Below are 57,671 nucleotides of genomic sequence, written 5' to 3'. Positions count from 1 at the left end.
GCGCCGAGGAAGCTGCCGGCGTCGTCGCGGCTGATGCCGTAGGTCGTCTGCGTCAGGTCGTTGGTGCCGAACGAGAAGAACTCGGCGGCCTCCGCGATCTGGCCGGCCATCAGCGCAGCGCGCGGCAGCTCGATCATGGTGCCGACCTGGTACTCCAGCTTGGCGCCGGTCTCGCGGATCACGGCCTGCGCCATCGCGTCGATGCGCGCCTTGACCAGGTCGAACTCCGCCTTGGTGGCGATCAGCGGCACCATGACCTCGAGGCCGACGGCCTCGCCGGTGCGCTTCTCGGCCTCGACCGCCGCCTCGAAGATCGCGCGCGCCTGCATCTCGGCGATCTCCGGATAGGCGATGGCGAGACGACAGCCGCGGAAGCCGAGCATCGGGTTGAACTCCGACAGCTCGCGGGCGCGGTCGGCCAGGCGCCGCGGATCGGTGTTCATCGCGCGGGCGACTTCCTCGACCTCGGCCTGGGTGTGCGGCAGGAACTCGTGCAGCGGCGGATCGAGCAGGCGGATCGTGACCGGCAGGCCCTTCATGATCTCGAACAGCTCGACGAAGTCGGCGCGCTGCATCGGCAGCAGCTTGGCGAGCGCGGCGCGACGCTCCTGCTCATCCTCGGAGAGAATCATCTCGCGCACCGTGCGGATGCGCGTCTCCTCGAAGAACATGTGCTCGGTGCGGCACAGGCCGATGCCCTCGGCGCCGAACTTGATCGCGGTGCGCGCATCCTCCGGCGTGTCGGCATTGACGCGCACGCCGGTCTCACGCACGGCATCCGCCCAGCCCATCAGGGTGCCGAACTCGCCGGACAGCTCCGGCTCGATCATCGGCATGCGGCCGGCCAGCACCTGGCCAACGGAGCCGTCGATGGTGATGACGTCGCCGGTCTTGAAGGTGCGGGAGCCGATGCTCATCGTGCCGCGGCCGTAGTCGACGCGGATGGTGCCGCAGCCGGACACGCAGGGCTTGCCCATGCCGCGCGCGACGACGGCGGCGTGCGAGGTCATGCCACCGCGGGTGGTGAGAATGCCCTCGGCGGCGTGCATGCCGTGGATGTCCTCCGGCGAGGTCTCGATGCGGACCAGGATCACCTTGCGACCGTCGGCCTGCAGCTTGGTGGCCTCGTCCGAGGAGAACACGATCTCGCCGGATGCCGCGCCCGGCGAGGCCGGCAGGCCGGTGGCGACCACGTCGCGCTTGGCGGAGGGATCGATGGTCGGATGCAGGAGCTGATCGAGCGAGGCCGGATCGACGCGGAGCACGGCGTCGCTCTGCGAGATCAGGCCCTCATTTGCGAGCTCGACCGCGATGCGCAGCGCCGCCTTGGCGGTGCGCTTGCCGCTGCGGGTCTGCAGCATCCACAGCTTGCCGCGCTCGACCGTGAACTCCATGTCCTGCATGTCACGGTAGTGCTTCTCGAGCAGCGTGTAGATGCGGGTCAGCTCGTGGAAGGCGTCGGGCATCGCGACTTCCATCGACGGCCGGTCCGAGCCGGACTCCCGACGCGCGTCCTCGGTGATGTCCTGCGGGGTGCGGATGCCGGCGACGACGTCCTCGCCCTGCGCGTTGATCAGGAACTCGCCGTAGAGCTTGCTCTCGCCGGTCGAGGGATTGCGCGTGAAGGCGACGCCGGTGGCCGAGGTGTCGCCCATGTTGCCGAACACCATGGCCTGGACGTTGACGGCGGTGCCCCAGGATTCCGGAATGTCGTGCAGCTTGCGATAGGTCACCGCGCGCGTGTTCATCCAGGATGAGAAGACGGCGCCGATCGCGCCCCACAACTGGTCGTGCGGGTCCTGCGGGAAGTCCTTGCCGGTCTCGTGCGCGACCGCGTCCTTGTATTTGCCGACCAGCATCTCCCAGTCCTCGGAGCTCAGATCGGTGTCGAGCTGATAGCCCTGGGTGTCCTTGAAGCTGTCGAGGATGTCCTCGAAGTGATGGTGCTCGAAGCCGAGCACGACATCCGAATACATCGTGATGAAGCGGCGATAGCTGTCGAAGGCGAAGCGGCGATCGCCGGACAGCGAGGCCAGCGCTTCCACCGTCCGGTCGTTGAGACCGAGATTGAGCACGGTGTCCATCATGCCCGGCATCGAGGCGCGGGCGCCGGAGCGCACCGAGACCAGCAGCGGGTTCTCCGGATCGCCGAACTTCTTGCCGGTCAATTTGCCGATGTAGTCGAGCGCCTTGTCGACCTGCGACTGCAGCTCCTTCGGATAGGTCTTGTCGTTGGCGTAGAAGTAGGTGCAGACCGAGGTCGGAATGGTGAAGCCCGGAGGCACCGGCAGGCCGAGATTGGCCATCTCGGCCAGATTGGCGCCCTTGCCGCCGAGCAGGTCGCGCAGGCCGGCTTTGCCTTCGGCCTTACCGTCACCGAAGGTGTAGACCCACTTGTTCGGCTTGATCGCGGTGACCGCGCTCTTGGCCGGGGCCTTCGCAGCCGACGCCTTCACAGCCTTGGCGACCGGCTTGGCAGCCGTCTTGGCCGGCTTCTTCGGAGCGGTTTTCACTGGCGCTTTCGGTGCAGACCTGGGCGCGACCTTGGCCGGGGCCTTGGCGACGGGCTTCGACGCCGTCTTGAGCGCCTTGCGCGGTGGAGCGAGTGCTGCGGTCTTGGCCTTGCCCGGCTTGGAAGGCTTTGATTTCGCTGTAACTTTCTTAGACTTCGCTACCGCTTTGGCCATGAGGTGCTTCGATCCGCAAATGGGAGGAGAAATCGCGCGCCTTACACCACTTTGGGCGCCGCGGCGCAAGCTCGGGGGTTCCCGACCTTGGGACTAGAACCTGGGGACTAGAAGTGGAGCCACTTCAGCAGGCCCATGCCAATCAGGCCGTTCAGGATGAGGAAGATCGCGACGATCAGGTTCAGCAGGCGCGGCATGATCAGGATCAGGACGCCGGCGATCACGGACATGATCGGCGAGATATGGGCAACGGTCAGGGTCATCGACAAGCTCTGAATGATTGAAGGACGAGGCTGGGGCGATTCGATTTGGCCGGACTTTATCCTGGCCCATCGTGGCGGAATAGGAGACGCACGGCACGAGTTCCGGTTCCCCCACCGCTGAATCTGCCGCAAAAATGCCGCCGGTTCCACGTGGCCCCGCGCGGAACGATGACCTGTTGCCGGCATTGGGAAGCAGGTGCCGGCACGCGCCGGTTTCTCTCAGCGATCAACAGCTCAGGAGTCCCGTCCCATGCGAACCCATCTCACCCTTGCTGCCCTCATGGCCGCACTCGTGATACCGGCGGCCGCACAGGCGCAATCCTACACGACGGGCGTCGGGCGCAGCGTCGTGGTCGAGGAGGACGCTCCAGTGATCACGGTCGAGCGACGGCCGGAGTTTCGCGAATATGTCGTCCGCGAGCGTGTTCCCAACTATGTGATCCCCGATCGCGTCGTTGTTGGCACCGTGCTGCCAGAGTCCGGTGTTACATATTACGACGTTCCGCAGCGCTTCGGTGCGACACCTTATCGCTACACCGTGGTCAACGGCGAAACTGTCCTGGTCGAACCGCGATCGCGGCGGATCATTCAGGTCGTTGAATAGTTATAGAGCTGCATTTGGTCGCCAACGCCCCCGCAAGCGGCCAGATGTAAAAGGCCCTGCCCGGTTCCCCCCGCCGGGTAGGGCTAATTTTTATTGGCGCGTAACTTGTAGGGTGGGCAAAGCGGCCGCCGAAGGCGGCAGCGTGCCCACCATTCGGCAGCAACTCCGCTGAGAGACGGTGGGCACGGCGCCATTGCGATCGCGGGACGTGGGGATAGCACGGCAGCGCCTTTGCCCACCCTACGTTGCGATAGGGCGATCAGCCCTCGATCTTTGAGAAGTCGGCCACCGCACGCGTCGCGCTGCGGATCTCGTTCAAGAGCTTCAGCCGGTTCTCGCGGATCTTGGCGTCGTCATCGTTGACCTTCACCTTGTCGAAGAACGCATCGACCGCCGGCCGCAGCTTCGCCATCGCGTGCATGGCCGCGGCAAAGTCTTCCTTGGCAACGGCAGCGCCGGCTTCCGAGCCAACCTCGCCGATCGCCTTCGCCAGTGCCTTTTCCTCGTCCAGCCTGTAGAGCGCCGCATCCGGCGCGCCGTCGAACTTGCGCTTGTCCTTCTTCTCCTCGATCGCGAGGATGTTGGACGCGCGCTTGGTGCCGGCGAGCAGGTTCTTGCCGTCGTCGGTCTCGAGGAATTTTCCGAGCGCCTCGACGCGGCGGACGACCATCAGCAGGTCATCCTTCATCTCCTCTTCCGGCGGAGGCTCACGATCCAGGGCCTCCTGGCTGCCGGCTGCTTCGATGAGATCAAGTTTGGCTGCACCACTTCTCACGGCATCCGACCGCCACCAAGGGGAAGGTGATGTCGCGAAAACGGCATCGACAAGATCGTGCCGGGCGCCTTGCTCACGAAGTTGCACTTTCAGACGGTCGGCGAAGAATGAGATGAGATCGACAACTGCCACTGGGACGCTGCGTCTACCAAACGTTTCCGCATCCACCCTCACAACAAACGTAGTGAACCCAGGCTTCTCACTACTCTCCACCTGCTTCACTTCGTTCCCCACTTCGCGCGCGCGAATTGCCGTGGCCAGTTGGAAAAACCAAGGCCCGCAGATACTAGCGAGGTGAAGTCGGAGATTATTTTCCAAGATGATCCGGATCACACCTAAAGCCGCGCGACGCAGCGCATACGGATCCTTCGATCCCGTCGGCTTTTCTTTGATCGCCCAGAATCCGACCAGCGTGTCGAGCTTGTCGGCGAGCGCCACGGCCACCGATACCGGATCGGTCGGCACGCGATCACCAGGTCCCTGCGGCTTGTAGTGCTCCTCGCAGGCTGCGGCGACGGAGGCGTCCTCGCCCTGGGCCAGCGCGTAGTACTTGCCCATCAGCCCCTGCACTTCCGGGAACTCACCGACGACCTCGGTGAGCAGGTCGGCCTTGGCGAGCTTGGCGGCGCGCGCGGTCTTCGCAGCATCGGCGCCGACCAGCGGCGCGATCTCAGCGGCGAGCGTCTCGATGCGGGCGATGCGCGCCGCCTGGGTGCCGAGCTTCTCGTGGAACACGATCTGCTCGAACTTCGGCAGCCGGTCCTCGAGCTTCGTCTTCAGGTCCGTCTCGTAGAAGAACTTCGCGTCCGACAGCCGGGCGCGGATGACGCGCTCGTTGCCGGCGATGATGGTCTTGCCGCCGTCGGTCGCCTCGATGTTCGCGGTCAGGATGAACTTTGGCGCCAGCCCGCCGGTCTTGGGATCGCGCACCACGAAGCATTTCTGGTTGTTGCGGATGGTGGCGCGGATCACCTCGCCGGGGACCTTGAGGTACTCCGGATCGAACGAGCCCATCAGCACGACCGGCCATTCGACCAGGCCCGCGACCTCGTCGAGCAGCACGGGGTCCTCGACCAGCTCATAGCCTTGCGCAAAAGCGAGCTGCTTGGCGTCGGTGACGATGGTGTCCTTGCGGCGGTCAGGATCGAGCACGACCTTGGCGTCGAGCAGCTTGGCCTCATAGTCCTCGAAACGCCTCACCGAGATTGGCGCGGGCGCCATGAAGCGATGGCCGTAGGTGGTCTGTCCCGCCTCGATGCCGTCGACGGCGAAGCCGATGACGTCCGGCTCCTCGGTCTCAAGGCCGAAAGTGGCGGTGATCGCATGCAGCGGCCGCACCCAGTTCAACGCGCCGGGCCTTTCCGAGCGCTTGCCCCAGCGCATCGATTTCGGCCAAGGGAACGTTCTGATGATCACCGGCAGCATCTCGGCGAGCACGTCGAGCGTGGCGCGGCCGGGCTTCTCGATCAGGGCGACGTAGAAATCGCCCTTCTTCGGATCGCGCTGGATCGTCGCCTCCTCGATCGAGGACAGGCCGGTGGCCTTGAGAAAACCCTGGATCGCCGCATCGGCACCACCGACGCGCGGGCCCTTGCGCTCCTCCTTGAGATCAGCCTGTCGCGCCGGGATGCCGTGCACGGTCAGCGTCAGCCGCCGCGGCGTCGCGAATGCCTTGGCGCCCTCATAGACGAGGCCCTCGGCGACCAGCTTGTCGGTCACCATGCGGCGCAGATCCTCCGCCGCCTTAGCCTGCATGCGCGCAGGAATTTCTTCGGAGAACAGTTCGAGAAGGAGGTCGGGCATGTCTCAAGTCTCTCTGCACGAAGAACCACGCTCCCCTGGAGGGGGAGGGTCGCCTGCCGTAGGCAGGTGGGGCGAGGTGACCGCGATCTCCGTGTGAATGGCTTCGAGCACCGCCTCAGTCCTGGTCATAACGTCGTTGTTCCAAAATCGCAAAACGCGATAGCCTTCCGAGTTGAGCCAGCGCGTCCGGGCCTCGTCGCGCTGGCTGTTCGCATCTTCTCCGTGCTGCGACCCATCCACCTCGATGACGAGACGACGGGCCAGACAGGCAAAATCAGCAACATAGGGACCGATGACGACTTGTCGTCTGAAGTGGGTCCCGTCGATCTCGAGGCGTCGTAGGTAGCGCCACAGAATGTCTTCGGCGGCCGTGGTGTTTTCGCGCAGCCGTTTCGCGGTTCGGCGTTTGAAATCGCTGATCGGCCGTTTGCCCATCTGCCACCTTCACCCCACCCCGCTCGCCCGCTTCGCGTGCGATCGACCCTCCCCCTCCAGGGGAGGGTGGTCATGTCCTGGCGCCCCTCCCGGCCCCAGGGCCACCCTCCCCTGGAGGGGGAGGGTCGATTGCTCATGCGAATGCATGAGCAATCGGGGTGGGGTGACAGTCTATCCATCATCAACAGTGTTCCAGCCGAGAGATCACCCCACCCCGGCACGCATCTCGCTTCGCTCGATCGCGTGCCGACCCTCCCCCTCCAGGGGAGGGTGAAGGGTCAGCCTTCGCGCTCAACCGGCTGACGCCGCCCCCGCCCCGCCCGCCTCCGTATGCAGCCAGGCTTCGCCGCAGGCTTTGGCGAGCTCGCGGACGCGCAGGATGTAGCTCTGGCGCTCGGTGACGGAGATGACGCCGCGGGCGTCGAGCAGGTTGAAGACGTGGCTCGCCTTGATGCACTGGTCGTAGGCGGGCAGCGCCATCAGATGCGCCTCGCGCTTGTCGTCCTTCCAACCGGCATCGAGATATTTGCGGCAGGCGCCCTCGGCCATCTTGAACTGCTCGAACAGCATGTCGGTGTCGGCATGCTCGAAATTGTGCCGGGAATATTCGCGCTCGGCCTGCAGGAAGACATCGCCATAGGTGACCTTGGCGTCGCCGTCGCGGCCGTTGAAGTTGAGGTCGTAGACGCGGTCGACGCCCTGCACGTACATCGCCAGCCGCTCGAGGCCATAGGTGAGCTCGCCCGCGACCGGCGCGCATTCGAAGCCCGCGACCTGCTGGAAATAGGTGAACTGCGACACCTCCATGCCGTCGCACCAGCACTCCCAGCCGAGACCCCAGGCGCCGAGCGTCGGGCTCTCCCAGTCGTCCTCGACGAAGCGGATGTCGTGCACGGCGGCGTCGATGCCGATGGCGCCGAGCGACTTCAGGTACAGCTCCTGAAGGTTCGGCGGCGACGGCTTCATGATCACCTGGAACTGGTAGTAGTGCTGCATCCGGTTCGGATTCTCGCCGTAGCGGCCGTCCTTCGGCCGCCGCGACGGCTGCACATAGGCGGCATTCCACGACTTCGGCCCAAGCGCGCGCAGGGTCGTCGCCGGGTGGAAGGTGCCTGCCCCCATCTCCATGTCGTAGGGCTGCAGGATCACGCAGCCCTGCTCGGCCCAGAACCGCTGCAGGGCCAGGATGAAGCCCTGGAACGAACGTTCGGGGCGCATGTGCAGAGGTAGCGAGTCCATCGTCGGTATCGGTCTTTCGCAGGCGTCGGAAAAGCGCGCGGACCGTATCGGCGGGGACATCAGGAATCAAGGCAATAGGGTCTCCGAACGGCGGCGACGTGCCGTCGCTCGAAGACCAGCGGCTCGCGTCAGCCCGGCCGGTAGGCGCCCGTGACGGGATCGCGGCGCAGAGTCTTGATCTCGGCGGTCTGCGCGGCCTCGGCGACGCGCGACAGTCGCGCCTCTTCGAGCTCCCGGTTGATCTTCTGAGCGGCCTTGTAGGCCCAGCGAACCACGGCAAGCCCGCCCAGCATACCCGCGAAAGCAACGAACGGCGGCATTGGTCGATCCTCGTTCATGAACAGAGCCACCCCGATTCCCATTGTCGCCGATCCCGGTTCCCCCCGCAATCCGGATTGCGAGGGGCGAAATGGCGCGGCCTCCAGTCTAGAACCCAAAACGGGCCCAGATCGCCCGGGTTTCGGCCGCGGAGATCAGCTCCTCGGCCAGCCCCGTCCAGCCGAATCCCAGGCTGCCGGCGCCCGCGGCGCGGCGGCCGAGCAGACCCGACAACAGGCCGGACGCCGGCGCCACGACAGGCGTTGCAACCTTGTCGCCGAAGCGGGTGCGCAGGACGGCGCGGAGGTCGCCGATAGCGTCCGCCAGCCCCAGCGTGACGGCGCTGTCGCCGGCCCAGTACTCGCCGGTGAACAACACATCGTCGGCGCCCTTCAGCCGGGTCGCGCGGCTCTCCTTGACCAGCGAGATGAACAGCGCGTGGATCTCGCGCTGGATCTTCTTCAGCCGCGCCACGTCGTCGGGATTCTCCGGCAGGAACGGATCGAGCATCGCCTTGTGCTCGCCGGCCGTATACAGCCGGCGCTCGATGCCGATCTTCTTGATCAGGTCCTGCAGCCCGAACGAGCCGCCGACCACGCCGATCGAGCCGAGGATCGAGGAGGGATCGCAGAAGATCTCGTCGCCGGCGCAGGCGATCATGTAGCCGCCGGAGGCCGCGACGTCCTCGACGAACACGAGCACCGGCAGCTTCTTCTCCGCGGCGAGCTGGCGGATGCGCAGATAGATCTGGCGCGACTGCACCGGCGAGCCGCCGGGCGAATTGATCACCAGCGCCACGGCCTTGGCGTTGCGCATGGAGAAGGCGCGCTCCAGCACCTTGGCGACGCCCGCAAGCGTCAGCCCCGGCCGCAGCGGCGTCACTGCGCCGATCACGCCGGACAGGCGGACGACCGGCACCACCGGTACGCCGCGCAGCCGCGCCGGAAGCAGCGTCTTCAGGCGATCGAAGAGTCCGGCTGCATCGCTGGGTTGTGTCAAATTGTCCACCATCCTGTTACCTCGGATTAACCACTTTTTATCGCGCCGCTGCCATTCAAAGGGCTGGAACGAGCCTTGCAATCTCCTGGGCAATCGCACGGCGAGCCAAGGTGCAGAGTGCGGCGGAGGAATACATGAAGGTCTACCTGTTGATGCTGCTGATCGGTACTCTATTGACTGCGATCCGTTTCACGACGGTAACCGAACGCCAGTCCGAAGCTCAGACGCAATAACGCCCGACCACGATCAACCGTTCAGGGGGTGCTCAAAGCCAGCGCCCCCTGCCCCGACAGCACACGCACGGCCTCGTCATTCGGCACGCCTGCCGCCTCATTCAGCACCACTCCGGCGAGAATCTGGGTCGGCGCCCGCCCTCCCTTAACGGCCCTGACCAGGATACGGATCGCCGGCTGCCCCGCTTGGCCGTGAACCGGTTGAATCGCGAGACTGCCGAAGCCGCGCGCCAGCGCCGCGACGACCTCGCTCAAACCATCGGCCCGCCAGATCAAGGTCAGCACGCCACCGGATTTCAGCATCCGCCGCGCGGCATGCGTCCAGATCTCCAACGTCGTCGCCGTTGCCATGTGCGCGGTCGCGCGCGCGGCGTCGGGCGAGGCACGGTGGCGCGCGGCATCGTGGAACGGCGGATTCATCAGCACCACGTCGACACTGTCGGGCCCGAGCCCTGCGGCAGCGAAAGCGGCCGCGTCCGCGGCGATGTCCAGCACCACGACCTCCGCCGGCAAGGCATTGGCGCGTGCGTTGTCGCGCGCGAGGCACGCCAGATCCGGCTCGCGCTCGACCAGCGTCAAGCCGAGACCGCCGACGCGCCGGGCCAAGGCCAGCCCGGCCGTCCCCACGCCGGCACCGAGATCGACCACGCGATCGCCCGAACGCGCGGCCGTCGCCGCCGCCAGCAGGATTGCATCGTGGCCGGCACGATGGCCCGTCGTGGGCTGCCGCAGCCGCAATTGGCCGCCGAGCACGGCATCCTCGGAAATGTCGACAGCGTCACTCATCAGGGCGCAGTTCATGCGCCAGACCGGCGTCGGTGAGAAGCCGCCGAGCCTGGAGATTGTCGTCCTCATGCACGAGGATCCTGCGCGGCAGGATGCCGAGCGAGCCCTCGATGACGCTCATGTTCTGATCGAGCACGAGGTGATGGATGTCGGCGCCGTCGAGTAGCGCCCCTATCGCCGAAACCAGCACGATATCATTGGTCCGAACCAATTCCTTCAATCGTTATGTCTCCATGCGGGCTTGGGTCAAGAAGGGTTGGGCAAGAAGGCTCGGGTCAAGGTTCCGTGTCTGCCCTTGCCGCCTGCGGCCGCAGTTTCTATTGTCGTTTCGAGCATAGCAAAATCGGAGACCAGAGTGGCGGTTATCGTACCTTTCGAGAGTCCATCGGGAGCCTCCATCGATGGGCTGGTCGCGCTGGTCGCAGCCGACATGGAACGGGTCAACGCTACGATTTTGTCGCGCACCGGCTCGGACGTCACGATGATCCCGGAGGTCGCAAACCACCTGATCTCCTCCGGCGGCAAGCGGCTGCGGCCGATGCTGACGCTGGCGATGGCTCATCTCACCGACTACACCGGCGATGGTCACGTCAAGCTCGCCGCGGCCGTCGAGTTCATGCATACGGCGACGCTGCTCCATGACGACGTGGTTGACGAGAGCGAAATGCGCCGCGGCAAATTGTCGGCGCGCATGCTGTGGGGCAACGAGGCCAGCGTGCTGGTCGGCGACTTCCTGCTCGGCCAGGCGTTCCGCATGATGGTCGAGGTCGGCTCGCTGCGCGCGCTCGACATTCTCTCGGCCGCCGCAGCCACGATTGCCGAAGGCGAGGTGATGCAGCTTGCCGCCGCCAAGAACACCGCAACGACCGAGGACGAATATCTCGCCGTGATCCGCGGCAAGACGGCGGAACTGTTCGCTGCCGCCTGTGAGGTCGGCCCGGTGCTCGCCGACCGTCCCAAGGCCGAGCAGGCCGCATCCCGGTCTTTCGGCATGAATCTCGGCATCGCCTTCCAGCTCGTCGACGACGTGCTCGACTATGGCGGCAAGGCCGCCAAGCTCGGCAAGAATGTCGGCGACGATTTCCGCGAGGGCAAGATCACGCTGCCGGTGGTGCTCGCGTTCCGCCGCGGCAGCGACAGCGAGCGTGCCTTCTGGATCAAGGCGCTGGAGCGCGGCGAGATCAGCGATCACGATCTCGACCATGCGATCGGGCTGATGAACAAGCACCGCGCCTTGGAGGACACGATCAGCCGCGCGCATCACTATGGCGCGATGGCCGTCGACGCGCTGGCGCTGTTCCCGGCGTCACCGATGAAGGCGGCGCTGGAGCAGGTGGTGGCGTTCTGCCTGGCGCGGTCGCATTAGTTCGTCCGTCTGCCGAGAGACCGTCACCCAAGCAAGTTCTGTAGGGTGGGCAAAGGCGCCCTGCCCAGCTGATGCGACAAATCACGCTGCAATGGCGCCGTGCCCACCATCGGGCGTCGTGCCCCGCGGTCAGACGGTGGGCACGGCACCGCCACAACCTTGTGCCGGGCTGCAGCCAGGCTGCGCCTTTGCCCACCCTACGAATCATCAGCGCGCCGGCATCGCGAGGAGCGTAGCGACGACGCGATCCAGGGCCGCAGCAAAGAGTCTCGATGCTTCGCTCGCAACGAGGGCCGAGCCCGCAAACTAGCTCAGCGTCCCCGCATGCACCCACCACTCCGGGTGCGCGGCTGCGATCGCAGCGCCGGCCGACTTTGCATCCGCCTCGCTGCCATAGATCGCAAAGCACGTCGCGCCGGAGCCGGACATGCGAGCGAGCAGGACGCCTGAACTCGCGCGCAGCGCGTCGAGCACCGTGCCGATGATCGGCTGCACCTTCAGGGCGGGCGGCTCCAGATCGTTCTTCACCTGATCGAGTGCAGCGACCCAGTCTCCGACCGACGCTCCGGCCTGCGGCCAGGACGGCGCCGTGAGGACATCGGTCACGCCGACCAGCAGGTCGCCAGGCTTCAGGCCGAGCGCCTGGAACACGTCCTTGGTCGCGACCGGCACCCGCGGATTGATCATCACGCAGGGCAGGACGGGAAGCGCAAGCGGCTGCAGGTTCTCGCCGACGCCGGTCATGGTGCAGGCGCGCGAGGGGACGCAAACCGGCACGTCGGCGCCGGTTTTCAGGGCAACCGCAGTGAGGCGCGGATCGTCCAGCGACAGGCCGTTCAGCTTCGCCAACAACCGCAGCGCCGCTGCGGCATCGGCCGAGCCGCCGCCGATGCCGGCGGCGACCGGCAGCACCTTCTCCAGCGTGAACGCGCCGAGCTTCAGGCCGGGAACGGCCTCCGCCAGCAGACGCGCCGCCTTCAGCACCAGATTGTCCGTGGTCTCGCCACAGGCCTCTGCGAGAGGTCCGGTCGTGGTCAGCGTCAGCTCCGCCCCCGGCACCAGCGCGAGCTGGTCCGCGCAATCCGCAAAGGCGACGACGCTTTCGAGATCATGATAGCCGTCGACCCGGCGGCCGACGACCCGCAGGGTCAGATTGACCTTGGCGCGCCCCTGCTCCTGCAGCGCGCCGGTGACCGTGGACGCCAACATCGGCGCAATGCCCCCAGCATGTTCGGTGGTGGAGCTCAGATGCCAACTCGCCGCGGCCCGAGGCCGAAACGAACGTGGCCGGCAACCGCCACACGCTTCATCAAAATCATCCGGGCTCCCCGGCAAGCCGAGGAGCCCGTGATGGCTCTCACATCGTAATCAGGACGACCTAGCCGCCCTTGCCGTCGTCCTTCTTGGCGTCGGACGGCGTATCCTTGGTGTCGTTGCTGGCCGCAGCGGGTGCCGGATCATCAGTCAGGCCGTTCTGGATCTTGGCCTCGATCTTCGGCAGCTCCTCGGCCTCGGGCTTCAGGTCGCGGGCATGGGCCCACTGGAACTTGGCTTCCAGCTTGCGGCCGATGCGCCAATAGGCGTCGCCGAGATGGTCGTTGATGGTCGGATCCTCAGGCTTGAGGTCGATCGCGCGCTCGAGGTTCTTGACCGCCTCCTCGTAATTGCCGATGCGGTAATAGGCCCAGCCGAGCGAGTCGACGATGTAGCCATCGTCCGGCCGCTGCTCGACGGCACGCTTGATCATCTTCATGCCTTCGTCGAGATTGATGCCCTGGTCGATCCAGGAATAGCCGAGATAGTTCAGCACATGCGGCTGGTCAGGCTGCAGCTCGAGGGCCTTGCGCATGTCGGCCTCAGCCTTCGGCCACTGCTTGGAGCGCTCCAGGCAGATGCCGCGGTAGTAGTAATAGACGCTGTTGGCCTTTTCATTGTTCACCGGCAGCGAATCGACGCCGAGCGAATAGGTCTTGGCGCAGTCGGCGAACTTCTTGCGGCCGCGCTCGATGTTGCCGAGCGCCATGATCGCCTCGAGATCCTTCGGATCCTGCGCAATGACGTCCTTGAGGATCTTGATCGCCTCGTCGCTGCGGTCGGCGCTGTCGAGATCGGTGGCGAGCTGGATCTGCGCATTGCGCTTCAACGGCGAGCTCGCCGGCACCCGCTCATAGACCTTGATCGCCATCTGCGGCTTCTTCACGGTCTCGTAGAGATCGGCGAGCGACAGCAGCGCCAGCGGATGATTCGGCTGCAGATGCAGCGCGAGCTGCAGATAGACCAGCGCCAGATCCTCGCCGCCGCGGCGGCTCAAAGTGGCGCCGATGCCGTACAGCGCCTCGGCGGCGCCGGCCTGCGCCGAATCGACCAGCGACGGCAGCTTCTTGCCGGCCTTGGTCTCGCGCAGGCCCTCCTGCACCAGCGGATGGCGCGCGAGCTTCTTGTCGAAGGCTTCATAGATCGCGGTCGCGGCGGCCGCATCCTTGTTGCGCGACAGCCAATGCGCATAGGCCTCGGTGATGCGCAGCATCGAATCGTCGAGCTTGTAGGCGCGCTCGAACCGCGTGCCGGCGTCCTTCTCCTTGCCGGCCAGCTCCAGGATCATGCCGGCATGGAGGTCCTTGAACAGCGGATACCATTCGGGACCAGTCAGCTTGTCGATATTGGCGACGGCGGTCTTCGAATCGCCCGCACCGGCCGCGGCCCACGCCGACAGCAAGGTGGCGACGAGATCGGTGATCGGCCCGCGCACCGACTGGTTGATGTTGGTCTGGGCGGCTGTGTATTTCTTCTGCTTGATGTCCTGCACGCCGACAACGAGGCGCGCGATGCGGTTCGCCTTGTCGATCGTGAGCACGCGCTCGGCCAGCTTCACGGCCTCGTCGATGTCGCCATCGGCGACCGAGGAGATGAAGGCGCGGTCGAGCAGCTCGTTGTTCTTCGGGTCGCTACGTAGCGCCGAGCGGTAGAACGCCGCCGCCGAGGCCGCGTCGCGCTCGACGCTGGCGTGGCGGGCCGCCAGATAGCTGCCCGAGGTGGTGAGCGACTTCAGATCGACGCTGGTCGGAAACTTCGCGGCGTTATCCGCAGGATGATCCGGCGTCTGGGCCAGGACGGCACCGGGGAGCAGCAAGGCAGAAACGGCAATTGCGGTCCAGCGATTGCGAATTGACAACATCACGGTGCGCTCTGGTTGTTGGAAATGACGGATCGGTACGGACAGGACCCCGATCGGCAGCTCTTCAAGGCGCCGACAATGCCGCGTTTGGCGGCCAACCGCAAGGATTTGCAGGATATTCGGGTCAGCCGGAGGCCCCTTTGGCGAAGGTGACCTGCGTCAAACCGCGCCAGTATGGCCGTATCGTGGCCGGCTGCCCTCCCCGGAGCAGCCGACTCACGCAATCGTGCGTTATGCGAGGCTACATCGCCTCGTAGTTCGGCCCACCGCCTCCTTCCGGAGGAACCCAGGTGATGTTGCCGTTGGGATCCTTGACGTCGCAGGTCTTGCAGTGGACGCAGTTCTGCGCGTTGATCACAAAGCGCGGGGTGGCGCCCTCCTCGACCCATTCGTAGACGCCCGCAGGGCAATAGCGGTTGGATGGCCCGGCATAGACGTCGTGCTCGGAGCTCTTCTGCAGCGCCATGTCGGCGACCTTCAGATGCACCGGCTGGTCTTCCTCGTGATTGGTGTTGGACAGGAACACCGAAGACAACCGGTCGAAGGTCAGCTTGCCGTCCGGCTTCATCGCAGGCTTCGGCTGATGCGCCTTGGCCGGATCAAGCGTCGCGCGATCGGGCTTGACGTGCAACTGGGTGCCGAACAACGAGAAACCGAGCGTGTTGCACCACATGTCGAAGCCGCCGAGCGCGACGCCGAGCACCGTGCCGAACTTCGACCATAGCGGCTTGACGTTGCGGACCTTGAACAGATCCTCGCCGACTGGCGAGCCGCGCCAGGCGTTCTCGTAACTGACCAGCTCGTCATTGGCGCGGCCGGATGCGAGCGCGGCATTGACGTGCTCGGCCGCGAGCATCGCGCTGCCCATCGCGTTGTGCACGCCCTTGATGCGCGGCACGTTGACGAAGCCCGCGGCGCAGCCGATCAGCGCGCCGCCGGCGAACGACAGCCGCGGCACCGACTGATAGCCGCCTTCGGTGATGGCGCGTGCGCCGTAGGCGAGGCGCTTGCCGCCTTCGAACACGCCGCGGATCGACGGGTGCGTCTTGAAGCGCTGGAATTCCTCGAACGGCGACAGATAGGGATCGTCGTAGTTCAGGTGGACGACGAAACCGACTGCGACGAGATTGTCGTCGTAGTGATACAGGAACGAGCCGCCGCCGGTCTTCATGTCGAGCGGCCAGCCGAAGGAATGCTGGATCAGCCCCTTCTGGTGCTTGGCAGGATCGATCTGCCAGACTTCCTTGAGGCCGATGCCGAATTTCGCCGGCTCGCTCTTGGCGTCCAATGCGAATTTCGCGATCAGCTGCTTGGACAGGCTGCCGCGCGCGCCTTCCGCGAACAGCGTGTACTTGCCGAGCAGCTCCATGCCGCGCGTGAACGAGGATTTCGGCTTGCCGTCCTTGCCGATGCCCATGTCGCCGGTGGCGATGCCGCGCACCGCGCCCTGCTCGTCATAGAGCACCTCGGTGGCCGCGAAGCCCGGATAGATCTCGACGCCGAGCGCCTCGGCCTTGCGCGACAGCCAACGGCAGACATTGCCGAGCGAACCGATGTAGCAGTGATGGTTGTCCATCAGCGGCGGCATCGCGAAGCCCGGCAGCGAGATCGCGCTGCTCTCGGTCATCCAGAAGAACTTGTCGACCTTGACCTGGGTCTTCAGCGGGCAATCGTCGTCCGAGCGCCAGTCGGGGATGAGCTTGTCGAGCGCGGCCGGATCGATCACCGCACCGGACAGAATGTGCGCGCCGACCTCGGAGCCCTTCTCGACCACGACGATGTTGAGGTCGGCATTGAGCTGCTTCAGCCGGATCGCGGCGGACAGGCCCGAGGGGCCGGCGCCGACGATGACGACGTCGAACTCCATGGATTCGCGCGGAGGTAATTCTTCGGTGCTCATCTCTCTCGATCTCAGGCCCGGCCGGTGCAGGGGACCCGACCTCTGCCGCCCCCTGGCGCGTGCAAAGGTCAAACCCGGAGCTGCAATGGCAACAATGACTTAACTAGGGTTCCTGAAGGCGTTGACCGTTCGCTGAAGACTGGTCCGGAGGGGGAGCGACGGCTGGCGCCGGAACACTAGGGCGTTCCGTCCCTTTTTGGGTTATTCCAAACTCTTGTTTCCGATTTTTCGGGGCAGGACAACCACCGAAATGCATTCCGCCATGCTCCGAGGCAGCGTACACTGCCGCGGCGATCGATCATGATGACCCCCGAGCCCCTCCCCGACGTCCGGCAACTGCTCGCCTTCTATCTGGAGGCCGGGGTCGATTGCGCCTTGGCCGACGAGCCGATCAACCGGCTGGTCGAGCCCGAGGCGGTTTCGTTCCCCGCCGCGGCCCCCGTCGCCCGTCAGGCGCCGACGCAGCCCGGCCGGCCGGCCGCGCCGGCGATCATTCCGCCGCGCGGAGAACCGCCGCCTCCGCCGGAAGCGGCCGTCGCCTCGGCCCGCGAGGCGGCGCGGACGGCGCCGACCCTGGAGGCGCTGCGCGAGCTCCTGGAGACTTTCGACGGCTGCGCGCTGAAGCAGACGGCGTCGCGGCTGGTGTTCGCCGACGGCAATCCGCAGGCGCGCATCATGCTGGTCGGCGAGGCGCCCGGCCGCGACGAGGACATCGAGGGCCTGCCATTCGTCGGCCGCTCCGGCAAGCTGCTCGACCGCATGATCGGCGCGATCGGGCTCGACCGCAGCAAGGTCTACATCGCCAACGTCATTCCCTGGCGCCCGCCCGGCAACCGTACGCCAACGCCGCAGGAGACGCAGATCTGCCTGCCGTTCATTCGCCGCCAGATCGAGCTGGTCGATCCCGATGTGCTGGTGACGCTCGGCAATCCCTCGACCCAGTCGCTGCTCGGTACGACCGAGGGCATCATGCGCGTGCGCGGCAAATGGCGCGACTACGACACCGGCAAGCGGACGATCCGCGCGATCGCGACCTTCCATCCGGCCTATCTGTTGCGCTCGCCGTCCTACAAGCGGCTGTCCTGGCAGGATCTGCGCGCAATCGCGACGGTGATAGCGGTTTGAAGACCCAATTCGCGTCCCTCACTGCGAGCGCAGCGGCGCAGCGAAGCAATCCAGCGTCACGCGCGCAGCCCTGGATTGCTTCGTCGCTTCGCTCCTCGCAATGACGGCTCGCATGGAAAGCGCTAGGGCCCCCTCGGCCGCACGATGGCCCAGCCGATGCGCAGCACCGGCTGGCGGCCGTTGATCAGCCAGTCGAAGCTGCGCGGCACCTCCGGCACCAGCCCGGGAAAGCGCTGGGCGATGTCAGGCGGTGGGGTGCCGACCGTGTCGGAGGCGCGCCACACCACGACGCCGCCGCTCTCGGCGAATTTCGCCGGCGTGACCCAGGGCGTCCGCTGCGGGGTGGCATCGAGGAACAGATGCGCGCGGCGGCGACCGAGCGCGACCAGGCTGGCGAGTTGCGGATCGCCGGCGACCGCCTGCAGCCGCTGGTTGGTACGGCGCTCAAAACTCTCGACGAAGAAGCGGGCGATGTCGCGGGCCGGCATCGACGTCGCGACCTCGCCCTCGCCGATCACGGGCTGAATCACGGCGCTGCCGGCAACGAAAACCGCGGGCGCAGCGACCGCAGCCGCCCACACCGTGCGCAGCAGCCGCTGACGGCGCAGATAGATCAGATCGCCGGACGCGACCACCAGCGCGAGGCCGACCATCGTCAAGGTGACGGCGACGCCGCCGAACACCGTGGGCAGACCGAACAGGCCGGAGATCAGGCTGCCCGCCAGGGTCGGTGCGATCGCGAAGCAATAGACGAAGTCGCGGGCGAGCGGCGGGACCGAACGGCGGTAGATGATCGGGGCGTCGGTCTCGCTGCGGCTGATCCAGCTGGCGTCGAGCAGCAACAGCAGCACCATGGCCGAGATCGCCAGCAGCGCCCCGCTAGCCAAGGCGAGCCAATGCCAGGCGCGCACCGAGAGCTCGGCGAGAACGGGCAGCGCCGGCAGTCCGACGCTGTCGGCGCGCAGTACGAAGATGAGGTAGGGCAGCGCCAGCGCCAGCACCACCAGCAGCGCGAACAGCGGATCGAACGAGCGCAGCACCCGGCGGCCCTGCGCGGTGGAGACCACGAAGCCGGCGATCAGCAGCAGTAGGCCCGCCGCGGCCGAGGTGGTCAGCAGCAGCAGGCCGGCCTCGATCGACCAGGCAAACCAGGCGTTGCGCCGGCCCTCGCCGAGAATCCGCCAGCTATGGAGCAGCAGCAGCGCCCAGAGCGGACGCGCCAGCACCTCCGGACCGAATTCCAGCGTGGGTGCACCGAACGCGGTGATGGTCATGGTCAGCAGCACGGCGAGCACCGCCTGCTGGCCGCCGACGATCGCCCCCGCCAGGAGATACATCACCCACAGACCCAGGGCCGAGCACAGCACGGCCAGCACGTAGACGCCGAACAGGTGGTTGCCGGCGAGGCGATAGGCGATGTCCGACAGCCAGAACGACAGTGGCGGGCCGAGATCGGTGCCGACCTGGTACTCGCGTCCGAACGCGATGGTGGTGGCAAGCTGGCCGGGTGGACTGCGATAGAACAGCATGGCCACGCCGAGCCACATCAGGGCCTGGCACAGCACCACGATGACGACGACCAGCCGCGGCCTTGCGCGGATCAGTTCGACAACCAGTGACGTGAAACGCATGAACGGCTGGATCGCTTGGCTGAATCGCTGAGGACGTCGAGGAGGCCGGCAGGACCGTCGCTCATCCGCAGCAGCCTCGCTGTCCGACGCCCGCAATCGATACCGCACGATCGGGGCGCACAACACCGCCCCTGCTGCGAGGGGTGACACTTCGTGCTGGCTGGCTGACCAAAACTATTAAGACCGCGGCGCCCGCGAGGCAACCTGCATCAGACCTCGAGCGAGATTTCGGTGGATGTCACCACGGTCACCTCCGCGAACAGATCCGGCTCCGGCACATCGGTCCACGGCTGATGCTTGCGCCGGGCGGCGACGACAGGCGCGAACAGGCTGCGATGATGCACCGAGGGGCCGAGCCGGTCCAACGCGGCGAGATGCTCCGGCACAGCATAGCCCTTGTGCTGCTCGAAGCCGTAACCCGGGCAATCCTGCGCCAGCGCGCACATCAGCCGGTCGCGCGTGACCTTGGCGACGATCGAGGCGGCCGCAATCGACATCACCAGACCATCGCCGCCAATCACCGCCTCGCAGCCGCAATCGACGTCGATGCGGTCGCGGCCGTCGACGAAGACGTGCTTCGGCGCCTCGGGCAGCGCCCTCACGGCGCGCGACAGCGCCCAGAGCGAGGCACGCAGGATGTTGTCGCGATCGATTCGCGCCGGCGATGCGACGGCCACCGCAAACGCCGACGTCTTGCAGATCTTGTCGAACAGCGCCTCGCGCTGCTCCGCGCTCAGGCGCTTGGAATCATCGAGACCCCTGGGGATGCGCGCAGGATCGAGAATCACAGCCGCAGCGACCACCGGACCGGCCAGCGGCCCCCGTCCCGCCTCGTCGCAGCCCGCGACCGGCCAGACGCCCTGCTTCAACAGCGCGCGCTCACGCCGGAAGCTCGGCGGCGCCACCGCGATGCCGCCCTTGCCGCCCGACTTGCCGGCAGCACCCGGGGCAGCAGGCTTGATCGCGGCCTTTGCAGGGGCGCTCTTCGCCACGGCACGGCTCGCTGCTTTCGCCCTGCCCGGCTTCTTTGACTGATCGCGAATCATGGCCGCCATGGTGCGAAACGGCTGGCGGCGGCGCAACCCGAACGGGCCTCAATTCCCCGCTATTCGCCCCCTGCCGGCGACCGACTACGCCGGCAGATGCACTCGATCATCCTCGCCGACATCAATCCCCGGCGCGACCACCACTTCCCAGACATGACCGTCCGGATCGGAGAATAGCCGCTATAACTGCCATAGTCGGTCCGTTGCGCCGGTTTCAGCAGCATCGCACCTTTCTCCACCGCCGACGCAAGCGCCGCATCGACCTCAGCCTCCGAGCGGCAGTTCCATGCCAGCGTCACGCCTCGGAACGCCTGTGGACGCGGTGCGTCTGGCACGCCCGCGTCATCGGCGAGCGCGCCCCACGGGTACATCGCCAGCACCGTCCCGCCGGTCTCGAAGAATGCCACGGCCTCGCCGGTCGCGCGGAATTTTCGGACGAAGCCGAGCAATGTATAGAAGGCGATGCTCCGCCGCATCTCGGACACACCGAGTGTGATGACGGTGAACCGCGGAACGCTCGCTTGTGCGCCCATCACTTACTCTCCACCTACTCTCCGCACGCTTCAGAACAGGCTGAGCTGCTGGCCGCCGCCCTTCGGCCGGACGAAATGATCGGTCGTCAGCTTGGTCCGACGCTTGTTCAGCCCGAGCTTCTCGCAGGCGATCTCGAAGCGGCGGCCGATCATCCAGGCCATCGGGCCTGTCCCCTTCATTCGCGTGCCCCATTGCGAGTCGTAATCGCGGCCGCCGCGCATGTCGCGGATCAGGGTGAAGACGTGGCGGTAGCGGTCGGGATAATGCTCGAGCAGCCATTCCCGGAACAGGTCGCGCACCTCCAGCGGCAGCCGCAGCAGCACATAGGCCGCTTCCTTGACGCCGGCATGGGCGGCGGCATCGAGAATGCGCTCGATCTCGCTGTCGTTGAGCGCCGGGATCACCGGCGCCACCATCACCGTGGTCGGAATGCCGGCCTTGGACAGCGCCTGCAGCGCCTCCAGCCGCTTCGACGGCGTCGAGGCCCGCGGCTCCATCGTGCGCGCCAGCTTCGGATCCAACGTGGTCACGGAGATCGCAACCTTCGCCAGGTTCTTCTTGGCCATCCGCGCCAGGATGTCGGCATCACGCATCACCAGCGCCGACTTCGTGACGATCCCGACGGGATGGCCAACCTTTTCCAGCACCTCGAGGATGCCGCGCATGATCTTCCGCTCGCGCTCGATCGGCTGATAGGGATCGGTGTTGGTGCCGATCGCGATCATCCGCGGCTCGTAGCCGCTGGCCGCCAGCTCCTTCTCCAGAAGCGCGGGCGCATCCGGCTTCACGAACAGCTTGGATTCGAAGTCGAGACCAGGCGACAGCCCGAGAAACGCATGGGTCGGCCGCGCGAAGCAGTAGACACAGCCGTGCTCGCAGCCCCGATACGGATTGATCGAGCGATCGAAACCAATGTCCGGCGAGTCGTTGCGGGTGATGACCTTGCGCGAGGTGTCGGTCGCGACCGTCGTCTTGAACGGCGGCAGCTCCTCGAGGCTCTGCCAGCCATCATCGAAGACAACGCGGGCCTCCGCCTCGTAGCGACCGCTCGCGTTGGATTGGGCACCCCGGCCGCGGCGCCGGCCCCGTTCGATGGCGACCGCAAGTTCGGGAAAGTCCTTCCCAGGACCTGACGAAGGCGCGCCCGCCGGCTCGGAGGGCACCGGGACCGGCGGGCGCTTGAGGGCATGTGAAGATGCTCGGCTCATGGCCAAGACATAGCACGCAAACAGAACATTACAAGAACAAAATAGAACGAAGGCGCACACATGCTCTGCGCGGGCGCAAGGCCCGCCATCACATTCCTGTTCTATCCTGCAAGTGCGCTGGAACAGGACGGTGCGGCGTTACTCTCATAAAGTATCCCGCAGGCGCGAAGCGGAAGGCAAGCGAGGTCCCATGCAGATCACTTCTCCCCAACAGACCACCCCGGCCGACGATCTCGACCTGCTCGATCGCTACTGGCGCGCGGCGAATTATCTCTCGGTGGGGCAGATCTATCTGCTGGACAATCCGCTGCTGCGCGAGCCGCTGAAACCGGAGCACATCAAGCCGCGCCTGCTCGGCCACTGGGGGACGACGCCCGGCCTGAACTTCATCTATGCCCATCTCAACCGCGCCATCGAGGCGCAGGATCTCAGCGTCATCTACATCTGCGGCCCCGGCCATGGCGGTCCGGGCATGGTCGCCAACACCTATCTCGAAGGCACCTACAGCGAGATCTATCCGGAGATCACGCGCGATGCCGATGGCCTGCGCAAGCTGTTCCGGCAGTTCTCCTTCCCCGGCGGCATCCCGAGCCATGCCGCGCCTGAGACGCCGGGCTCGATCCATGAAGGCGGTGAACTCGGCTACGCGCTGGTCCACGCCTATGGTGCGGCGTTCGACAATCCCGATTTGATCGTGGCCTGCGTGGTCGGCGACGGCGAGGCCGAGACCGGCCCGCTCGCCGCGTCCTGGCATTCGAACAAGTTCCTGAACCCGGTCCATGACGGGGCGGTGCTGCCGATCCTGCATCTCAACGGCTACAAGATCGCCAATCCCACCGTGCTCGGCCGCATGGGCGATGCCGAGATCAAATGCCTGTTTGAAGGTTACGGATACGAGCCGCTGTTCGTCGAAGGCGCGGAGCCGAAGGCGATGCATCGGCAGATGGCGGACGCGCTCGATGTTGCGCTCGCGAGCATCCGCTCCATCCAGCAGAATGCGCGTCAGCCGGATGCAACGATCCAACGGCCGCGCTGGCCGATGATCGTGTTGCGCAGCCCGAAGGGCTGGACCGGGCCGAAGGAGGTCGACGGCCTCAAGGTCGAAGGCTTCTGGCGCGCCCATCAGGTGCCGATTGCCAACCCCCGCAGCAAGCCGGAGCATCTCGCGCTGCTCGAAGCCTGGCTGAAGAGCTACGAGCCGGAGACGCTGTTCGACGCCCATGGCCGCCTCAGGCCGGAATTGCAGGCGCTGGCGCCGAAAGGGCAGCGACGCCTGGGCGCCAATCCGCATGCCAATGGCGGTCTGCTCAAGCGCGAGCTCAAGCTGCCGGACTATCAAGCTTTCGCGATCGAGGTGTCCTCACCAGGCCAGACCATCGCTGAAGCGACGCGCGAGCTCGGCAAGTTCCTGCGCGACGTGATCACGCTGAATGCGAAGACCCGAAACTTCCGCATCATGGGTCCCGACGAAACGGCGTCGAACCGGCTCGATGCGGTGTTCGAGGTCACCGAGCGCGTGTGGATGGAGGGCATCGAGCCCTATGACGTCCATCTGGCGCATGACGGCCGCGTCATGGAGGTGCTGAGCGAGCATCTCTGCCAGGGCTGGCTCGAAGGCTATCTGCTCACCGGCCGCCATGGCCTGTTCTCCTGCTACGAGGCCTTCATCCACATCATCGATTCCATGTTCAACCAGCATGCCAAATGGCTGAAGGTGTCACGCGAGCTGCCGTGGCGGCGCCCGATCGCGTCGCTGAACTATCTCCTGACCTCGCATGTCTGGCGGCAAGACCATAACGGCTTCAGCCATCAGGACCCCGGCTTCGTCGACCTCGTCGCCAACAAGAAGGCGGATATCGTCCGCATCTACTTCCCGCCGGACGCCAATACGCTGCTGTGGATCGCCGACCACTGCCTGCGCACCTACGACCGCATCAACGTCATCGTTGCCGGCAAGCAGCCCGCGCCACAATGGCTGTCGATGCAGGAGGCGGCGACGCATTGCGACGCCGGCATCGGCATCTGGTCTTGGGCCGGCACCGAGCCCGCCGATGAGGAGCCCGACGTGGTAATGGCCTGCGCCGGAGACGTCCCGACCCTGGAGACGCTCGCGGCCGTCGACCTGCTGCGCAAGGAATTGCCCGACCTGAAGATCCGCGTCGTCAACGTCGTCGATCTTATGACCCTGCAGCCGAAACAGGACCATCCGCACGGCCTGAGCGACCGCGACTTCGACAGCCTGTTCACCACCAACAAGCCGGTGATCTTCGCCTATCACGGCTATCCGTATCTGATCCATCGCCTCACCTACAGCCGCACCAACCATGCCGGCATGCATGTGCGCGGCTTCATCGAGGAAGGCACCACGACGACGCCGTTCGACATGGTCGTGCTCAACGAGCTCGACCGTTTCCACCTCGCCATCGAGGCGATCGAACGCGTGCCGGGCCTCAGCGTGTCGGCGGCCCACGTGAAGCAGAAATTTCGCGATGCGCTGATCGAGCATACCCGCTACATCCGGGCGCATGGCGAGGACATGCCGACGATCCGCGACTGGGTCTGGCCGAACAGCGCCGGCGGCACCACGCCGACACAGGCGGGCGACTGAACCAGCCAAGCGCGAGCTCTAGCAACGCAGCACCTTGAAATAGCAATCGTTCGGGCGTTGCCCGGACGGGCGCGGCCGGCTACGTGCTGCAAAATTCCGCAGCGCAGCGGGCTGATTTGGCTATGACAAGATGATAACAATCTCAGCGGAGGCGCTACAAATAACGATGTCCGGTTCATGCTGAGCGTGATCATCCCGACCGCAGGGGTCGAGCAGACCGCCGTGGCCACCCTGTCCGCACTGGTGCCAGGCGCTGCGGCCGGTGTCGTCACCGAGGTGCTGCTGGTCGACCGCTCACCCGATTCCAGCGTGATCGAGCGCGTCGCCGACGTTGCCGGCTGCCACTTCATGAAGTTCGAGGGCAGCCATGCCGCAGCGCTGGCGGCCGGCGCCGCGAACGCGCGGGCGCCGTGGCTGATGTTTCTTCCTGCAGGCGCGATGCTCGATCCCGGCTGGATCGACGAGACCATGCAGTTCGTCCAGAGCGTCGCCGCCGCCGGCCAGCCGCGCGCTGGCGTCTTCCGTTATGCCCGGTCTCCCTATGTTGCAATCAGCATGCGCGACCGGCTGCGAGCGGTTGCGCGGGTCCTGGTCGGGCCGCTCGGCGATCAGGGTCTCTTGATCGCCAGGGATCACTACCGGCAACTCGGCGGGTACAAGCCCGACCACAAGCGCGCCGAGACGCGGCTGTTGCGTCAGCTCGGACGTTCCTCACGGACGATGCTGCGCAGCCGGATCGTGATGGTGTAGCGGCCCGACAATACTTGCCAAAGTCAATCAATTGATTGACAATGGCAAATATTGGAGGTGCCCCATGAATTCCGCCCCAGCCGACGGCCAGGTCGCCGCCATCCGCGCGTTCAACCGCTTCTACACCAAGAAGCTCGGCGCGCTCGACCAGCATCTGCTCGACAGTCCGTTTTCGCTGGCCGAAGCGCGTGTGCTCTATGAGCTGGCGCAGTACGACGCCATCTCGGCCAAGGAGATCGGTCTCTCGCTCGGCCTCGATGCCGGCTATCTCAGCCGCATCGTCCAGAGCTTCGACGAGCAGGGCCTGATCACCCGCACGCCATTGCCGACCGATCGCAGGCAGCAGCAGCTCGGGCTCACCGCCAAGGGACGACAGGCCTATGCCAGGCTCGACCGCAGCTCGCAGAAGGAGATCGCGGCCATGCTGGCGTCGCTGGCGCCATCCGTGCGCGACCGGCTGGTCGGTGCAATGACGACGATCGAGACCGCCCTGGAGCCGCAGCAGCCGGGCCGCTCCCCGGTGCTGCTGCGCAGCCATCGCCCGGGCGACATCGGCTGGGTGGTTTCACGGCACGGCGCCGTCTACGCCGAGGAATATGGCTGGGACGTCTCGTTCGAGGCGTTGGTCGCCGAGATCGGCGCGCAGTTCATCAGGAGCTACGACCCGGCGCGCGAGCACTGCTGGATCGCCGAGCTTGCGGGTGAGCCGGTCGGCTCGATCTTCCTGGTCAAGGGCAGCGACGAGGCCGCCAAGCTGCGGCTGCTGCTGGTCGAGAAGAAGGCCCGCGGTCTCGGCGTCGGCCGGGCCCTGACCGAACAATGCATCCGCTTCGCCCGCGAGAAGAACTACAGGACGATCGAGCTGTGGACGCAAAGCATTCTCACCGCCGCGCGCGACATCTATGCCCGCGCCGGGTTTCGCAAGATCGCCGAGGAGCCGCACGCCATGTTCGGCGTCCCGCTGACGGGCGAGACATGGCGGCTCGAGCTGTAGCCCGCACCGCCCGGGTTGCAGCAACCGCCGGTAGGCCGAGATCACCCCCACAACACGTTGCGCATGCCGATTGCGAAGTTCCCGCGCGTCGGTAGTATCCCGCCAAACGGGGCGGGTATCAGCAGTGATGGAATCGATGGTGCGATCGAAGCTTGCGGCGCTTGCCGCGCTGGCAGGCTTGTTGGGGGTCGCGGCTGGGACGGCGGCTCACGCCGCGCCCAAAGGACGCGCAACGGTCGCGATTACGCGCACGGCCGATTTCCTCTATCTGGCGGCGCCCGCGGCGATCGAGATCAACGGCGCCAAGGTGGCAAGCCTCGGCCGCGGCGAGAGCTACAGCGGCCCGATTGCGCCGGGCGCCACGACAATCACCGTATCGACATGGTCCTCGCCGGGCTCGTCGAACATTCGTTTCACCGCCGTGCCCGGCAAGACCTATCGAATGGTCGTGGGACCGCGCGGACAGAATTTCGCCGCCAGCATGATGGGCGGCCTCATTGGCGCGGCGATCGAAGGCGGCGGCGCTTTCGAGATCGTACCAACGAAGTGAGGCGTGCGATGGACGCGCGGCGCGTCGTCGTGCCGGGGCCCTACGCCGTCGCGCCCTGCGCCTTGGACCGGCGCAGATGCTCGTCGAGCCGCGGCATGATCTCGACGAAGTTGCAGGGCCGCGTGCGGTAGTCGAGCTGGGCGGCGAGGATGCCGTCCCAGCCGTCACGGCAGGCCCCCGGTGATCCCGGCAGGCAGAAGATGTAGGTCGCGCCGGCGACGCCGGCCGTGGCCCGGCTCTGGATCGTCGACGTGCCGATCTTGGCGTGGCTCAGCATGTGGAAAGCAATCGAGAAGCCGTCCATGCGCTTCTCGAACAGCGGCTCGATCGCTTCCGGCGTGACGTCGCGGCCGGTGAAGCCGGTGCCGCCGGTGGTGATGACGACGTCGACGCCGGGATCGGCAATCCACGACTTCACGACCGCGCGAATCTTCTCGACGTCGTCGGTGACGATCTCGCGCGCCGCGAGCCTATGGCCGGCAGCGGTCAGGCGGTCACTCAGGGTGGTGCCGGACTTGTCGTCGGCAAGCGAACGCGTGTCGGACACCGTCAGCACGGCGATGTTGAGGGGAATGAAGCTCTTGCTCTCGTCGATCGCCATCATCGCGTCTCCCTACAGCGAACTGGCGCTGAACGTATTGCAGGCCTGCACCGTGCCCTGCTGGTAGCCGATCATGAACCAGCGCTTGCGCTGCGCGGCGGAGCCATGGGTGAACGAATCCGGCACCACGCGTCCGGTCGCCTTCCGCTGCAAAGTGTCGTCGCCGATCGCCGAGGCCGTCGTCAACGCGGCGTCGATGTCGCCCTCCTCGAGGAAGCCCGGGCGCTTCTTGGCCTCGCGATTGACCCAGACCCCGGACAGGCAGTCGGCCTGCAGCTCGACTTTGACCTGCAGCGCGTTGGCTTCGGCCTTGTTGTCCGACTGCTGCTGCATCCGCGTCACGCGCGGCAGGATGCCGAGCAGGTTCTGGATGTGGTGCCCGGCCTCGTGCGCAATGATGTAGGCCGCGGTGAACTTGCAGGCGCTGCCCGAGCAGCCCCGGAAGCGCGTCTCGACCTCGCGGAAGAAGTTGGTGTCGAGGAAGATCTGCCGGTCCGGCGGACAGTAGAACGGTCCCATCGCAGACTGCGCCATGCCGCAGCGGCCGCCGTTGGTGCTGTTGCGAAACAGCACGATCTTGGGCCCGGTATAATTCTGGCCGCTGGCCTGGAAGATCTCGCTCCAGCGGTCGTCGATCTCGCCGAGCACGCCGGAGATCATGTCGCCCATCTCGTCCTTGGGTGCGCCCGTCCGGCCCGGCGAGCGCCGGTCCGCCTGCTGGGTCGGCGCGCCGCCATGGCTCAGCATCTCGGCGCCGCCGATCAGGATGCGCGGATCGATGCCGAAGGCATAGCCGATCAGGCCGAGCACGATGATGGTGCCGATGCCCAGCCCGCCGCCGCCGATCGGCAGACCCATACCACCGCCCATCCCGCCGCCTTCGTCGCGACGGTCGTCGATGTCGTCGCTGCGACGGAAATCATCGTAACGCATGGGCGGCCTTTCCTCACGATTCTTGCGCGGCTCTGCGCGAAATGCCTAACGCGGCAAACAGGTAAAATTTCCACTGTGTTAATCAATAACCCGGCCGGCAAATTTTGCCTAGCGCCGCCAAAAAAACCGGCCCGCGCCGAACCTCGATCGGCTGCGCTCGCGCGCGACCGGCGCGAAAAACCCATCGCAATCGGCGTCTTGCGCAGAGACCATCGTGCATCGACGAACGGAATTCGTCGCTGGTGCGCGTGATGAAAGCGTGCGCATCGATGCGAATAATTTTCCGGGTTAAGTCCATTTTTACTTTGCCGGGTCAATGTGTGGGCAGTCGGTTGTTAGGTCCCGCGTCGCCGACAGCGTCGCCTGAGTCAGAGTTCTTGAGTCATGGTAGAGTCGCGTCGCGGGGCGTCTGCAAGGGCGCCCCGCACTAAATTTCAGACCCTCGAAGAGCAACGAATCATCGTCGGCGACTGCGTCGCCGAGATGTCGAAACTGCCAGGCGCATCGGTCGACCTGGTGTTTGCAGATCCTCCCTACAATCTGCAGCTCAAGGGCGAGCTCAAGCGTCCCGACGAATCGCAGGTCGATGCGGTCGACGACGATTGGGACAAGTTCTCCTCGTTCTCCGCCTATGACGACTTCACGCGCGCCTGGCTGCTCGCCGCGCGCCGCCTGATGAAGCCGAGCGCAACGATCTGGGTGATCGGCTCCTATCACAACATCTTCCGCGTCGGCGCGATCATGCAGGATCTCGGCTTCTGGATCCTCAACGACATCGTCTGGCGCAAGTCCAACCCGATGCCGAACTTCCGCGGCCGCCGCTTCACCAACGCGCACGAGACCATGATCTGGGCCGCGCGGGACGAGAAGGCGAAGGGCTACACGTTCAACTACGAAGTGCTGAAGGCCGCCAACGAGGACGTCCAGGCGCGCTCGGACTGGCTGATTCCGCTGTGCACGGGCGAGGAACGGCTGAAGGACGGCGATGGCAAGAAAATCCATCCGACGCAGAAGCCGGAAGGCCTGCTGGCGCGGGTGCTGCTGTCATCCTCGAAACCCGGCGATCTGGTGATCGATCCGTTCAACGGCACCGGCACGACCGGAGCCGTGGCAAAACGCCTCGGCCGCCGCTACATCGGCTTCGAGCGCGACAAGGTCTATGCGAAGGCGGCAGAGCGGCGCATCGCCGCGGTCGAGCCGCTGCCGGAGGCAACGCTCGCACCGTTCATGACGGCGCGCGAAGCGCCGCGCGTCGCCTTCTCGGAGCTGATCGAGCGCGGCATGATCGCGCCCGGCACCAAGCTCGTCGACTCCAAGCGCCGCCACGGCGCGCTGGTGCGCGCCGATGGGGCCATCATGCTGGGTGACAAGGTCGGTTCGATCCACCGCATCGGCGCGGTGGCGCAAGGTCTGCCGGCCTGTAACGGCTGGACCTTCTGGCACGTCGAGACCAAGGGCGGCCTCAGGCTGATCGACGAGTTGCGCGCCGAGATCCGCTCCGAGATGTCCGCCGCCTGACGCTCACGAATTCCGGCGTTCCTGTCCGGAATAGCGCGCCAGCAGGTCTTCGACCTCGTACTGCTCATCGTAGCGAACGTCGTCGCGCGGCACGACCGAGACCTGCGCTGTCGACTGCGACGATTTACCCCTGCGTCCCGCCAGGGCCGGATAGTAGCTGTCCACCGGCGGCAGGTGCATGCGATCGAGCTCGGGCTCCGCCGGCCAACGCGTGACGCGCCGGGCGGCCACCGGCTCGATGCGAAGCTGCCGCCTGCCCCGGGCGCGCGCAAACAGCACGCTGATCGAGAAGCCCGCAATCGCGACTGCGCCGAGGAACGCAAACATCCGCGTCCTGGACGCATCGTCCCCGGACATGCCGATCGTCACGGCCGGCGACGCATCCGCAGCGGCCAGCGCCGGCGTCGCGGGAGCAGCCGCTTCCGCGGCGCTGGTGTCACTGGCGGCCGCGAGCGTGTAGGAGGACGCGCGGGGCGCGGCGGGCTCCACCGCTGCCGGCCGCGTGCCGGACTGGTCGGGCCAACGCGTCGCAACAGCAGATTCGTTCACGGCCGCACCGACCGGGTCGGGCGCCGCCGGCGCTGACGCGACGGGCGCTGGCGCGGCCGGAAATGCGGCAACCGACGGAAACGCAGACGTCGCCGGCACAGACGGCGCGGCGGTCGGTGTCGAGGACACGACCTTCACCTCATCGGCGGCGTCCTTGGACGACGATTGGATCTCGGCACGTGCATTGGCCGCGGTCGACGAGAGCTGAGCACGTTCCTTCTGCGAGGCGAGCTTGCGCGTGACGAGCGACGCGCCCTTCGCCTCGCGATCGTCGTCGCGCAGATACCAGCACTGCTTCTTCGTCGCGCGATCGATGCGATAGAACCAGTGCTTCCCCGCCGGCGTTCCCGCAGGCTTTGCAAGGCATTCGTCAGCAGCCGATGCCGGTGTAAACTCGATTGTCGCCGCAGCCACTCCCGCCAGCACGGCGACAGCAACGCGCGGCAACAAACTCGTCGTTCGATTCGTCATCACACCTCCGACGATTCAACGCGCCCCCGCCGCGCCGTTTCGGCGATGACTTCGTTCGGAATAAGGCTGCGGAGGTTCCATTTGTCGAAACAATGTTAGAACAGCGGTGTCCTTTGGATGCATTCCAATATTTTTGGGCTGTTTTGTCGCAGCAACAGTGGGAATTCGCGTTGATACGACGACGATACGCGTGCTGTGCCATTCGAGACAACACGCGGATGTGAGAAAACCCAAGACTGAAATCCTGAATGCCAATCACCGCAAGGCGTAGTCCAGAGATTGATGCGCGTGCGCCTCACTTGATCTAAGTCAATGACTCTCGACGGTCCCACGCGTGTACGACGGCGTCGGACAAACTCGCCGCGTCATCGACGTACACTCGCCATGGCCGTTGCGAACATGACGCGCACATCGACCACACGCCGCGCCCCGCTCACTTCATCATCTTCGTCAACGCCTTCTCGACCAGCTCGCGCGTGTACGGCTTCTGAATGATCGGCGCGTCGGACAGCTCGGGCGGAATCGGCGCGCGCTCGCCATAGCCGGTGGCGAACATGAAGGGCACGCCGAGCTCCTTCAGCCGGTGCCCGACCGGCAGGCTGCTCTCCGCGCCGAGGTTGATGTCGAGCAGCGCGAAGCCCGGCACCGCGCGCTCGATCGCCTTCAGCGCCTGACCGACCGAAGCCGCCGTGTCGACTTGCCGCGCACCGAGCTCGAGCAGAATCACTTCGGCGCCCATCGCGATGATCAAATTGTCCTCGACGATCAGCGCGGCGCCTGAGAGACGCGGCGTCGGCTCCTGCTTCTGCTCGGGACGTGGGACCGCGCCGGTCGGCGCCGGAACCAGCTGGACGAAATTGGCGGGAATCATGAAGCGGGCCTGAACGCCGAGCAGATCGAAGCGAATCTCGGCGTCGCCCTTCAGATCGAATGGCACCGACCGCTCGATGATGGTGGTGCCGAAGCCGCGCCGCGTCGGCGGCTGCACCGGAGGTCCGCCGCTCTCCTTCCAGTCGATGACGAGGCTTGCGCCGGGATCCAGTCGCCACGCCACCTGAACCTGCCCGGTGGAGTCAGCGCGCCGTATTTCGCCGAGTTCGTCATCATCTCATGCACGACGAGCGCGAGCGTCCCGAACGCCTTGGGGTCGAGCGCGACGTCCGGCCCTTCCATCCGCACCCGCGCGGCCCGCGAGCCGAGATAGGCGCCCGCCTCCGACTCCAAGAGCGCGCGCAGCGCGACCGGCGCCCAGTTGAGATTGGTGATCTGGTCGTGGGCACGCGCCAGAGCCTGGATGCGGCCGCCGAGCACCGCGGCGAAGTCCTCGACCGAGGTCGAGGTCTCCTTGCTCTGCGCGACCAGGCCGCGCACGAGACTGAGGATGTTGCGAACGCGGTGATTGAGCTCGGCGATCATGAGCTCCTGCCGCTCCTGGGCGCCGCGGCGCTCGCGCGCGGCGAGCTCCGACAGTTGCAGGATCACCTCCAGCAGGGTGATGCGCAGGCTCTCGGCGATGCGCAGGTCCGCCGCTGACCATGGCTTCGACTGGCCGGCCACCGTCTGCTGCCACAGCTCGAAGCTCCTGCGTGGCGTGAGGCGCGGCCCGAGCGGGCCTTCGGCGTAGGTCTTGTTGGGATCGCCCGCCCAGTTGACCGAGCGCAGCACTTCGCGCCGGAAGAAGATCAGACAGTCGCGCGGCGTGCGCGAGATCGGAATGGCGAGGAAGCCGGCGGCGCGATCGCGGAATGCCTCGCCCGCCGCGTACACCTTGGCAATCTCGGCGCTGGCGCAAATGCCGCCGGGGGAGGTCCGGTTGATGAAGCCGATGAGGTCCTGCACCTCCTCTTCGGTCGGTGTCTCGCCGTCGAGCGTGATCTCGTCGTCGGACCACACGGCGATGCCGTCGCACTCGATCATCTGCCGGTAGTCGGCGACGAAGTCGAGGATCGCTCGCTTGCTGTGGGCGTGCAGAGCCGCACGCTCGATCAGACGCTCCTGGATCTGATGCGCGCGCGTCTCATAGGCGACGTCGGTCTCGCGCTCACGCGCCTCGAGCAGCCAGGAGTACATCTGACCGAACAGCTCGGCCGCAGTGCGCTTCTCGAACGACAGGTGATGCGGCGCATAGTGATGACAAGCGAACAGGCCCCAGAGCTTGCCTTCGCGCAGGATCGAGACCGACATCGACGCGCCGACGCCCATGTTGCGGAGATATTCGATATGGACCGGCGAGACCGCGCGCAGCACGCTCATCGACAGGTCGAGCAGGCCGGCATTGTGCGTCGGCGTCGACAGCAGCGGCGCCGGCGCGGCGTCGATGTCGGCGATGATCCGCAGCCAGTTGCGCTGGTAGAGCTGCCGCGCCTGCCTGGGAATGTCCGAGGCCGGATAATGCAGCCCGAGGAACGGCTCCAGGCCGGAGCCCGCGGCCTCGGCGATCACCTCGCCCGAGCCGTCCGGATGAAAGCGATACACCATCACCCGATCGAATCCGGTCAGCAGCCTGAGCTGGCGCGCCGCCTCCTGCGCGAGGTCCATCATCCCCGTCGTCTTGCGGATGCGGCCGAGCATCAGCCGCACCAATTCGCCGGAATTGACGCCGGGCTCGATCAGGCTCGGCTCGGCCTCGACGACGAGATACGCACCGGAAAAATGGATGGCGAGGTCGAACAGCCGGCCCCGGCCCTGAAGATCGACGCCGAACACGCGCTCGACCGCGTCCGGACCGCTGAGATAGTCGACCCGGGCACGGATCGCCGTCACGGCGGCTTCCGAGAGCACGGCGTCGAGCGGCCGCTGCAGCAGCCAACCGATGTCGCCGCCGAGAAAGTCCGGCGCGTTCTCCGAAGCCATGCAGATGGTGAAGTCCGACACCAGCGCCAGCAGGAAGCCAAACGGCTGGACGCTCCCGGGAACATGGATCGGCTCGCGATCGCAATTGGTGAGGTTGACCGGCTCGTTCATGCTGCTGCCATTGCCTTCGCAAACATCGCGAACGCTGCGCGCGCACTCACGATCATCCTGACTTCCTCGTCGGCTGTCGTCCGCTCCTGTGCGAGTTGTGACAGGAAGCTGCGCCACAAGCCCTGCCCCGCGCCATGGCCGAGATAGCGCGTCGCGCGTCTCACCCGCGGATCGGCGGAGGCCGCGACCATGCGCACCAGATAGGCCGCGCCGAGCCGCGATCCTTCCAGCACGTAGAGCGTGCCGAATACGCCCGCACGGTCGAGCGAGGGGGCGGGAAGGTCCATCGGAACCGGCACGGCACCGAAATCCGCGAGATCGCCGGCGATCGCCTGCGATCGTCGGCGCTGCGGCCAGTCCTCGATCAGATCATCCACCCCGGCCTGATCGAGCGCCGCCTCCAACGGCAGCAGCGCGGCCGCGCTGGCCTGCAGGAACCGGCGGTAATGAGCCGTCGTGGTGAGATCGAAATGAACGAGCCCCTCATCCAGCGCGCGGTGCGCCGAGGCCGTTGCCGCCTTCAGTCTTTCGCGGATGCTCTCCGTGCCGGTCGCGCGCAAACGGTCATCTGAAACGGCAGCCGGCAACATCAAGGGGTCCCAGAAAAGGAGATCGGTCGCAGGCGCGCCACGGCTTCCTGCAACGTCGATGGCCGGAGCTGGGTTCCGGCTTCGCGCTGCTATTTTTTCCGCTCTCCCGATGCGCCGTGCTGGCGGGCGGCTGTTCCGACGCCATGGCCTCGAGGATGGCCGTCAGCCCGCCAGCTCGGCCAGCGCCTTCTTGACGGCCGGCCGCCCGGACATGCGGCCAAAATGGTCGGCGACCTTCGGGAAGGCGTTGATGTCGACGCCGTCGCCTTCGAGCCATTGCGCGATCGTGAACAGATAGGGATCGCAGATCGTGTACTGCTCGCCCATCACCCACGGGCCGCGCAGCATCTTCTGCTCGATCAGCGCGAAGCAGGCGCTCATCGTCTCCGGCACCTTCTTCTTCATGTCGGCGAAGGAGGACTCTTCGGTGGCCCAGCGATAGCCCCTCATCTTGTGCGCATGGGCGATGTGGACCGTCGAGCACAGATAGCTGTTGAACGACTGCACCTCGGCAAAGGCGAAGACGTCGTCGAGCGGCGCAAGCCGAGCCTCCGGAAAGCGCTGCGCGACATAGGCGAGCATCGCAGGCGTCTCGGTCAAGACGCCCTGCTCCGTCACCAGCGCCGGAACGCGCCCCTTGGGATTGATCGCGAGATAGTCCGGGCTGTTCTGCTGGTTGGTCTTGAAGCTGAGCTTCTCGGCGACGTAGTCGGCGCCGGTCTCGGCCAGCGCGATATGTGAAGCGAGCGCGCAGGTGCCCGGCGCGACATAGAGCTTGAGCATGGTGATCCCTGACAGATGATGTCCGACCCTATCTGCACCCAACCAGACCGTCCACCCCTGGCCGCCCGCGTGCGCCGTCATGGGCGATCTGCATTCTGCGGGCCGCGTGCTCGACCCGCGCGGATCCGGACACGACCCATGCCGATCGATGACGACGCGACGACAGACATCCCGATGCAGGACATCCCGATGAAGGACATGACCTCACCCTCTCGCGGCGCGCAGCGCCCGAGGTGTTGCCGAGAGGGACCCTCGCAACGAGGAGGGCGCAGGGAATGCCGGGTGCTGGCCGCAACCCATGGCCCGCCTGCAGAAAGATAAGCAGGCGGCAGTCACCACAGGTCCAGCCGGTCATCCGGCATTCCCTGCGCGATGGGCTTTACGTCTTATACGTGATCTCCCTGGTGCGCCGGGCTTTCTGGCCACCATCCCCGCGCGAAGCGAGGCCTCAACGCGAGTTGACATCAGCATCGGGATGCCAGGACCACACGATTTCAACGTCCGCGAAAGGCCCCGCACGCGCGCCACGACGGCAAGCCGCCGCAGCCCTGCACGAGGCCGGTCGACGTCGCTCGTCCTGACGACGCCGTCGCAGCCACCGCATCCCGCCCCGCGTGTCGTGACGACGCGTACGCCCCTCCTGCCGGGACGGAACGGGGCGGATATAGCCATTGATTTGGGGTCGGAGTCAAGACAAATTCCGAAAAACGGAAGACGCGTCCTGGAACGGAGCGACGGATCGGAATGACGTGCAATGTCGGCGCATGCTGCGCCGTCGATGCGATCAGCGCCGACCGGTATGCAGCCGTCTCGTCGGGGCAGCGCGCCACGACAAGTTTCATGCAGCGTCACCGTAATACTCAACGAAATACTGGAATCCGCCGCCCGGCGCGCTACTGCCACCGACAAAGCGTGGGGCGTGACTTCGCTTTAGTTTCGCGGCATGCTGTCGATTAGCTCGCGGGATGGGTGGAGCAACGCGAAACCCATCAATTGGTCTACGAGACAACAATGGTATCGCTTCGCTCCAACCAGTCCACGCGCTGGCGGGTTTGTCCTATCTGGTGACGCAGCGGAAGTCTTTAAGCCTGACCTCATACGCTCGCGGAAGGCGTCACCATATTCATGTTCATCCTCCGACGGATTGCCTCGCGGCCGATCGCCGGTATGACGATGAACTCACACCGGGTGCTTCCGCTCGAGTTTCCCAACAATGCGCTCGCCAAGTCTACGCACAATCGATGGTACGAGCCGCAAGCCGAGGACGGCCAGCCGGGCGCGGCCACCCGGAACGATGAAATACCGGTCGCGCCGGATTCCGCGCAATGTGTCCGCAACCACGATTTCCAAGGGAGTTCTCGGGATGGTCAGCGTATGTCGCCGGTTCTCCGGTGTCCGATAGGAATCAAGCTCCGCCACCATAGGCGTCTCGAACTCCGCTGGGCAGACGAGGTGAACCTTGATACCTTGGCGCAGCAGTTCGTAGTGCAGGCATTCGGTGAAGCCGACCAAGGCGTGTTTCGCAGATCCATAGGCGGTGAAACCGAAGATTCCGGTCAGACCAGCGATCGATGCTATGTTGATCAACCGCCCGCCAGCGGCGCGTAGATGGGGTAAAGCAGCCCTGGTGACATTTACCGGACCAAAGAAATTGGTTTGCATCACGGCCTGGAAGTCATTGTCGGTGAGGGTCTCGAACCGCCCCTCGCGCATCACACCTGCATTGTTGAACAGCATGTCGATCCCTCCACGGCGCCGAGCAACCTCCTCGATAGCCTGAGACGCTGCAATCGGATCGCCAACATCGACGGACTGCACCTCGATATCGGCGCCGGCGTGTCGCCGACGAAGTTCATGAACCGCGAGATCCAGATTATCGGTTCGCCGCGAGAGGAGCGTCAGCCGAGCACCTTGGGGGGTAAGCGCGTTCGCTATCGCAAAGCCTAGGCCCGTCGCCCCCCCGGTGATGACAATGCTACGTGAATGGAACATATGAGAGTCCTAAGCCAGAATCCACTTCGGGAAGCCGGGAGAAAGGACGAGCCCCAGCTTCGCCCAATCGCGCGGTCGAGTGCTGCCCACTGACCGCCGTTGCCTCAGAGACACCTATTTTCATTTTGTCGACCTTGCTGAGCTTCCTAGGTGCAGTTGCTGAGCAGGACTTCGTACAAACTCCGCCAGCGGTTGAAGCCTCCGGTGATACCCCCGCAGGGCGACGGCGCGTTCGCCGCAAGGCATGGCTGCATCGTTTTCGTGCAGTCACATCGGAGCTTTTCCGATTGCTATTTGAGCGGCAGCAGACCGCATGCCGGGCTGCGGTCAATCAAGCGCAGTGGCGATGCGGTCGGCGAGGGCGAGCAGGGTTTCTGGTTTACCCATCGGCGCCTGCCCGTGGCCCTTCATCGGAACGTCCGCCCAGCGAGGTATGATATGGAAATGCAGGTGGAAGACGGTCTGACCGCTGGCCGCGCCGTTCAACTGAACGATCAGGAAACCCTCGGGTGCCAGCGCCTTGACCACTGCCCGGGCGGTGCGTCGGGTGGCTGCGACCAGCCGAACGAGCACGTCCGGCTCCACGTCCAGCAGGGTGCGGGAGGTCGAGGTCTTCGAGATCACCAGTACGTGCCCTTCGGACTGGGGAAAGGCGTCCATGAACGCGAGGACGTGATCGTCCTCCCAGACCTTGGCGGCGGGGACTTCGCCGCGAAGGATTCGGCCAAAGATGTTGTCGGGGTCGTAGGGGGCGGCGAGGGTCATCTGGTGCTCCGGAGTATGGGCGAGGCTAGAAACCGCGGTGCGGTGGGGCGTTTTGGGTGACGGCGCAGTGCTTCCCTAGTTTTGGCGGCCCGGGCTCCATCGGCCGAGGACGTGCGGTCCCCGGCACGGCGGCTCAATCGCTGAGGGGTCTCGTGTGCCGGGCGCGGCGCCCGTGACATGGACTGTCGTCTCTTAGTCCGGCTGAGGCTGACCGGGCGCCTGTTGCAAGTGGGCTATATCGCGTAGCCCGCTTGAACTCCTCGTGTGACAGGCCTTCAGATTCGGCTGTTCGGGTGATCGTTGAAAGCTACCAGCCATCGCGAGGAAGGTGATCGCGTGCTGACGGCGATCACGCTGACGCCCGGTGGCCAGCTCAGCCGCGCGAATTCTGCAAGAACCAAGCGGACAAGTGAATACATTGGCGCTGCGATGGCAGGGGTCGGCGTAAACAGACGCCCGCACTTCGGGCGACGCAACCATGCGGCGGCATTTCCAGATGCCGCCCACCGGAAGAAGCCGCCACAACTCAATATTCGCAATCAAGAAAGCGTTCGACATTATTTCCCCAAACAAATCTTTCCGCTATGGACGCCGGGTACAAGAGCTTGCGCGCCAAGGTCGCTGGATGCCGTCGGCGTGACCTTCTCGAAGCATAGACGTGTGGAGGAATGGCCGCTTGCCAGAATCGGCTACCAATTTCGACGAGAGAGCTTTGTTGTGCCTCTGGCCTCAACGAATGATGTTCATCGGGCGTCTGGGTACGCTGCCGCTGCACCGGCATCCAATATCGGTCTGCCTGCTGGCGCTTCAGGCCCCTCTGCGGATCGGCACCACAATGGCCGGGGAGAGCCTGGCCTGCCATACCGCCATCGTCCCCGCAGGCTTGGCGCATACCCTTGATCTAAGCGGGGCGCCGGTCGCCGTGATATACAACGACCCTGACGATCCTTACTATCGGCGCCTCTCGCCCCGTCAGAGATGTGGCCTTAGCTCACTGGACCCTGACATCGAAAGTTCGCTTATCGTCGCTGTGCGGAATCTCTACGCGCTGCATCAGACAGGTGATAAGCTACGCTTCGACGATTTCGATTTCGCTGCTGAACAGGCATTGGGAATCGAACCGCGCCCACCACGGTTCGATGCGCGGGTTGAACGTGTCGTAGCTATCATAAGGGCTGACATCGCCCGCAATCACTCGATCCAGGAACTGGCCCGGCGAGTCGACCTTTCCCCTGGTCGCCTGCAGCATCTGTTCGTCCAAGAGATTGGGGTGCCACTTAGGACGTTTAGGATTTGGATTCGTTTCCGGCACGCTGTGGAGCGCGTGGGAAATGGCGATTCTATCACGTCGGCGGCGCTCGATGCAGGCTTTTCGAGCTCCAGCCATTTCAGCCACGCCTTCAAGGCAACCTTTGGCGCTACTGCCGCCAGCGTGCTCAAGGACGCTCCGTCTAGGGTCCGGATTCAGTTGATCGAATAACTACGATGGCCGCGATGGGCGCCGGAAACTGACGGTTCTTCCCTCTTGCTGCCACAGGTCATCCTCGAAATGCCTGTCGCAGAAATTATCTGTGTCTCACTTGAGGGGTGCAGTCCAGAGATGTCACCGTAATTGTCTCATGACGTCGTCGGCGGCGGACCGAGTGCGGTCTCGATCAGCAGCGTGTCGCAATATTCGATCCATTCCAGGATACGGCCGTTCTCCAGGCGAAGGACGTTGCAATAGCTGTTGTTGTAGATCTTGCCGTCGCTCGTCGTATTGCGGCCACGCGCCTCGACCACGACGCGGTCATCCTCGGCCGTCAGCCGGATCGGGATGGTGGTGATGCGGCCGAGCCGCGCCCGCAGCGGCGCGAACAACTCGGCGAGAACGGTCGCCTTGCCGTCATAGCTGCGCGACCAGGATCCGCTGCCCATGATGACGAAGCGGAAATCATCCGCGAGACGATCGAGTAGCGGCTGCGGATTGCTCTTCGCCAGCTCGTCGAACACATGCTGCACGATCCGCTTGTTGTCATGACCCGTGGCTTCTGCGGCGCTCATCGGCAAACCCTCCTTGAATTCAGGCATCGTCGCATCAACCCGTCTGCCTGAGCGCAGCCGGAAACGGTCCCAGCACCGCTTCCGTCAGCGCCGAGTCGCAGTATTCACGGATCTCGACGATGCGCCCCTCGTGCAGCCGATAGATCAGGCAGTAGTCGTTGTTGTAGGGCCGTCCGGCCCTGGTGCGCATCTCGCCCTTGGCCTCGACCACGACGAGGTCGTCATCCGCGATGAAGCGCAGCGGAATGGCGCGGCGTCCCTCCGCCAGCAGGCTGTTGAGATGGCCATGGAGATTGCGCAGCAGCGCCTCCTTGCTTCTGATCGTCTGCGACCACGAATATTGTCCCGTGATCACCATCGTGACGTCGTCGGCGATGGCCGCGACATAGGCCGCGCGGTCGCCAGCCGCGGCCTTGGCGAGCAGGTCCTGCATCAATTGCTTGTTGGCGCTTGCGGTCATGTCATCTGTCTCCGATCTCCTCTGCAACGGAGCGAAGCATGACGGGTGGCGGCGCATTCTTCCAATCGATATCGGATATGATATCAATTCGGCCCATGAATTTGGCCGCGCTCGACCTCAATCTGCTGGTGGCGCTCGACGCACTGCTCCGCGAGAGCAGCGTCAGCCGGGCTGCGCTGCGGATCGGACTGTCCCAGCCGGCCACCAGCCACGCCCTGCAGCGGCTGCGCGACTTGCTCGGCGATCCCCTGCTGGTCCGCACCGGCGCGCGGATGGAGCTGACCCCGCGCGCCCTTGCGCTGCAGGCCCCGCTCGCCCAGGCCCTTGATCAGGTGCGCGGCCTGTTCACGCCCGACGCGTTCGACGCTGCACGGAGCGAACGCCAATTTCGCCTGATGATGCCTGATCTCGCGGTCGAGCTGCTGATGCCGTCGTTGATGGCCAAGGTGACGCGCGCCGCGCCCAACCTCCGCATCGACGTCGTGCCTTGGCGAGGCCCTGCGATCTTCCACGCCGAGTTCGCCCGCACCATCGACATGGTGATCTCGATCGGCAACGCCTTCAAGGGCTTCCATCGCCAGTTGCTCTACACCGACAGCGATGCGCTGGCGGTGCGGCGCGGTCACCCGGTCGGCAGGCGACTGAGCCGGCGAGACGGCTTCCTGGCCGCCCGGCATGTCGCGGTGGTGCTGCGCGGCCAAAGCGAGGACCTGATCGATGGCTGGCTGCGCAGCAAGGGCTGGGAGCGGCGGATCGCGCTGGTCGTGCCGAGCTACATCGAGGCGCTGCATGTCGCCGCGCGCACCGATCTCGTCGCCTTCGTGCCGCGCCGCCTGATCGCGGCGCTGGCGCAGGCCTTGTCGCTGTCAACCGTCGCGCCGCCGCTCGATCCTGGCATCGACGAACAATACATGTTCTATCCGACCAGGGCGCAGGTCGAGCCGGGGTCGATCTGGCTGCGCACGCTGATGCTGGAAACGGGCCGCGAGCTCGGCGGCGCGCCAGGACGTCCGACGAAACCGACATGAGCGGACGCCGGCGGGCGCCCGCGCGTTCTCCTCCGTCAGGCCGCCAACAGCAAAATGCGTTGATACAGTCGAGGTCGCGCAGGGTAGGCAAAGCAGCCGCCCGGCAGGGCGGCTGCGTGCCCACCGTGACGCTGCGTACTCCGCGTCAGATGGTGGGCACGGCGCGCGATCGAGCGCAGTCTGCGGTGAATACGGTGATGCGCGCCTTTGCCCACCCTACCCTCCAAACCGGCTAGCGCAGCAGCGGCATGAATTCCGGCTCGTTCAGATTTTTGGCTGGCGTCCGCCTTGTTGTCAGGCTATCAGACGCCCGCTGCGCGGATGCGCACCGTAAGCGTCTCACGTCAGGCAACGCATTCAACGGATCGGCTCGATCCGGAGGAATGCAGGATGCGTTGCCCGTGATCGACCGATCGAATTCCGGAACTGCTATCATGAATCCACCTGGTGAACGGCGCGCGCGCAGAAAACTGCCCGCGCGCTATGCAGCCGTCGTCATGCCGCTGACACTCTCGGTGCTGATGACGTTCGTCGTGTCGGCGATCGCCACGCTGAAGAGTCTTGGACCGACGCCGGCGTTCATCGCGACCTGGCCCGCAGCGTGGGGCATCTCCTGGCTCGTCGCGTTCCCCACGCTGCTCGCTGTTCTGCCGCTGGTACGGCGGATCGTGGCGCTCGTGGTGGAGACGCCCAAGCCGAATTAAGCGAAAGCAGCGGGGCCGCTCAACTGCGGCCCCGCTTCAACGGCGATCGGTCTCTCTTGGTCATGCAGGCCGCTTTTTGAGCCGTGAATCCGCCTCATCCACCGCTGTCGTCCCGGACAAGCCGCGGCGCGCACCAGCGCGGCGCGTCGTCGATCCGGGACCCATGCTCCGCGGCCGTCGTGATGGGCAGAATGCCAATGACCGGTGTGCCTCAAACCACTCCCTGTGGGTATGGGGTCCCGGCTTTCGCCGGGACGACGGCGGAGCATATTGATAGCGTTGCCGAAGGGTGGGCAAAGCAGCCGCCGAAGGCGGCAGCGTGCCCACCGTCTCGCTGCGCACTCGCTGTCGCGATGGTGGGCACGGCGCGGGTGACATCTCGCTGAACTCATCAGCAGCGTGGCGCGCCTTTGCCCACCCTACAAACTACACGCTCAGCGCGCCCTCACTGCCCCAGCCCGTGCGCGACGACCTTGCGCATGACGTTGGGCAGCGCCTCGCCGTCGAGGGTCGCGATCGGGACCCAGCGCATGCCGTCCGGCGCGCGCGTCCGGGCGGGCACACGCGCCGTGTAGACCACGAGTTCCAGCGGGAAATGGGTGAAGACGTGGGTGACGACGCCGAGCTTGCGGTGCCAGCGCTTTACGCCGGCCAGCTCGGGCGCCTGGGCGAGCGCGTCGGCATCGTCCTGCCCGGCCAGCCATTCCGAGCCGGGGACCTCGGTCATGCCGCCGAGCAGGCCCTTGGCGGGGCGGGAGCGCACCAGCAGCTCGTCGCCTCGGACGACGACGAAGGCGGCGCCGCGCCGGAGCGTGCCGGTCTTCTTGGCGGCCTTGCGCGGGAACGTGTCCTGGTCGCCGCGCTCGCGTGCGGCGCAGTCCTCGCTCAAGGGACACAGCGAGCAGGCCGGCTTCTTCGGCGTGCAGATGGTGGCGCCGAGATCCATCAGTGCCTGCGCGCTGTCGCCGGCGCGAGACGGCCCGAGCAGGGTCGCCGCGAGCGCCTGGATCTGCGGCTTGGCCTGCGGCAAGGCCTCCTCCACCGCGAACAGCCGCGACACCACACGCTCGATGTTGCCGTCGACCGGCATGGTCAGCCGATCGAACGCGATCGCGGCGATGGCGGCCGCGGTGTACGGACCGACGCCGGGCAGCGCGCGCAGCCCCTCCTCGGTGTCCGGGAACGCGCCGCCATGCTCGCGCAGCACGGCGACGGCGCAGGCATGCAGGTTGCGCGCCCGCGAATAATAGCCGAGGCCGGCCCACATCCTGAGCACGTCGTCGAGCTCGGCGCCGCCGAGCGCCGAGACATCCGGCCAGCGCGCCAGGAATTTCTCGAAATACGGCCCGACCGCCTTCACCGTGGTCTGCTGCAGCATGATCTCGGACAGCCAGACGCGATAGGGATCGGAGCGCTGCCCGGCCGGCGCGCGCCACGGCAGCCGCCGGCGGTGGCGGTCGTACCAGGCGAGCAGTTGTGCGGGGCGCTCGGCGGAGCCGTGATTCTCGGGTCGGCTCTTGCGCTTGGAAGGAAGGGCTGATGACACCATTGGCTTAATCTAGTACGTCAGGAGCCATCGTCGCCCGCTGGACCGCAGTCTCGTCTGCGGCATCCACGGCTTTCTTCGAGCCCCGGCGGCTCGGACGGGCGGCAGACCACGAGAAGCCTGTATCGATGGCAAAGCCCGGCCGCCTCACCGCAAAGCCATTGTCGCTCATGATGGGCGACGTGCTGTCGGCCGCCTATGCCAAGCAGGGGTTTGCCGCGCGCGAGCTGGTCACGCGCTGGCCGGAGATTGCCGGGCGCGAGATCGCCGAGCATGCCCAGCCGCTGAAGATGCAATGGCCGCGACCGGTCGAGGGCCAGCCGCAGGAGCCGGCGACCTTGATCCTGCGCGTCGAGGGGCCGATGGCGCTGGAGATCCAGCATTCGTCGGACGTGATCCTGGAGCGGGTCAATCGCTTCTTCGGTTGGCACGCTGTGGGCAAGCTGGCGCTGCGCCAGGGGCCGCTGTTGCGCCCCCCGGTGAAGCGCCGCCCGGTGCCGCCCGATCCGAACACGGTGGCGAAAGTCGCGCAGACCCTGACCGCCATCGAGGACGACGCCCTGCGCGACGCCCTCGCCCGGCTGGGCGCCGCCATCAAGCGAAATTGACGCTTCCCGTTTGATCCCGGTTTGCGGCCCGGCATTGCCTCAAGCTGGGTTTCAAGCTAGCGAAAAGCCGAGTTACGAGTGTTTCAGGCGCGAGATGCGCCCATTCCGGAGCAGAGCCTTGATCATCACCCGCCGCGCCTTCACCGCAGCCTTGTCGCTGACCGGCCTCGCCGCTCTGGCGGGCCTGTCCCCGCTGCGGCTGATCTCGGACGCCATGGCCCAGAGCGCCACCGATGTCGCCAAGCCGGTGTCGCTGCCGGACATGGCGATCGGGCCGGCCGACGCCGCCGTCACCATCACCGAATATGCCTCGATGACCTGCCCGCATTGCGCCGCGTTCAACGCGACCGTGTTCCCGAAGCTGAAGGCCGAATACATCGATACCGGCAAGGTGCGCTACATCTTCCGCGAGTTCCCGCTCGACATCAAAGCCGCGGCCGGCTCGATGCTGACGCGCTGCATCGCCAATGGCGACGCGCAGAAGTATTTTGCCGTCACCGACATGCTGTTCCGCTCGCAGAACGACTGGGTGGTGAAGAACACCACCGAGACGCTGACCCGGATCGGCAAGCAGGCCGGTCTCAGCCAGCAGCAGGTCGAGGCCTGCCTCAAGGACCAGGCGCTGCTCGACAAGATCGCCGCCGACCAGAAATATGCGAGCGACATTCTGAAAGTCGATTCGACGCCGACCTTCTTCATCAATGGCGAGAAGATCAAGGGCGAGACTTCGATCGAGGAGTTTCAGAAGAAGATCAACCCGCTTCTGAAGAGCTGATTCGAATCACTGAGTCCTCAAAGACACAGCGCGGCCCCTCAATGGGGCCGCTTCTGTTTCGTGGGCCGTTCGCCACGAGAAAGCCTTGGAAAAGCAGGGCCGGCGGGTTGCCCTGGGGACCGGCCCTCGCCATTGTCCCGCCCTCAGAATGGGGCGCCAGGGCGACTCAGTCCACATTGACATTGCCTTCCATGGTATTGTCGGGGCTGGGAGATTCGTCTCCCGCCAACAGAGAATCTGTGCATGAAACTCACCCGTCTTCGTCTTCACGGTTTCAAGACGTTCGTCGAACCGACTGACTTCGTGATCGAACCCGGCCTCACCGGCGTCGTCGGTCCGAACGGCTGCGGCAAGTCGAATCTGGTCGAAGCGCTGCGCTGGGCGATGGGCGAGACCTCGCACAAATCGCTGCGCGCCGCCGACATGGACGCGGTGATCTTCTCCGGCTCGAACACGCGTCCGTCGCGCAACCACGCCGAAGTGGTGATGACGATCGACAACAGCGATCGCACCGCGCCAGCCGCCGTGAACGATCGCGACATTCTCGAAATCTCGCGTCGCATCGAGCGCGAGGCCGGCTCGGTCTATCGCATCAACGGCCGCGACGTGCGCGCCCGCGACGTGCAGATCCTGTTCGCCGACGCCGCCACCGGCGCGCGTTCGCCCGCCCTCGTCCACCAGGGCAAGATCGGCGAAATCATTCAAGCGAAACCTGAGCAGCGCCGCCGCGTGCTCGAAGACGCCGCCGGCGTCGCCGGCCTGCATGCGCGCCGCCACGAGGCCGAGCTGCGATTGAAGGCGGCCGAGACCAATCTGCTGCGCGTCGAGGACGTCATCGGCCAGCTCTCCGGCCAGATGGAAGGCCTGCGCAAGCAGGCGCGCCAGGCGATCCGCTACCGCGAGGTCGCGGCCAAGGTGCGCAAGGCGGAAGCCACCCTCTATCACATGCGCTGGATGGGCGCGCATGCCGATCTCAACGACGCCGCCCATGTGCACGACGTCGCCGTGCGCGAGATGGCCGAGCGGACCCGCGAGCAGGCCGAGTCGGCCCGCATCCAGGCCATCCGCTCCTCGCATCTGCCGGCGCTGCGCGAAGCCGAGGCCCGCGCCGCGGCGACGATGCAGCGGCTGAAGAACGCCCGCGACCTGCTCGACCGCGAGGAGCTGCGCGCCAAGGAGCGCGCCGGCGAGCTCGATCGCCGCCTGATGCAGCTCACCGCCGACGTCGCCCGCGAGCAGCAGCAGAACCAGGACGCGCAGGTCGCGCTGCAGCGCCTGGAGACCGAAGACGCGGAGCTGAAGGAAGAGATCAAGGCGCGCGTCGAGATGCGCAGCGGCGTCGACGAGCGCGTCGCCGAGGCCGAGGCGCTGCTTGCCGAGACCGAGCGCCAGTTCACCGAGCTGACGACGCAGCTTGCGGACCTCACCGCCCGCCGCAACCAGCTCGAAGCCAACGTTCGCAGCCACCGCGATCGTCTCGCCCGGCTCGACCAGGACATCGCCAATGTCCGCGCCGACGAGGAGCGGCTGGCGCAGGAGACCGCCCATCTCGGCGATCTCGACACGCTCGCCGCCTCGCTCGAAGCGGCCGAGGAGGCCGAGGCGCAGGCTGAGGCCGCGGTGCAGACCAACGAGTCGGCGCAGGCCAATGCACGGCAGAAGCTCGAAGCCTCGCGCGCCCCGCTCGCCGAGGCCGAGAAGCGCGCGCAGCGGCTCGAGACCGAGGCCCGCACCATCTCCAAGATGGTCAACAGCGAGACCAAGAATCTGTGGCCGCCGATCATCGACGGCGTCACGGTCGCCAAGGGCTATGAGAAGGCGCTCGGCGCCGTGCTCGGCGACGACCTTGATGCGCCGGTCGACGCGTCCGCGCCGATGCATTGGACCGTGGCCGGCGCCGAGGTCATCGACCCCGCGCTGCCGGACGGCGTCGAGCCGCTCGCGGCCTATGTCCAGGCGCCGCCGGAGCTGTCGCGCCGTCTGGCGCAGATCGGCGTGGTGTCGCGCGAGCGCGGCGCCCAGCTGGTGTCGCAGCTCAAGACCGGCCAGCGGCTGGTGTCCTCCGAAGGCGACGTCTGGCGCTGGGATGGCTTCATCGCCGCGGCGCATGCGCCAACCGGCGCGGCGCGTCGCCTGGCCGAGCGCGCCCGCCTGATCGACATCGAGGCCGAGCTGGAGCAGGCACGCATCGATGCGACGAACAAGCGCCAGGCGCTCGAGAGCGCCGAGGCCGAGGTGAGGGCCGCGACCGCCGCCGAGAGCGCCGCGCGCGAAGCCTGGCGCGCCTCCCAGCGCGAGGTGAACTCCGCGCGTGAGCGCCACGCCAATGCCGAGCGCGAGATCAACCGCCATTCGGCGCGCAAGTCGGCGCTGGTCGAAGCCTCGACCCGCCTCGCCCATGACCGCGCCGAGATCGCCGAGCTGCACCAGAATGCGCTGGAGGCGATCGAGGAGCTGCCGGCGACCAACGAAGCCGACGGCCGTCTTGCCGCGGTGCGGGCCGAGATCGAGACCAAGCGCCGCGCCGCGGCGCAGGTCCGTGCCGAGGCCCAGGCGCTGGCCCGCGAGGCCGAGCTCGCCGACCGCCGCGTGCAGGCAATCATCAGCGAGCGCAACGACTGGTTCAACCGCATCCGCGGCGCCGGCTCGCAGATCGCCACCATCGAGGCGCGCATCGCCGAGGTGAAGGACGAACGCGCCGAGCTCGAGAACGCGCCGGAGATCTTTGCCGAGAAGCGCAGCGCGCTGATCGACGAGCTCGGCATTGCCGAGGGCGAGCGCCAGGTCGCTGCCGACGCGCTGGCCGAAGCCGAGATGGCGATGGGCGACACCGATCGCGCCGCCAAGGCGTCGCTGGAAGCGCTGTCGAAGTCGCGCGAGGCCGCGGCCCGCGCCGAAGAGCGGCTCGAAAGCGCCAAGCGCCGCGTCGGCGACGTCGAGCGCGAGATCCACGACATGCTCGAATGCGAGCCGCAGGCGGTTGCCGCCATGGCCGAGATCGGCCCGGACACGCAACTGCCGCCGCTGCACGAGATCGAAGAGACCCTGGAGAAGCTGCGGCGCGACCGCGAACGGCTCGGCGCCGTCAATCTGCGCGCCGAGGAAGAACTCACCGAGGTCGAGGGCTCGCACACCGCGCTGACCACCGAGCGCGACGACCTCGTCGAAGCCATCAAGCGGCTGCGCCAGGGGATCCAGAGCCTCAACAAGGAGGCGCGCGAACGGCTGCAGTCGTCGTTCGAGACCGTCAACGACCACTTCAAGCGGCTGTTCACGGAGCTGTTCGGCGGCGGCGAGGCCGCCCTGCACCTGATCGAGAGCGACGACCCGCTCGAGGCCGGCCTCGAGATCATCGCCAAGCCGCCGGGCAAGAAGCCGCAAACGCTGTCGCTGCTGTCGGGCGGCGAGCAGGCGCTGACGGCGATGGCGCTGATCTTCGCGGTGTTCCTCACCAACCCCTCGCCGATCTGCGTGCTGGACGAGGTCGACGCGCCGCTCGACGACCACAACGTCGAACGCTTCTGCAACCTGCTGCACGAGATGAAGGGATCGACCGAGACCCGCTTCATCATCATCACCCACAACCCGATCACCATGGCGCGCATGAACCGGCTGTTTGGCGTCACCATGGCCGAGCGCGGCGTGTCGCAGCTGGTGTCGGTCGCACTCGACGAGGCCGTGAAGATCCTCGACCAGCAGGTGGCGTGATCTTGCTCCGTCATTCCGGATCGCCGCAAGCGCGGCGCCCGGACTGACGCGCGGAGAGGACCGATGATCTCTCCTGATCTGCCCGCAGCGCTGAAGGCATCCCTCGAAGCCAGGCTGCACGGGCAGTCGCGGCAGGAGGCCGCCGCCCGCGCGGCCCGCATCTCGGATTCCTATCGCAGCGGCGGCAATTCGGGGACGATCACGAGCGAAGCCGACGCGATCGCCTATGCCGTCGTGCGGATGCCGGCGACGTATGCAGCGGTGGTGGCCAGCCTGAATGCCGTGATGCAGGCGAGCCCGGACTTCGCCCCGGCCTCGCTGCTCGATGTCGGCGCCGGTCCGGGCACCGCAAGCTTCGCTGCGGCGGACGCATTCCCGTCGCTGGCGTCTTTCGCCGCCATCGATTCCAATCCCGCCTTGCGCACGCTCGCGCTGGCGCTCGCTGGCGACGCGACACGCATCCGCGACCTCGACTACGCGCTGGGCTCGGCGCGAGCGCTGCTCGAGCGCAGCACGGGCGCCGATCTCGTCATCGCCAGCTACATGATTGGCGAACTGAGCGACGCCGAACGCCCGGGCATCATTGATGCGCTGTGGACGAGGACCGGCGATACGCTCCTGATCGTCGAACCCGGCACGCCCGCCGGCTATCAGCGCATCATCGCGGCGCGCGACCGCCTGATCGCGTCCGGAGCCCACATCGCCGCCCCCTGCCCGCACGCCGCGGCGTGTCCACTGATCGCACCGGATTGGTGCCATTTCGCCCAGCGGCTGGCGCGCTCGCGGGCGCATCGCGAGCTCAAGGGCGCGGACGTTCCGTTCGAGGACGAGAAGTTCAGCTTCATTGCCCTCACCCGCAAGCCCGCGACGCATCGGCCCGCCGCACGCGTGCTGGCGCCGCCGGCGGTCACCAAGGTCGGGGCAACCGCGAAGCTGTGCCAGGCGGATGGTGCCGCCAGGGTCGTCAGCATCCCCCGCCGCGACAAGCCCGCCTTTGCCGCCGCGCGGCGCTGGGACTGGGGTGACGGCGTGGAGCCGCCAGGTTCGTAGATACCTCGGCCGGCGCCCCATGGTTAACGGTGGGTCGTATTCGTCTCTCATTTTCGCGATTTCGCGAAACCGGCGAGAAATCCGCGCTTGCTACGGTGAGCTGCAACAGGCGCTGAAGGCGCTGCTCACAAGGGAACGCGTTTCGATGTTCAGGACGATGATGATCACCGCCGCACTGCTGGCTTCGGCAGGAACGGCCCTGGCAAACAGCCACGGTGGTGGATCCTCGGCACCGCCCCCGCCGAAGCAGGAAGGCCCGCCGGCCAAGGCCATCGTCGGCAAGAACGGCCCCGTCCTGGTCGATCCCAAGGGGATGACGCTGTACTACACCGAGCGCGACAACACCGGGAACAAATCGACCTGCGACGGTGCCTGTGCCGAGAAGCGGCCGCCGCTGATCGCACCCGACAACGCGACCGCCAGCGGCGACTTCACCGTCATCACCCGCAGCGACGGCAAGAAGATGTGGGCCTACCGCTACCGTCCGCTCTACACCTCGCAGCTCGACAGCGCCCCGGGCGATATCAAGGGCAACGATCCCACGCAGCAATGGCGGGTCGCCCGTCCCTATTGAGCCCTGCGCATCACTGCCTCCGGCGCCCATTCGGTCGCCTGGGCGCCCATCGAACGGACCGGTCAGCCTCAAGCGACTTGAACGGGCATCCCCCCTAGTGCGACCAATGCACGCCGGTCCACCTGCGGACCGGCGGCGCCGTCGCGTGGCGGCCGCCTCGTCCTCCTGCCCTCTCCCTCGGAGCCCGTCATGTCCGGCTGGATCGTCCTCGGCATCATCGTCATCCTCGTACTGTTCGCCCTTGGCGCCTACAACCGGCTGGTCGCCCTCAGCCAGCGGGTCGGCCAGGCCTTTGCCGACATCGACGTCCAGCTCAAGCTGCGCCACGACCTGATTCCGAACCTGGTCGAGACCGTGAAGGGCTACGCCGCGCATGAGCGCGGCACCCTCGACGAGGTGATCAAGGCCCGCAATGCGGCGATGTCGGCGCAGGGCCCGGCCCAGGTCTCGGCCGCCGAAGGCCAGCTCTCCGGCGCGCTCGGGCGCCTGATCGCGCTGTCCGAGGCCTATCCGGACCTCAAGGCCAACGCCAACTTCCAGCAACTCGCCGGCGAGCTCTCCGACATCGAGAACAAGATCGCCGCCAGCCGCCGCTTCTTCAACAACGCTGTGCAGGAATACAATACCAGCATCCAGCAGATGCCAGCGGCGCTGTTCGCCGGCACCTTCGGCTTCACCCGCAAGGAATTCTTCGATCTCGGTACCAGCCGGGCCGAGGTCGAGGCCACGCCGAGCGTGAAGTTCTGAGCCAGCGCCTTCGCGCCTGAAGGGCCCGAAATCATGGCCGCCTATGGTCTCTACACCCACATCGCATCGAACAAGACCCGTTCGATGCTGCTGCTCGGCGGCCTGTTCCTGCTGATCTACGTGCTGGTGTTCGCCGGCGCGCTGATCGCGGAGGTCATGATCAACGGCAATGGCAGCGTCGCCTATTACATGCAGGCCGCTACGCGCGACCTGATCAAGGCGTTGCCCTGGGCCACGATCGGCGCCGCGGCCTGGATCGTCATCGCCTATTTTTTCCATCAGAAGATGATCGACGCCGTGACCGGCGGGACGGCCGTGACCCGCCAGGAACAGCCGCGGCTCTACAATCTGCTCGAGAATCTCTGCATCTCGCGCGGCATCACTATGCCGCAGCTGAAGGTCATGGACAGCCCGGCGCTGAACGCCTTCGCCACCGGCCTGAATCCGCGGCAATACGCCGTCACCGTCACGAGCGGTCTTCTGAACGCACTCGATGACCAGGAGATCGAGGCGGTGCTCGGCCACGAGCTCACCCATATCCGCAACGGCGACGTGCAGCTGATGGTCGTGGCCGTGATCATCGCCGGCGTCGTCGGCTTCTTCGGTGAATTGTTCTTCCGCCTGTTCACCAACATGAGCTGGGGCGGCGGCTGGGGTCGCTCGTCGTCGTCGTCCTCCTCGTCCGACTCCGACCGCAAGGGCTCCGGCGGCGGGGCCATCATCGTCGTGATCATCGCGGTGGTGCTGATCGTGGTGGCCTGGCTGCTGTCCCAGGTGGTCAAGCTGGCGCTGTCGCGCACCCGCGAATACCTTGCCGATGCCGGGTCTGTCGAGCTGACCAAGAATCCGGACGCCATGATCAGCGCCCTGCGCAAGATCGAGGGTCGTGGCGAGCTGCCCGGCGCCACCTCCGCCGTCATGGAATTGTGCGTCGACAATCCGCGCGAGGGTTTTGCCGATTTGTTCGCCACCCATCCCTCGGTCGACTCCCGCGTCCAGGCGCTGATCAAGTTCGCCGGCGGCCATGATCCGGGCCCGCTGGCGCTGCCGTCCGACGGGAGAGATACCGATACCGGTGACGAGCCAGCCGACGGCACTGCGCCACCGCCGCTGCCCCCGGCCGGCCCGTGGGGCGATGCCGATGGAGGGGGTAAGTCGCCCGGCAGCGGGCAAGCCGCCCCGGAAGGCCCCTGGACGACACCTGCTGCAGGCCCATGGGGCCGGCATTAGGACCAGCCGCTGCGGCGCAGTTCGAGCCCCGATCGCGCGCAGCGCGCAATCATCCCGGCATTCGCTCTCAAGTGTTTCGGCGCGAACCGGACGTTTCGGCTGGAACGGGTCCGATTGCGCCGATCTGTTGCCGCGAAGGCGCAAATTTCCCCGGTCCCGTGCTGCAATGAATTTGAATTCTCCAGCGTTTCTGCCATGTTCGCGCCCAAAGCAGAATGCAAAGCGCCGGCCCCCTGGCCGGCCTCAGGGCTGAAGGATTTTCCATGGCGAAACCGGCAGTGGTTGTGGTGGGTGCGGACAAGGGCGGGGTCGGCAAGACCACGGTATCGCGGACGTTGCTCGATTATTTCAGCGCCAACAACGTCCCGACCCGGGCGTTCGACACCGAGCATCCGCGCGGCACCCTGAAGCGCTTCCACCCCGAGATCACCGAGATCGTCGACATGAATTCGACGCCGGACCAGATGAAGATCTTCGACACCTTGAGCGCGGTGGCGCCCTCGGTGACCGTGATCGACGTCCGCGCCGGCCTGATGTCGCCGACGCTGGCGGCGCTGCGCGACATCGGCTTCCTCGACGCCGCCCGCTCCGGCCAGATCACCTTCGCGGTGTTCCACATCCTGGGCTCGTCGATCGCCTCGCTGGACGAGATCGCGGAGACGGCAAGCTACATGATCGGCGCGAAGTACTTCCTGGTGAAGAACTTCATCAACAACACCAGCTTCTTCGAGTGGGACCAGTCGACCTACAATTCCTACTTCCACCGCATCAAGGATGCGACCGAGCTGACCATCCCCAAGCTCAACGAGATGGCGTTCGAGCAGGTCGAGGTCGCCTCGGTGCCGTTCCTGAAGTTCGTCGCCAACAAGGGTCCGCGCGACGAGGCCGCCAACTACTCCTTCGTGCTGCGCGGCTATGTCCGGCATTGGCTCGCCAATGTCTGGAGCGAGTACGACCGCATCAAGCTGACCGACATCGTCGGCTCGACCAAGGCGGCGGCGCCGCGGCCGGCCGGGGAAAAATAGCAGCCCCGTGAAGGATGGGACTTTATCGCAACCGCATTTGACCTGATATAGGTCTGATGCCCGCAACGCCCGTCTACATCGTCTGCTCGCCCCGGCCGCAGTCCGGGAAGACGCTGCTTGCGCGGGTGCTGAGCGAGTTCCTGCTGCTCAAGAACGGCCAGGTGCTCGCCTTCGACGTCACCTTGCGCGAGCCGTCGCTGCTCGACTTCCTGCCGCAGATCACGGAGACCGCGACGATCGAGGACACCTACGGCAAGATCCAATTGATGGATCGCGTCATCCTCAACGACGGCATCGCCAAGGTGATCGACCTCGGCTACTACTCGTTCGACGAGTTCTTCAAGATGTCCGAGGAGATCGGCTTTTTGAAGGAGGCCTCACGGCGGAACGTGGTCCCGATCGTTCTGTACTGCGCCGAGGGCGACCGGGTGTCGATGCGCGCCTACGACGCCCTGCGGCGACAGATCCCGCGACCTCAGCTGATCGTGGTCGAAAACGACCACGTCCTGCGCGAGGAGCTCCCCGACCTCTACAGCCGCGGCAAGCATCTGCGCATTGCCGCCCTGCCCGCGTTCCTGAGGACCTATATCGAGCGCTTCTCGTTCTCCTTTACCGGCTATCTGCGCCAGGAGAAGGACCCGTCCACCGAGCTCTATCAATGGATCCGGCGCAACTACTATGCGCTGCGCGAGATCGAGAACGAGCTCCTGATGCAGCGGTCCTGACGCCGCCGCGCGCTTCTCAGTGCCCCTCGAAGGAGATCAGCGTGCGCACGGGCACGTCGAGCGCGCGCAGCTTGGCGGCGCCGCCGAGATCCGGCAGGTCGATGATGAAGCAGGCCGCCACCACGGTGGCGCCGATCTGGCGGAGCAGCTTCACCGCGCCCTCGGCCGTGCCGCCGGTGGCGATGAGGTCGTCGACCAGGATCACGCGCTCGCCGGGCTCGACCGCGTCGACATGCATCTCCATCTCGTCGGTGCCGTATTCCAGCGCATAGGACATGCTGACCGTCTTGTGCGGCAGCTTGCCCTTCTTGCGGATCGGCACGAAGCCGGCCGAGAGCTGATGCGCCACCGCGCCACCGAGGATGAAGCCGCGCGCCTCGATGCCGGCGACCTTGTCGATCTTGGAGCCGGCCCAGGGATGCACCAGCTCGTCCACCGCGCGACGGAACGCGCGCGCGTCCGCCAGCAGCGTCGTGATGTCCCGGAACAGGATGCCCGGCTTCGGATAGTCTGGAATGGTGCGGACCGTATTCTTGATGTCCAGATCGAACGTCATCGTGCTCTCATCCACTCTGTTTATGTGCCGTCATTGCGAGCGAAGCGACGTGTCCGCCGAAGCCCACTCGGGCGAAGGCGGAAGCAATCCAGGGCCGCGAAAACAACTCTGGATCGCTTCGTCGCTCACGCTCCTCGCGATGACGGCAACCACCTTTCACCCCGGCTGATTGAGCCGGAACGCATTCTCCACGATCCTCAAACCCACGGCATCGCCGAGCGACATCAGCGACTCCGGGTGGAACTGCACGCCGCCGACCGGCAGCGTCTTGTGCTCGATCGCCATCGCCACGCCGTCCTCGGTCGCTGCGGTGACGGTCAGCACCTCCGGCATGCTGTCGCGCTCGACGAACAGCGAATGGTAGCGGCCGATGACGATCTCGTTCGGCAACCCCTGCATCAGGCGTCCGCCGCGCACCTGGACCCGCGACGGCCGGCCATGCGCCGGTTGGGCGAGCTGGCCGAGCTGACCGCCAAAATACTCGCCCATCGCCTGCACGCCGAGGCACACGCCGAAGATCGGCAGCTTCTTCGCGAGCGCCGCATCGATCGTCGTCGAGATCTTGAAGTCCTCGGGGCGGCCCGGTCCGGGCGACAGCACGATGAGATCCCAGCTGCGCTCGGCCAGCATCTTCAAGGCATGGACGTAACGCACCACGGTGACGTTGGCGCCGACCTGGCGGAAATAGTCCGCCAGCATGTGCACGAACGAATCGTCGTGGTCGATCAAGAGCACGTTCTTGCCGGAGCCGGTGGCGTCCGGCGCGGTCGAGGACAGCGGCTTCGGCGGATCGCCGCGCAGCGCCTGGAAGAGGGCCGCCGCCTTGACCTGGCACTCGCGATCCTCGGCCGCGGGGTCGGAATCGAACAGGCAGGTCGCGCCGACGCGGACCTCGGCGAGCCCGTCCTTCATGCGGATGGTGCGGATGGTGAGGCCGGTGTTGATCGAGCCATCGAAATTCACCGCGCCGATGGCGCCGGCATACCAGCGCCGCGGCGAGCGCTCATTGTCCTCGACGAACTGCATCGCCCACAGCTTCGGCGCGCCGGTCACGGTGACCGCCCAGGCGTGCGTCAGGAATGCGTCGAGCGCGTCGAAGCCCGGCCGCAGCATGCCCTCGACGTGATCGACGGTGTGGAACAGCTTGGAGTAGGTCTCGATCTGCCGGCGCGCCAGCACCTTGATGGTGCCGGGCACGCAGATCCGCGCCTTGTCGTTGCGGTCGACGTCGGTGCACATGTTGAGCTCGAACTCGTCCTTCTCCGAGTTCAGGAGCTGGCGGATCTGCTCGGCATCGCCGATGGCGTCGCGACCGCGGGCGATGGTGCCGGAGATCGGACAGGTCTCGACGCGGCGGCCATCGGAGCGGACGAACATCTCGGGTGAGGCCGAGACCAGGAACTCGCCGTCGCCGAGATTCATCAGCGCGCCATAGGGCGACGGATTGATCCGGCAGAGCCGCTGGAACACTTCCGCCGGCGAGCGCTCACAGGGCTCGGCAAACAGTTGGCCGGGCACCGCCTCGAACAGGTCGCCGCGGGCAAACGCCGCGCGGGCCTTCTCGACCGTCGCCTGGTACTCGCCGGGCGCGTGATCGGCAAAACCCTGGCGCGGCTCCTTGAGATAGACGCTGGCGTCGGTGTCGCGCGGCAGTCCTGCCGTCGACTGGCCGTTCCAGGAAAAATCATAGGAAAGAACGACGCCGCGGCCGGTGGCGCGGTCGTAGGCCAGGAGGCGATCCGGCACGTAGAGCACGATGTCGCGCTGGTCCTTCTCGCGCGGCCGCTTCTGCAAGAGGTCCTCGATCTGGAACACGAGGTCATAGGCGAAGGCGCCGAACAGGCCGAGCAGCGGATCGTCATTGGCCGACAGCACAGCAATCATCGCCCGCACCAGCGACATCACGCTGGCGCGGCGGGTGCGCTGGTCCTCCTCGACCGGGGCAGGCCCGCGGACGATGTGCCCGGCGAGCCGCGCAGGCGAGGCCTCGGTGATGACCACGCAGGGCTCGCGCAGCGTGTCCTTGAGGAACGCGATCAGCACCTCGCCGCGACGATTCAGCGCCTGCAGGGTGAAGGTGGTGCCCTTGGTCTCGAGCACCAGCGGCGGATCGGCAAAGCCGAGATCGAAGCTCTCGTAGCGGCCGGGCACGGTCGTGCCCGAGGACAGCACCACGCCGCGGCGGCGGTCGAGCAGGTCGATCAGGTCATCGAGCCGGCTGGCGCCACCGGAAAACTGCTCGACGGCGCGCGTGATCGCGAGCCCGCTGGAGGTGCGGTAGTCGCTGCGGGCCGGAAGGGCGAAAACGGTCCTGTTCATGGGGTCCTCTTACGGAATTTACCGAGGAAACGCCACACAGGACCAACCGGAAGCCGCCGCTGCGTGGCGGCCCCTAAGCGATTGGATGTCAGACAAATCGCACCGGCCACCTTTTACAAGGTGCGCCACCAGAGACGGGCTGGGCGGACAACGGTGCTCATGGCGCGGAACTGACCACGCGGGACGGCCGCGGTCAAGGGCGGGAGGGCCACAGTCGGGGTTGGCGGAGGTGGCATGCTTATCATTCCCGCTCAGAACCCTCGGCTTTCGAGCACCGCGCGAAGTGCCGGCCCGACTGCCACCCTCCCCCTTGCGGGCTACGGGATTCCCGGTTTTATGCTTTGGGTTGCAAGTAGATAGCCTTCAAGCATTGCAGCG

Annotated in this window: 47 protein-coding genes and 2 pseudogenes (1 of these 49 running past the window's edge); 20 read left to right on the top strand and 29 right to left on the bottom strand. The window is 66.1% G+C overall.

From position 1 onward, the window contains the following. Positions 1-2,687, bottom strand: partial view of a pyruvate, phosphate dikinase gene (ppdK, locus tag QX132_RS21545; RefSeq protein ID WP_315782163.1) — the 5' portion only. 277 nt of this gene lie to the left of the window's left edge; only the first 2,687 of its 2,964 coding nucleotides appear in the window; its start codon is at positions 2,685-2,687; its stop codon lies off the left edge, out of view. Positions 2,688-2,794: 107 nt separating this feature from the next. Next, entirely contained in the window at positions 2,795-2,950 is a 156-nt protein-coding gene (locus QX132_RS21540) for a DUF3096 domain-containing protein (protein WP_012042558.1), read from the bottom strand. 250 nt (positions 2,951-3,200) lie between these two features. On the opposite strand from QX132_RS21540, the gene QX132_RS21535 reads away from it, so the two are divergent. Then, a complete protein-coding gene (locus QX132_RS21535; RefSeq protein ID WP_315739966.1) occupies positions 3,201-3,554 on the top strand; it encodes a DUF1236 domain-containing protein in 354 nt (117 codons plus the stop codon). Positions 3,555-3,813: 259 nt separating this feature from the next. On the opposite strand, the gene glyS is transcribed toward QX132_RS21535, so the two are convergent. From glyS to QX132_RS21500, 7 genes are all read right to left on the bottom strand, one after another. Then, on the bottom strand, positions 3,814-6,132 hold the full coding sequence (gene glyS, locus QX132_RS21530) for a glycine--tRNA ligase subunit beta (RefSeq protein ID WP_316162814.1): 2,319 nt from the start codon (positions 6,130-6,132) through the stop codon (positions 3,814-3,816). 3 nt (positions 6,133-6,135) lie between these two features. Then, on the bottom strand, positions 6,136-6,567 hold the full coding sequence (locus QX132_RS21525) for an endonuclease domain-containing protein (RefSeq protein ID WP_316162813.1): 432 nt from the start codon (positions 6,565-6,567) through the stop codon (positions 6,136-6,138). Positions 6,568-6,858: 291 nt separating this feature from the next. Then, positions 6,859-7,806: a glycine--tRNA ligase subunit alpha gene (locus tag QX132_RS21520; RefSeq protein ID WP_316162812.1), complete on the bottom strand. Its 948-nt coding sequence runs from the start codon at positions 7,804-7,806 to the stop codon at positions 6,859-6,861. Positions 7,807-7,934: 128 nt separating this feature from the next. Then, entirely contained in the window at positions 7,935-8,126 is a 192-nt protein-coding gene (locus tag QX132_RS21515; RefSeq protein ID WP_315739963.1) for a hypothetical protein, read from the bottom strand. 106 nt (positions 8,127-8,232) lie between these two features. After that, entirely contained in the window at positions 8,233-9,135 is a 903-nt protein-coding gene (locus QX132_RS21510; protein ID WP_315739962.1) for a S49 family peptidase, read from the bottom strand. A gap of 242 nt (positions 9,136-9,377) precedes the next feature. Continuing rightward, positions 9,378-10,142, bottom strand: coding sequence for a tRNA1(Val) (adenine(37)-N6)-methyltransferase (locus QX132_RS21505; RefSeq protein ID WP_315739961.1), 765 nt, complete (start codon positions 10,140-10,142; stop codon positions 9,378-9,380). Then, positions 10,135-10,362 carry a DUF2007 domain-containing protein gene (locus QX132_RS21500; protein WP_315739960.1) on the bottom strand — a complete coding sequence of 76 codons (228 nt, stop codon included), beginning with the start codon at positions 10,360-10,362 and terminating at the stop codon, positions 10,135-10,137. The genes QX132_RS21505 and QX132_RS21500 overlap by 8 nt, the downstream gene beginning before the upstream one ends. 135 nt (positions 10,363-10,497) lie before the next feature. Between QX132_RS21500 and QX132_RS21495 the strand changes: the two genes are divergently transcribed. Then, positions 10,498-11,508: a polyprenyl synthetase family protein gene (locus tag QX132_RS21495; RefSeq protein ID WP_315739959.1), complete on the top strand. Its 1,011-nt coding sequence runs from the start codon at positions 10,498-10,500 to the stop codon at positions 11,506-11,508. Positions 11,509-11,814: 306 nt separating this feature from the next. Here the strand turns inward: QX132_RS21495 and QX132_RS21490 are convergent, their stop codons facing one another. The 3 genes from QX132_RS21490 to QX132_RS21480 all read right to left on the bottom strand — a co-directional run bounded on the left by QX132_RS21490 (position 11,815) and on the right by QX132_RS21480 (position 16,583). After that, positions 11,815-12,717: a 4-(cytidine 5'-diphospho)-2-C-methyl-D-erythritol kinase gene (locus QX132_RS21490; RefSeq protein WP_316162811.1), complete on the bottom strand. Its 903-nt coding sequence runs from the start codon at positions 12,715-12,717 to the stop codon at positions 11,815-11,817. Between the two features lie 169 nt (positions 12,718-12,886). Next, a complete protein-coding gene (locus QX132_RS21485; protein ID WP_315773965.1) occupies positions 12,887-14,683 on the bottom strand; it encodes a tetratricopeptide repeat protein in 1,797 nt (598 codons plus the stop codon). A 241-nt stretch (positions 14,684-14,924) separates the two neighbouring features. After that, a complete protein-coding gene (locus QX132_RS21480) occupies positions 14,925-16,583 on the bottom strand; it encodes an electron transfer flavoprotein-ubiquinone oxidoreductase (protein ID WP_316162810.1) in 1,659 nt (552 codons plus the stop codon). Positions 16,584-16,886: 303 nt separating this feature from the next. On the opposite strand from QX132_RS21480, the gene QX132_RS21475 reads away from it, so the two are divergent. Next, complete coding sequence (locus QX132_RS21475) at positions 16,887-17,708, top strand: uracil-DNA glycosylase (protein ID WP_315776265.1); 822 nt, start codon at positions 16,887-16,889, stop codon at positions 17,706-17,708. A 122-nt stretch (positions 17,709-17,830) separates the two neighbouring features. Here QX132_RS21475 and QX132_RS21470 read toward each other — a convergent pair whose 3' ends face one another. The 4 genes and pseudogenes from QX132_RS21470 to QX132_RS21455 all read right to left on the bottom strand — a co-directional run bounded on the left by QX132_RS21470 (position 17,831) and on the right by QX132_RS21455 (position 22,127). Beyond that, positions 17,831-19,339 (bottom strand): glycosyltransferase family 39 protein, encoded by a 1,509-nt coding sequence (locus tag QX132_RS21470; protein ID WP_316162809.1) that lies wholly within the window; start codon positions 19,337-19,339, stop codon positions 17,831-17,833. A gap of 209 nt (positions 19,340-19,548) precedes the next feature. Next, positions 19,549-20,394 carry a ribonuclease HII gene (locus tag QX132_RS21465; protein ID WP_316162808.1) on the bottom strand — a complete coding sequence of 282 codons (846 nt, stop codon included), beginning with the start codon at positions 20,392-20,394 and terminating at the stop codon, positions 19,549-19,551. Between the two features lie 75 nt (positions 20,395-20,469). Then, positions 20,470-20,918: pseudogene (locus QX132_RS21460) on the bottom strand (VOC family protein). Positions 20,919-20,948: 30 nt separating this feature from the next. Further along, entirely contained in the window at positions 20,949-22,127 is a 1,179-nt protein-coding gene (locus QX132_RS21455) for a PA0069 family radical SAM protein (protein WP_315739952.1), read from the bottom strand. A gap of 190 nt (positions 22,128-22,317) precedes the next feature. On the opposite strand from QX132_RS21455, the gene QX132_RS21450 reads away from it, so the two are divergent. The 4 genes from QX132_RS21450 (at position 22,318) to QX132_RS21435 (ending at position 27,029) form a co-directional block, all read left to right on the top strand. Continuing rightward, entirely contained in the window at positions 22,318-24,735 is a 2,418-nt protein-coding gene (locus QX132_RS21450) for a phosphoketolase family protein (protein WP_316162807.1), read from the top strand. Between the two features lie 177 nt (positions 24,736-24,912). Beyond that, the gene (locus QX132_RS21445; protein WP_316162806.1) at positions 24,913-25,485 is read left to right on the top strand and encodes a glycosyl transferase; all 573 of its coding nucleotides are present in this window, start codon (positions 24,913-24,915) and stop codon (positions 25,483-25,485) included. A 64-nt stretch (positions 25,486-25,549) separates the two neighbouring features. Beyond that, positions 25,550-26,479 (top strand): helix-turn-helix domain-containing GNAT family N-acetyltransferase, encoded by a 930-nt coding sequence (locus QX132_RS21440; protein ID WP_316162805.1) that lies wholly within the window; start codon positions 25,550-25,552, stop codon positions 26,477-26,479. A 136-nt stretch (positions 26,480-26,615) separates the two neighbouring features. Next, entirely contained in the window at positions 26,616-27,029 is a 414-nt protein-coding gene (locus tag QX132_RS21435; protein WP_315757052.1) for a hypothetical protein, read from the top strand. A 40-nt stretch (positions 27,030-27,069) separates the two neighbouring features. On the opposite strand, the gene moaB is transcribed toward QX132_RS21435, so the two are convergent. Together moaB and QX132_RS21425 are read right to left on the bottom strand one after the other, a co-directional pair. Next, on the bottom strand, positions 27,070-27,633 hold the full coding sequence (gene moaB / locus QX132_RS21430; protein WP_316162804.1) for a molybdenum cofactor biosynthesis protein B: 564 nt from the start codon (positions 27,631-27,633) through the stop codon (positions 27,070-27,072). A gap of 9 nt (positions 27,634-27,642) precedes the next feature. Then, on the bottom strand, positions 27,643-28,563 hold the full coding sequence (locus tag QX132_RS21425; protein WP_315739946.1) for a neutral zinc metallopeptidase: 921 nt from the start codon (positions 28,561-28,563) through the stop codon (positions 27,643-27,645). 384 nt (positions 28,564-28,947) lie between these two features. Between QX132_RS21425 and QX132_RS21420 the strand changes: the two genes are divergently transcribed. Next, positions 28,948-30,081 (top strand): site-specific DNA-methyltransferase, encoded by a 1,134-nt coding sequence (locus tag QX132_RS21420; protein ID WP_315717257.1) that lies wholly within the window; start codon positions 28,948-28,950, stop codon positions 30,079-30,081. Between the two features lie 3 nt (positions 30,082-30,084). On the opposite strand, the gene QX132_RS21415 is transcribed toward QX132_RS21420, so the two are convergent. The 6 genes and pseudogenes from QX132_RS21415 to QX132_RS21390 all read right to left on the bottom strand — a co-directional run bounded on the left by QX132_RS21415 (position 30,085) and on the right by QX132_RS21390 (position 38,195). Next, a complete protein-coding gene (locus QX132_RS21415) occupies positions 30,085-31,101 on the bottom strand; it encodes a hypothetical protein (RefSeq protein ID WP_315782134.1) in 1,017 nt (338 codons plus the stop codon). A 433-nt stretch (positions 31,102-31,534) separates the two neighbouring features. Then, positions 31,535-34,065 (bottom strand): annotated as a pseudogene (locus QX132_RS21410) (HWE histidine kinase domain-containing protein). Next, positions 34,062-34,655 carry a biliverdin-producing heme oxygenase gene (locus QX132_RS21405; protein WP_316162803.1) on the bottom strand — a complete coding sequence of 198 codons (594 nt, stop codon included), beginning with the start codon at positions 34,653-34,655 and terminating at the stop codon, positions 34,062-34,064. Before QX132_RS21405 ends, QX132_RS21410 begins: the two are co-directional and overlap by 4 nt. 162 nt (positions 34,656-34,817) lie before the next feature. Continuing rightward, complete coding sequence (locus QX132_RS21400; protein ID WP_316162921.1) at positions 34,818-35,438, bottom strand: glutathione S-transferase family protein; 621 nt, start codon at positions 35,436-35,438, stop codon at positions 34,818-34,820. 1,179 nt (positions 35,439-36,617) lie between these two features. Continuing rightward, entirely contained in the window at positions 36,618-37,430 is an 813-nt protein-coding gene (locus tag QX132_RS21395; protein ID WP_316162802.1) for an SDR family oxidoreductase, read from the bottom strand. Positions 37,431-37,757: 327 nt separating this feature from the next. Continuing rightward, positions 37,758-38,195 carry an HIT family protein gene (locus QX132_RS21390; protein WP_315738323.1) on the bottom strand — a complete coding sequence of 146 codons (438 nt, stop codon included), beginning with the start codon at positions 38,193-38,195 and terminating at the stop codon, positions 37,758-37,760. Between the two features lie 736 nt (positions 38,196-38,931). Here QX132_RS21390 and QX132_RS21385 point away from each other — a divergent pair. Continuing rightward, on the top strand, positions 38,932-39,675 hold the full coding sequence (locus tag QX132_RS21385) for a helix-turn-helix domain-containing protein (protein ID WP_316162801.1): 744 nt from the start codon (positions 38,932-38,934) through the stop codon (positions 39,673-39,675). A gap of 137 nt (positions 39,676-39,812) precedes the next feature. Here QX132_RS21385 and QX132_RS21380 read toward each other — a convergent pair whose 3' ends face one another. Then, the gene (locus QX132_RS21380; RefSeq protein ID WP_316162800.1) at positions 39,813-40,238 is read right to left on the bottom strand and encodes a nuclear transport factor 2 family protein; all 426 of its coding nucleotides are present in this window, start codon (positions 40,236-40,238) and stop codon (positions 39,813-39,815) included. A gap of 34 nt (positions 40,239-40,272) precedes the next feature. After that, positions 40,273-40,698 carry a nuclear transport factor 2 family protein gene (locus QX132_RS21375; RefSeq protein ID WP_316162799.1) on the bottom strand — a complete coding sequence of 142 codons (426 nt, stop codon included), beginning with the start codon at positions 40,696-40,698 and terminating at the stop codon, positions 40,273-40,275. Positions 40,699-40,793: 95 nt separating this feature from the next. Here QX132_RS21375 and QX132_RS21370 point away from each other — a divergent pair, with 95 nt between their 5' ends. Then, positions 40,794-41,726, top strand: a complete 933-nt coding sequence (locus tag QX132_RS21370; protein WP_316162798.1) for a LysR family transcriptional regulator — start codon at positions 40,794-40,796, stop codon at positions 41,724-41,726. Positions 41,727-42,160: 434 nt separating this feature from the next. After that, a complete protein-coding gene (locus QX132_RS21365) occupies positions 42,161-42,430 on the top strand; it encodes a DUF2798 domain-containing protein (protein WP_315738327.1) in 270 nt (89 codons plus the stop codon). A 445-nt stretch (positions 42,431-42,875) separates the two neighbouring features. On the opposite strand, the gene mutY is transcribed toward QX132_RS21365, so the two are convergent. Next, positions 42,876-43,979 carry an A/G-specific adenine glycosylase gene (gene mutY / locus QX132_RS21360; protein ID WP_316162797.1) on the bottom strand — a complete coding sequence of 368 codons (1,104 nt, stop codon included), beginning with the start codon at positions 43,977-43,979 and terminating at the stop codon, positions 42,876-42,878. Positions 43,980-44,104: 125 nt separating this feature from the next. Between mutY and QX132_RS21355 the strand changes: the two genes are divergently transcribed. The 9 genes from QX132_RS21355 to QX132_RS21315 all read left to right on the top strand — a co-directional run bounded on the left by QX132_RS21355 (position 44,105) and on the right by QX132_RS21315 (position 54,418). Beyond that, positions 44,105-44,584: a DUF721 domain-containing protein gene (locus QX132_RS21355; protein ID WP_315738329.1), complete on the top strand. Its 480-nt coding sequence runs from the start codon at positions 44,105-44,107 to the stop codon at positions 44,582-44,584. A 118-nt stretch (positions 44,585-44,702) separates the two neighbouring features. After that, on the top strand, positions 44,703-45,359 hold the full coding sequence (locus QX132_RS21350) for a DsbA family protein (protein ID WP_315738330.1): 657 nt from the start codon (positions 44,703-44,705) through the stop codon (positions 45,357-45,359). 243 nt (positions 45,360-45,602) lie between these two features. Further along, positions 45,603-49,067, top strand: coding sequence for a chromosome segregation SMC family protein (locus QX132_RS21345; protein ID WP_316162796.1), 3,465 nt, complete (start codon positions 45,603-45,605; stop codon positions 49,065-49,067). Between the two features lie 63 nt (positions 49,068-49,130). Beyond that, complete coding sequence (locus tag QX132_RS21340; protein WP_315786785.1) at positions 49,131-50,117, top strand: small ribosomal subunit Rsm22 family protein; 987 nt, start codon at positions 49,131-49,133, stop codon at positions 50,115-50,117. Positions 50,118-50,262: 145 nt separating this feature from the next. Then, a complete protein-coding gene (locus QX132_RS21335; protein WP_315738333.1) occupies positions 50,263-50,691 on the top strand; it encodes a hypothetical protein in 429 nt (142 codons plus the stop codon). Between the two features lie 189 nt (positions 50,692-50,880). Beyond that, positions 50,881-51,438 (top strand): LemA family protein, encoded by a 558-nt coding sequence (locus tag QX132_RS21330; RefSeq protein ID WP_315738334.1) that lies wholly within the window; start codon positions 50,881-50,883, stop codon positions 51,436-51,438. Positions 51,439-51,471: 33 nt separating this feature from the next. Next, complete coding sequence (locus QX132_RS21325) at positions 51,472-52,668, top strand: M48 family metallopeptidase (protein ID WP_316162795.1); 1,197 nt, start codon at positions 51,472-51,474, stop codon at positions 52,666-52,668. A gap of 263 nt (positions 52,669-52,931) precedes the next feature. Continuing rightward, the gene (locus tag QX132_RS21320; RefSeq protein WP_009025709.1) at positions 52,932-53,693 is read left to right on the top strand and encodes a hypothetical protein; all 762 of its coding nucleotides are present in this window, start codon (positions 52,932-52,934) and stop codon (positions 53,691-53,693) included. Between the two features lie 56 nt (positions 53,694-53,749). Then, a complete protein-coding gene (locus QX132_RS21315; protein WP_315738336.1) occupies positions 53,750-54,418 on the top strand; it encodes a hypothetical protein in 669 nt (222 codons plus the stop codon). Positions 54,419-54,434: 16 nt separating this feature from the next. Here the strand turns inward: QX132_RS21315 and QX132_RS21310 are convergent, their stop codons facing one another. Beyond that, complete coding sequence (locus tag QX132_RS21310) at positions 54,435-54,974, bottom strand: adenine phosphoribosyltransferase (protein ID WP_315738337.1); 540 nt, start codon at positions 54,972-54,974, stop codon at positions 54,435-54,437. A gap of 156 nt (positions 54,975-55,130) precedes the next feature. Next, positions 55,131-57,293 carry an anthranilate synthase component I gene (locus QX132_RS21305; RefSeq protein WP_316162794.1) on the bottom strand — a complete coding sequence of 721 codons (2,163 nt, stop codon included), beginning with the start codon at positions 57,291-57,293 and terminating at the stop codon, positions 55,131-55,133. Positions 57,294-57,671: the final 378 nt, after the last annotated feature.

Source organism: Bradyrhizobium sp. SZCCHNRI20481, assembly GCF_032485055.1.
Taxonomy (GTDB): domain Bacteria; phylum Pseudomonadota; class Alphaproteobacteria; order Rhizobiales; family Xanthobacteraceae; genus Bradyrhizobium.
Note: the sequence above shows the minus strand (reverse complement) of the source record. Positions and strands in the feature narration are given on the sequence as shown.

Excerpts from the sequence above, each read along its gene's own strand:
- QX132_RS21540 (WP_012042558.1), bottom strand. The coding sequence starts at position 2,950 with ATGACCCTGACCGTTGCCCATATCTCGCCGATCATGTCCGTGATCGCC.
- QX132_RS21535 (WP_315739966.1), top strand. The coding sequence starts at position 3,201 with ATGCGAACCCATCTCACCCTTGCTGCCCTCATGGCCGCACTCGTGATA.
- glyS (WP_316162814.1), bottom strand. The coding sequence starts at position 6,132 with ATGCCCGACCTCCTTCTCGAACTGTTCTCCGAAGAAATTCCTGCGCGC.
- QX132_RS21525 (WP_316162813.1), bottom strand. The coding sequence starts at position 6,567 with ATGGGCAAACGGCCGATCAGCGATTTCAAACGCCGAACCGCGAAACGG.
- QX132_RS21520 (WP_316162812.1), bottom strand. The coding sequence starts at position 7,806 with ATGGACTCGCTACCTCTGCACATGCGCCCCGAACGTTCGTTCCAGGGC.
- QX132_RS21515 (WP_315739963.1), bottom strand. The coding sequence starts at position 8,126 with ATGCCGCCGTTCGTTGCTTTCGCGGGTATGCTGGGCGGGCTTGCCGTG.
- QX132_RS21510 (WP_315739962.1), bottom strand. The coding sequence starts at position 9,135 with ATGGTGGACAATTTGACACAACCCAGCGATGCAGCCGGACTCTTCGAT.
- QX132_RS21505 (WP_315739961.1), bottom strand. The coding sequence starts at position 10,142 with ATGAGTGACGCTGTCGACATTTCCGAGGATGCCGTGCTCGGCGGCCAA.
- QX132_RS21490 (WP_316162811.1), bottom strand. The coding sequence starts at position 12,717 with ATGTTGGCGTCCACGGTCACCGGCGCGCTGCAGGAGCAGGGGCGCGCC.
- QX132_RS21485 (WP_315773965.1), bottom strand. The coding sequence starts at position 14,683 with ATGTTGTCAATTCGCAATCGCTGGACCGCAATTGCCGTTTCTGCCTTG.
- QX132_RS21480 (WP_316162810.1), bottom strand. The coding sequence starts at position 16,583 with ATGAGCACCGAAGAATTACCTCCGCGCGAATCCATGGAGTTCGACGTC.
- QX132_RS21475 (WP_315776265.1), top strand. The coding sequence starts at position 16,887 with ATGACCCCCGAGCCCCTCCCCGACGTCCGGCAACTGCTCGCCTTCTAT.
- QX132_RS21470 (WP_316162809.1), bottom strand. The coding sequence starts at position 19,339 with ATGCGTTTCACGTCACTGGTTGTCGAACTGATCCGCGCAAGGCCGCGG.
- QX132_RS21465 (WP_316162808.1), bottom strand. The coding sequence starts at position 20,394 with ATGGCGGCCATGATTCGCGATCAGTCAAAGAAGCCGGGCAGGGCGAAA.
- QX132_RS21455 (WP_315739952.1), bottom strand. The coding sequence starts at position 22,127 with ATGAGCCGAGCATCTTCACATGCCCTCAAGCGCCCGCCGGTCCCGGTG.
- QX132_RS21450 (WP_316162807.1), top strand. The coding sequence starts at position 22,318 with ATGCAGATCACTTCTCCCCAACAGACCACCCCGGCCGACGATCTCGAC.
- QX132_RS21445 (WP_316162806.1), top strand. The coding sequence starts at position 24,913 with ATGCTGAGCGTGATCATCCCGACCGCAGGGGTCGAGCAGACCGCCGTG.
- QX132_RS21440 (WP_316162805.1), top strand. The coding sequence starts at position 25,550 with ATGAATTCCGCCCCAGCCGACGGCCAGGTCGCCGCCATCCGCGCGTTC.
- QX132_RS21435 (WP_315757052.1), top strand. The coding sequence starts at position 26,616 with ATGGTGCGATCGAAGCTTGCGGCGCTTGCCGCGCTGGCAGGCTTGTTG.
- moaB (WP_316162804.1), bottom strand. The coding sequence starts at position 27,633 with ATGATGGCGATCGACGAGAGCAAGAGCTTCATTCCCCTCAACATCGCC.
- QX132_RS21425 (WP_315739946.1), bottom strand. The coding sequence starts at position 28,563 with ATGCGTTACGATGATTTCCGTCGCAGCGACGACATCGACGACCGTCGC.
- QX132_RS21420 (WP_315717257.1), top strand. The coding sequence starts at position 28,948 with ATGGTAGAGTCGCGTCGCGGGGCGTCTGCAAGGGCGCCCCGCACTAAA.
- QX132_RS21415 (WP_315782134.1), bottom strand. The coding sequence starts at position 31,101 with ATGACGAATCGAACGACGAGTTTGTTGCCGCGCGTTGCTGTCGCCGTG.
- QX132_RS21405 (WP_316162803.1), bottom strand. The coding sequence starts at position 34,655 with ATGTTGCCGGCTGCCGTTTCAGATGACCGTTTGCGCGCGACCGGCACG.
- QX132_RS21400 (WP_316162921.1), bottom strand. The coding sequence starts at position 35,438 with ATGCTCAAGCTCTATGTCGCGCCGGGCACCTGCGCGCTCGCTTCACAT.
- QX132_RS21395 (WP_316162802.1), bottom strand. The coding sequence starts at position 37,430 with ATGTTCCATTCACGTAGCATTGTCATCACCGGGGGGGCGACGGGCCTA.
- QX132_RS21390 (WP_315738323.1), bottom strand. The coding sequence starts at position 38,195 with ATGACCCTCGCCGCCCCCTACGACCCCGACAACATCTTTGGCCGAATC.
- QX132_RS21385 (WP_316162801.1), top strand. The coding sequence starts at position 38,932 with ATGATGTTCATCGGGCGTCTGGGTACGCTGCCGCTGCACCGGCATCCA.
- QX132_RS21380 (WP_316162800.1), bottom strand. The coding sequence starts at position 40,238 with ATGAGCGCCGCAGAAGCCACGGGTCATGACAACAAGCGGATCGTGCAG.
- QX132_RS21375 (WP_316162799.1), bottom strand. The coding sequence starts at position 40,698 with ATGACCGCAAGCGCCAACAAGCAATTGATGCAGGACCTGCTCGCCAAG.
- QX132_RS21370 (WP_316162798.1), top strand. The coding sequence starts at position 40,794 with ATGAATTTGGCCGCGCTCGACCTCAATCTGCTGGTGGCGCTCGACGCA.
- QX132_RS21365 (WP_315738327.1), top strand. The coding sequence starts at position 42,161 with ATGAATCCACCTGGTGAACGGCGCGCGCGCAGAAAACTGCCCGCGCGC.
- mutY (WP_316162797.1), bottom strand. The coding sequence starts at position 43,979 with ATGGTGTCATCAGCCCTTCCTTCCAAGCGCAAGAGCCGACCCGAGAAT.
- QX132_RS21355 (WP_315738329.1), top strand. The coding sequence starts at position 44,105 with ATGGCAAAGCCCGGCCGCCTCACCGCAAAGCCATTGTCGCTCATGATG.
- QX132_RS21345 (WP_316162796.1), top strand. The coding sequence starts at position 45,603 with ATGAAACTCACCCGTCTTCGTCTTCACGGTTTCAAGACGTTCGTCGAA.
- QX132_RS21340 (WP_315786785.1), top strand. The coding sequence starts at position 49,131 with ATGATCTCTCCTGATCTGCCCGCAGCGCTGAAGGCATCCCTCGAAGCC.
- QX132_RS21335 (WP_315738333.1), top strand. The coding sequence starts at position 50,263 with ATGTTCAGGACGATGATGATCACCGCCGCACTGCTGGCTTCGGCAGGA.
- QX132_RS21330 (WP_315738334.1), top strand. The coding sequence starts at position 50,881 with ATGTCCGGCTGGATCGTCCTCGGCATCATCGTCATCCTCGTACTGTTC.
- QX132_RS21325 (WP_316162795.1), top strand. The coding sequence starts at position 51,472 with ATGGCCGCCTATGGTCTCTACACCCACATCGCATCGAACAAGACCCGT.
- QX132_RS21320 (WP_009025709.1), top strand. The coding sequence starts at position 52,932 with ATGGCGAAACCGGCAGTGGTTGTGGTGGGTGCGGACAAGGGCGGGGTC.
- QX132_RS21315 (WP_315738336.1), top strand. The coding sequence starts at position 53,750 with ATGCCCGCAACGCCCGTCTACATCGTCTGCTCGCCCCGGCCGCAGTCC.
- QX132_RS21310 (WP_315738337.1), bottom strand. The coding sequence starts at position 54,974 with ATGACGTTCGATCTGGACATCAAGAATACGGTCCGCACCATTCCAGAC.
- QX132_RS21305 (WP_316162794.1), bottom strand. The coding sequence starts at position 57,293 with ATGAACAGGACCGTTTTCGCCCTTCCGGCCCGCAGCGACTACCGCACC.